The organism is Brevundimonas sp. DS20 (assembly GCF_001310255.1).
Lineage (GTDB): Bacteria > Pseudomonadota > Alphaproteobacteria > Caulobacterales > Caulobacteraceae > Brevundimonas > Brevundimonas aurantiaca.
The window spans coordinates 3,389,367-3,444,769 of sequence record NZ_CP012897.1; the positions used below are offsets into that span (position 1 = coordinate 3,389,367).

Here is a 55,403-nt window from a genome sequence, read left to right on the forward strand (position 1 = left end):
CGTCTGAAAGATGGTGCCCAGAAGAGGACTCGAACCTCCACGGCCGTTAAGCCACTGGCACCTGAAGCCAGCGCGTCTACCAATTCCGCCATCTGGGCCCCGTCGGCAGCGCCTTGCGGCGTTTCCATCGGGAAGGCGCGGACCTCTAAGGGAGGGTCCGGGCGGGGTCAACAGGGATTTTTCATCGGCGGGCGGTTTTATTTTCCAAGCGTCGCCGCAGGGCGGCGTCCAGCCTGTGTTAAGCCTGTTCGCTTACCCCGCCTTGAGGCGAGCCGGCCTAGCATCCGCCCATGGCCCAGCCGACCCTGACCCAGACCACGCCCGATCGGCGCGCGGCCGTGCGGCGTCCCTACCGCCGTCAGCGACGGCCGGAGGAGCGGGTGCGCCTCTTGGGCGAGGCGGTCGATCTGGTCCGGCCCGAAGAGGTGCTGCACCATGTTCAGGCGGCGGTGGCAGAGGGCCGCAAGACCCTGATCGCCAACCACAATCTGCACAGCCTGCATCTGATCCAGACCCAGGCGGAGATGCGGGCCTTCTATGACCGCGCCGACCTGGTCCAGGTCGATTCGACGCCTCTGATCTGGTTCCTGCGCGCCCTCGGCCTGCCCGGTCGCGGCTTTCACCGATCCACCTATCTGGACTGGCGGGACCATTTCTGGAGCGTCGCCGACCGCCGGGGCTGGCGCGTCATGTCGATCGGCGGGGCGCCCGCCGTCGGCCCGGAGGCGGCCCGGCGCCTGGCCGAACGCTATCCTGGCGCGGAGATTCGCACCCGCCACGGCTTCTTCGACGCCCGCCCCGGATCTGCCGACAACGCCGACATCCTGGCGGACATCCGCGCCTTCTCGCCCCACATCCTGTTCGTCGGCATGGGCATGCCTCGCCAGGAGTCGTGGATCGCGACCGTGTTCGACGATCTGCCCGCCTGCGTCGTCTTTTCGGTCGGGGCGGCTTTCGACTATGAGGCCGGCGTCCAGAAGTCGGCGCCGCGCTGGATGGGCCGGGTCGGGCTGGAATGGGCCTATCGCCTGCTGCACGATCCCCGGCGCCTGTTTCACCGCTATTGCGTCGAACCGTGGAGCCTGGCGCCTCTGGCCTTGCGTGAACTTACCGCCGCCTTCGCCCGACGACGCCAAGCGGATTGATCTAAATCCTACTTGGCAGATAGATATTTATCGGCATGATCGACTTCCGCCTCCGCCCGTCGTGTATGGGTGAAGGGTCGCCCCACGGCATTACGGGAGCATCGATGTCGCAAGACCATGGACCCAGGGTGGCGATCATCGGCGCCGGCTTCAGCGGCCTGCTGACCGCGATACAGCTTTTGAGGCGGTCGCCCGTCGTGCGGGTGACGCTGATCGAGCGGCGCGACGCCTTCGGTCCCGGCGTCGCCTATGACACCGGCAATCCCGGCCATCTGCTGAACGTCCGCCTGGACAATATGAGCGCCTTTCCCGACCGACCCGACCATCTGGCGAACTGGCTGGCGGAACAGCCGTCCTGGCGCGCCCAGGACGGCTTCATCACACGCGGCGTGTACGGCGACTATCTGCGGCATCTGCTGGCCGAGACGCTCGAGGGGAATGCGGACGAGGCGGGGCGAATGACTCTCGTCCAGGGCGAGGCCCAGGCGATCGACCGCCACGAAGGCGGTTGGCGGATCATGGTTGGTGCGGAAGTCATCGTGGCCGATGCGGTGATCCTGGCCCTGGGCAATCTGGAGCCCGCCTCCCCGCCCGGCGTGGATGCGGCGGTCCGCGCCTCGGCCGCCTATGTCGAAAACCCGTGGCGTATCGACACGGCTGCGGTCGGGGCTGCGCGTAACATCCTTCTGATCGGCTCCGGCCTGACCATGGTGGATGCAGCCCTGACCCTGCGGCGACCGGGACGGCGGTTCACCGCCCTGTCCAGGCACGGCCTCCTGCCCCGCGGCCACGCCACGGTTCCACCGGCGCCCTTCGACGGCGCCTTTTCGGGCGGTCCGTCCGAAGTCCTGTCCCAAGTGCGGCGCGCCGTCCTGACCCACGATTGGCGGGCTGTGTTCGATCGCCTAAGGCACGGCGCCCGCGACCTGTGGCGCGCCTGGACGCCGCAGCAGAAGCGCCGCTTCCTGCGTCATCTTCGCCCCTTGTGGGATGTTCACCGCCACCGGACGGCGCCGGGCGTGACGCGAGAAATCGCCGCCATGCTGGCTGCGGGGGATCTGACGGTGCTGGCGGGCAAGCTGACCGGAGTGGTGCTGGACGACGGTTCGGTCGAGGCCGCCTGGCGGCCGCGCCACCGTCGCCGGCCGATCCGGGACAGGTTTGACCTGGTGATCAACTGCACCGGCCCGCTGGGCGTCATTCAGCACAGCGCCGAGCCGGTGATCCGCAATCTGCTGGCCCAGGGCTACGGTCGGCCCGATCCGATCGGCCTGGGGCTGGAGGTCGATCAGGGCGGGCAGCTGATCGGGGGCGAGGGCGCCCCAACCCCTGACCTTTACGCCATCGGCCCTTTGACCCGCGGCGCCTTTTGGGAAATGACCGCCGTGCCCGATCTGCGAGGGCAGGCGCGGGACTTGGCGGCGGTGGTGGCAGACCGACTGACGAACGCCGACGGCTCGGTCAGATCGGCATGGCCATGATTTCCTTATAGGCCGAGATGACCTGGTCGCGGACGGACATCACCGTCTCCAGCGACGCCTCGGCCGAACTCAGCGCCGTGACCACGTCGATCAGATTGCCCTGGCCCTGGATCGACTTGGTCATCTGGGTCTCGGCCGCCCGCGTCTGGTCGGCCAGGCCGGTCATGGCGGTCTTGACCAGGTCGGCGAAGCCGTTGTCGCCGGCGGCGGGCGGCTGGGCGGCGACGGGCATGGCCCCGCCCTGGACGGCGGCGTAGGCCTTGGCGGCCATCATCGGGTTCATGGCCTAGTCCCTCAGCGTTTGATGATGTCGAGGGTGCGGCTGTCCATCGACCGCGCCGTCTCGATGACGTTCAGATTGGCCTCATAGGCCCGCTGGGCCTCGCGCATGTCCATGGCCTCGACCAGGGTGTCGACATTGGGTCGCATCACATAGCCCTGGGCGTTGGCCGCCGGATGGGAGGGGTCGTAGTCCATCTTGAAATCGCTGTCGTCGGGGCGGACCTCGGCCAAGGCGACGCCGGTCGCGCCGTCCACCTCTCGTGCCTGAAAGACGGGGATCTGCCGACGATAGGGCTCGCCGCCCGGCGTGCGGGCCGTGGACTGGGCGTTGGCGATGTTCTCGGCGATCACCCGCATGCGCGACTGCTGGGCCTTCAGGGCCGAGGCCGCCACGGCCATGGCGCTGTTCGAGGGTGGGACGGGATCAGGCATGGGTCAGGCCTCCGGTTCAGGCCGCGCCGGGCTTGCGCGCGGCCATGCGGATCATCGACATGGATTTCTGGTAAAAGCCGATGGCGGCGTCATAGGCCATGCGGCTCTCGGCCATCTTCAGCATCTGCTCTTCGACCACCACCGAGTTGCCGTCCAGGGTCGTCTCAGAATCCGGGGACTTTGACGAATCGAAACGGGGCGGCGCCACGGCGGGCGCCATATGGGCCCGGTTGGTCCGCACCATCGGCAGTCCCCCGCCCGAGCGCAGGGCCGCGGCGAAGTCGCTGGGCTGTTTCAGGTCGCGGCCGACGAAGCCGGGGGTGTCGGCGTTGGCCACGTTTTCGGCGATGACCTTCTGGCGGGCGTCCAGCCAGCCCAGCCGGCCCTTGATCTGTCCCAGCAGCGGAATGTCGGCGACGCCCATGGCGGTCTCCCGTACGGCGCAAAAATGCGCGATGGGCAGAAAATGCCGCCTGCATGGTTAATAGGGCGTTATCTCAACGGCTCGTTAACCAGGCTGATTAAGACTTGGGGTCACAGCGCCGACTGCGCCGGGGCCCAAAGCGTATGAACTTCCTCGATCTCGCCCGCGCCGTCTTCGGCCTGGCCTTCACCCTGGGCCTGATCGGCCTGGCGGCCTACGCCGCGCGCCGCTACGCCCCCCAGCTGCTGGCCCGGCTGAACGCCGAACGAGACGAACGGCGGATGCAGGTGGTCGAGACCCTGGTGCTGGACCCCGCCCGCCGTCTGGTCCTGGTTCGGATCGACGACGAGGAACGGCTGATCCTGCTGGGCGAAGGCCGCGAACTGATCGAGCCGCGCCAGCCGGGGATTTTCAAGTGAAGGACGCAAAACCGTTTTCCCCCCGCCGGAGCGGGGAGAAGGTCTTCACGGTTCCCGCCGCCTCCGAACTGAAGCGCGCGGCCCTCTTGTCGCTGATCACCACCCTGGTCTGCCTGGCCTGGCCGGTCGCGGCCCTGGCCCAGGAAGCCGCTCAGTCCGGCTCGGCCATCAACATCGACCTGGGCACCGGGGCAGGCCTGACTCAGCGGGTGGTCCAACTGGTCGGACTGATGACCGTGCTGTCCCTGGCGCCGTCGATCGTCATCATGACCACCAGCTTCGTGCGGATCGTCGTGGTCCTGTCCCTGCTGCGCACCGCCCTCGGGATGCAGCAGTCGCCGCCGAACGCCGTTCTGGTGTCCCTGGCCCTGTTCCTGAGCGCCATCGTCATGGCCCCGACCTGGCAGGACGCCTATGATTCGGGCATCCGCCCGCTGCTGGATCAGCAGATGGAACTGCCCCAGGCCTTCGACGCGGCGTCCGAACCTGTGAAAACTTTCATGCTGGCCCAGGTGGACCGTTCGGACCTGGCGCTCTTCACCCGACTGAGCCGCGTCGAGCCCCCGACCAACCTCCAGGAACTGCCCCTTCGGGTCGTCACACCGGCCTTCATGATCAGCGAGCTGAAGAAGGCTTTCGAAATCGGATTTCTTCTTTTCGTTCCGTTCCTTGTCATCGACCTGGTGGTGGCCAGCGTACTGATGTCCATGGGTATGATGATGCTTCCGCCAGTGGTGGTTTCCTTACCTTTCAAACTGATCTTCTTCGTCCTGGTGGACGGCTGGAGACTGGTCGCCGGGAGCCTGGTGGAGAGCTTCCAGCGGGCGTCCGGAACCGGATAATCCCCGCCCCATAAGGCTTTGCGCCGTTTCCCCGCTTGCAAAGCCAAGCGAAATCCGTGTTGATCCCCCGGTCCTCGCCCTGAATCGGGCGACTAACACTGGAAATGTCTCTTATGACCACTCAAGCCGAACTGATCGCCGCCGTCGCCAAGGACGCCGGTGTCTCGCAGGCCGACGCCGGCAAGGTGCTGACCGCCATCGTCGAAAACATCCACGCCAGCCTGAAGGCCGGCGGCGACGTGCGCATCTCGAACCTGGGCGTCTTCGACACCGCCGACCGCGCCGAGCGTGAAGGCCGCAACCCGGCCACGGGCGCGACCATCAAGATCGCCGCCTCCAAGGCCGTGCGCTTCCGCGTCTCCAAGCCGCTGAAGGACGCCGTCAACGGCTAAGACCTTCGGGTCCAGACTGCGGATTTGATCTGCGGATTAACGGGCGGGGGTCGCTGGGCGGCCCCCGCCCGCTTCTTTTCTGAAGTCCTGTTTGGCCGCATTGACCCAGCCGACGAAGGTGTCGGCATTGGCCGACAGGCCGGCGAAATCGGCCGCGCCCGCCACCCCCGACAGGTCGTCGTCCAAGGCCACGCGAATCGCATTGGCCGAACGCGCCCGGGCGATGAAGGGCGAATACTGACCCCGCAGACGATCCAGGGCCGCGCGGTTTCCACTCAGCGAATAGCCGACCCCGGCCCGAACCAGCCAGCTCTCCTCGGCGGGCGTCAGGGGCAAGTCGGTCTGTTTGTGGCGATCGCCCAGACGCGCCTCATACAGGGGGGCGGCGTCCGCCCACTTCTGCTGTTTCCAGAAGACGTCGCCGCGCACTTCGCGCGCGGGCGCCGACTGATCCCGATCCAGAACCTCAAGCGCGTGGTCGTAACGCCCCAGGTCCATCAGGGCCCGCGCTTCCAGGGCGCGGCGTTGGCTGTTGACGGCGGTCGGCAAGAGGGTGGTGCGCGACCCCCAGATCGCCTGAAGCGCCTTCTCCGGCTGACGGTCCATCAGATAGACGGTGGCCAGATCGGTGGCGACCTGCGCCTTGGCCACCCCTTCCAGCCGCTCGTCCACCTGGTGTTTCAGCAGTTCGGCGGCCTGGTCCAGCAGATCGACGTCGATCAGGCGGCGCGACAGGCGGCGCACCATTTCATCGCCGTCGGCGCCGATCGGCGTCAGTTCGCGGAAGTCATAGAAGAGGGCCAGGGCCTGAACGGGTTGCAGGCCGTCGGCGGCGCCTTCCAGGAACAGGGCGCGGAAAGCCTTGGACTGGTCCGCCTGGATCTCGGCGGCGCCCGGCACGTTCGCCATCCGCTTGCCGGCGCTGCGCAGGGCGTCCAGCGCCTCACGATAGCGGCCCTGCTGCAGATAGAGGTCCGCCAGTTTGCGGATCACCGCCAGTTCGGTCGCATCGCCGCGCCAGCGCCACTTCAGCAGCTCCAGCTGCTGGGCCGCCTGGTCGGGCGTCAGGGCGCCCTTGTTCAGCTCCAGGCTGATGGCGCCCAGTTTGGCGGGGGTGGCGATGCCGTCCAGCGGGGCGCGCGCCACCGCCTTGTAGACCGCCAGCGCCCGCGCCTTGTCGCCCGTCAGATCAAACAGACGCGCTTGAACGACCCGCGCCGCCAGCTGGTCGGCCGCCGAGGCGTTCTGGCTGAACACATAGTCCAGCAGCTGGCGCGCGGCGGGCAGATCGCCTGTTTCGATCGCCGCCAGGGCGTGGGCCGCGCCGAAGCGGGCGCGCCATTCCTTGGGGAAGTCGTCGATGACCGAGGCCCCGGCGGCGAAGGCGCGGCGCGCCCCCTCCCAGTCGCCCTGTTCGGCGGCGATATAGCCCTGCCAGACCTTGGCGGCGGGATCGTTGGACAGGGCGGCGCCGGCGAAGTCGACCTGGGCCTCCTCCAACCGGCCGACGCCGACGCGGGCGGCGCCGCGCAGCCCCCGCACCTCCGGCTCGCCCTGCATATTGGGAGCCTGGGCGATCAGGGCGTTCAGCACGCCGATCGCCTCATAGTTCAGGCCCGAACCGACCAGAAACCGCGACAGGGCCAGGCGAGCGCCGATCGGGGCGCGGGGATTGTCCGTCGCGGCCAGGGTCTCCTGGGCCGCAGCGTCCTGAAGTCGGCGATAGCGTTCGGAAAAGCCCTCGGTCGCCGCCCATTCCTCAAGGATCAGGCTGGGATGGGGCGCCCGTTTCGGCGCGTCGGCCTCACGCTCGCCCGCCTCCAGGGTCGCTGACGGCGGCGAAAGGGTCAGGCCGTTCGGGCGGCTGAGGGTGACCAGATCGCCAGCAGCCTCGATCTTCAGATCGTCGGTCGGCGTCTCCACCGCCAGGCCTTGAGCCGTGGGGATCAGGCTGAGGTCGATCGTGCTGCGCGAGCCCGAAAATCCCTTGCCGGGCGCAAGGGCGGTGACGGCGGCGAACCGGTCGCCGACCAGGGGATCAGTCAGCCAGACCGTCTTGGTGGCTCCCGCCATCCGGGCCACCAGGGCGTCGGAACCGTCGTCCGCGCGGTCCACCTCCACGCCCGAGGCGCCGGTGGGCGGCCCGCCGATGGTCACGGTCCAGGTCCCGCCTTGCCCGTCGGCTGCGACCGCCAGCCCCTCCGGCGCCGCGATGCGGACGGCGGTGTAGTCGCCGCCGGCGGCCCAGCGCGCGTCCTTGGCGGGCCCCAACGCCTTGGCGCCGGCCATATCCATCTTGGCGGCGGCGTCGAAGACGATCCAGACCGCCTCGCCCCGGCGGAAGACGGCGGCGCCGACCGGCGCGCCCCACTGGAAGGTCAGAACCGTCTTCTCGTCGCTGGAGACGGCGCGAACCGGCACGACGGCGTTGATCTTGGCCCCGGTCTCTTGCGCCGGCGTCTCCGGCGCCTTGCCCGGCGCATAGAGGTTCAGCCAGACGGCGCCGTCGGCCACGCCGGACCGGGCGTCGGCGCCCTCGGCCAGGGTGATGACCAGGTCGGTCGCCCCGCCGCGCGCCATTCGGGTCTCGACCGCCTTGACCCCCTGCGGCGGATCGACGCGCAAACGCGAAATGTCAGGGGCGGCCGAGACGCCCAGGCGGACGATGACCTTGTCGGCCTCACGCCGCACCTGGCTGCGCACGCCGATGACGCCGGCGAATTCGACGCGGGTGAACTCGCTGGATTGGCCGATGCTGATCGACAGGGGATCGCTGGAGCGGCCGGCCTCCTGGGCCAGGGGCGCAAGCGGCGCAAAGGCGACCGCCCCGGCCGCGGCGGCGGCCACGGTCGTCTTCAGCAGGCGCTTGCTGTGCGGGGTCCCGGACATATCGGCCCAGCCATGCCGCAAAAGCTCTTTAATCGCGGTTAACCGACGTTCACCCGCGATTCCACGAATGGGACGGTTCGCCCACGCGACAGGCCGGGCGATCTGGCGCATCATGGGGCCATGACCGATTATCCCCGCCTCAGCACCCTGAAGACCGGCCTGGGCTGCAAATGCCCGCGCTGCGGCCAGGGTCCCCTGTTCAAAGGGTATCTGACCCTGCGCGAAGCCTGTCCGAACTGTGGGCTCAGCTACGGCTTTGCGGACCCTGCGGACGGCCCGGCCTTCTTCGTCATGTCGGCGGTCGGCCTGGTCGGCATGATCCTGTTGATGGTCATCGACTTCACGATGAAGCCGCCCATCTGGGTCCACGCAGTCGTCACCCTGCCGATCCTGATCGCGCTTTGCCTGGGCTGTCTGAGGCCGTTCAAAGCCTGGCTGGTGGCGGAGCAGTATGTGCACAAGGCCGCCCCGCCGGAATTCTCCAGCAACGGCAAGCACGGGGATTAGGGGCGGGGTGCTCGCCCCCTGCCCCTCAGTCGATGCAGAGGGTCGCGCCCGCCTTGCCGTCCTGGACCGGCGTGTTGCAGCCGAAGCGGTCGCTTGTCGCCTGACAGACGCCGGTTGCGGCGGTTCCGGGCGCGATCCCGCTGTTGCCCTCGATCCGGCAGTCGCCCTGGCACTGGTCGCCGTCGGTGCAACGCTTGCCGGCGTCGGCGTAGTTGATCACGCACTGCCAGGATTGCAGCCGGCCGACCTGTTTCATCGTCCCGCCGCGCGCGGCGCAGGCCGAGGCGTCGGCGCTCTGCATCGGGGCGTCCGAGCCCGCCGTGGTCTGCGGGGTGCAGGCGGCCGCCAGAAGGGCGGCGGCGGCGAGAAGAGGGATACGGATCATTCGACCTGTCCTTTGGCGAAGCCCGACCAGACGTCGTCGTAGTCGAGCTGCATCTGCGGCGATTCCGACGCCCATTTCGTGACCCGGATCGGCGCCCGGGTCTCGAACATGAAGGCCAGGGTGTCAGTAATCTTGTGCGGCTGAAGGTCCGCATTGATCGCGCCTTCGTAGCTGGCCTGATCCGGGCCGTGGCCGCTCATCCGGTTGTGCAGGCTGGCGCCGCCCGGCGCAAATCCGCCCGCCTTGGCGTCATAGGCGCCGGTCACCAGGCCCATGAACTCGCTCATGACGTTGCGGTGGAACCAGGGCGGGCGGAAGGTGTGCTCGGCGACCATCCAGCGCGGCGGGAAGATGACGAAGTCGATATTGGCCGTGCCCGGCGTCTCGGACGGACTGGTCAGGACGGTGAAGATCGACGGATCGGGGTGGTCGTAGCTGACCGTGTTGATGGTGTTGAACCGCGCCGTGTCATAGCGGCAGGGCGCCAGATTGCCGTGCCAGGCTGCGACGTCCAGCGGGCTGTGGTCGAAGGTCGTGGCCCACAGGCGGCCGCCGTATTTCTGGACGCACTGGGTCGGGCGATCCACGTCCTCATAGGCCGCGACCGGGGTTTCGAAGTCGCGCGGATTGGCCAGGCCGTTTGCGCCGATCGGCCCCAGGTCCGGCAGACGGAAGGGACTGCCGTAGTTTTCGCAGACATAGCCCCGAACGGGCCCGTCGATCTCGACACGGAAGCGGACGCCGCGTGGGATCAGGACCACGTGGCCGGGTTGGGCCTCGATCACCCCCATCTCGGTGACGAACCGGTGCGAGCCCTGCTGGGGCACGATCAGCAGTTCGCCGTCGGCGTCGTAGAAGACGCGGTCGGTCATCGACCGGTTGGCGACATAGAGGTGAACGCCCGCCCCGGCTCCGGCGTCGGGATCGCCCGCGCCGCCGTAGGTGACCAGACCCTCGACCCAGTCGGTCGCGGTCTCGGGGATGGGCAGCGGGTCCCAGCGCATGCGGTTGGGATTGGGCGGGGTCTCGTCGAACGGGCCGGAGCGGACGCGCCCCTGATCGAAGGCCACATAGGGGCCGTGCTGGGCCGAGGGGCGCAGACGGTACAGCCAGCTGCGCCGGTTCTCGGCGCGCGGGGCGGTGAAGGCCGTGCCGGACAGCTGTTCAGCGTACAGGCCCATCGGCGTCTTCTGCGGCGAATTCTGGCCCTGCGGCAGGGCGCCGGGCGCGGCCTCGGTCGCGAAATGATTGCCGAAGCCGGTCAGATAGGCGGGCGCGTTGGATCGCGTCGTCATGTGCATGTCTCCCTTGGCGGGAGGTTTAGAAGGTTCGGCCGCAGACGTCATCCACTCGTCTGCGCCGGGACCGCACCGGCCGGGTCAGAGCGTCCGCGCGATCAAGAGCTTCATGATCTCATTGGTGCCGCCGTAGATCCGCTGGACCCGGGCGTCCTTGTACAGCTGGGCGATCGGATATTCGTTCATATAGCCGTAGCCGCCGTGCAGCTGCAGCATCTCGTCGATCGTCTCGCCCTGGATGTCGGTCACCCAGTATTTGGCCATGGAGGCGGTGGCGGCGTCCAGCTGGCCCTTCAGGTGCAGGCCGATGCAGTGGTCGACGAAGACCTTGGCGACGGTCAGCTTGGTCTTGACCTCGGCCAGTTTGAACTGGGTGTTCTGGAAGTCGATGACGCGTTTGCCGAAGGCCTTGCGCTCCTTGACGTAGGCGAGGCTGGCCTCCAGCCCGCGCTCGGCGGCGGCGACGCCCTGGACGGCGATGTTCAGCCGTTCCTGGGGCAGTTGCTGCATCAGCTGCACGAAGCCCTGGCCCTCGACCCCGCCGATGACGTTGTCGCCGGGGACCTTCACGTCGTTGAAGAACAGTTCGGAGGTGTCGTTCCCCTCCATGCCAATCTTGTGCAGGTTCCGGCCGCGTTCGAAGCCTTCGGCGCCGTCCGTCTCGACCACGATCAGGGACGTGCCCTTGGCGCCCTCGGCCGGGTCGGTCTTGGCCACCACAATGATGAAGTTCGCCAGCTGGCCGTTGGTGATGAAGGTCTTGGAGCCGTTGACGACATAGCCGTTGCCGCTCTTGATCGCCGTGGTCTTGACCCCTTGCAGGTCCGAGCCCGCGCCCGGCTCGGTCATGGCGATGGCGCCGACCAGTTCGCCGGAGGCCAGACGGGGCAGCCAGCGCTTCTTCTGCTCCTCGGTGCCGTAATGCCAGATGTAGGGCATGACGATCGCATTGTGCAGGCTGATGCCGAAATGGTCCGCGCCCTTCCAGCCCAGCTGGCGCATCAAGACGACCTCGTGCCGATAGTCGCCGCCAAAACCGCCGTCCTCTTCGGGCAGCGACAGGCCGAGCAGACCCGCCTCGCCCGCGTCGTTCCATAGCTGGCGCGGCACCGAGGAGTCGGCGATCCACTGCTGCACCTTGTCCAACGGCGCGTGCTCGTCGATCCATTTGCCGACGCTGTCGGAGAAGAGGGTGATCTCCTCTTCCTGCATGAAATCGGGATCAGGGCTGCCCAGCACGTTCATCGGTTTTGTCCCTTGTCTCTATGATTGCAGTTGGGCTTCTGCGTACCAACCGTCAGGTCTTGGTGTGGATTGCGACCACCACTGAAGGCCAGCCGCAATCCATTTCTGACGAAGCTCGGCGTGTGTCGCCTTGGCGTCATCGTAACCAAAGTGTGTCCCGCAGCAGGGGCAGATTTCGAACGACTGTGTCGGTTCGAAATCCAGCTCCCATTTGCAGACAGGACAGGCCGCCACAGTCCTCAGAACGCCTCGACCGGCATGGCCATCAGCACGTCCGCGCCGGTCTTCATCTTCTTCAGATGGGCTTCGGCGTCGGGCAGGATGCGCTCGACGAAGTAGCGGCCGGTCTGAAGCTTGGCGGCGTAATAGGGGTCGGTCGAACCGGCCTCGATCTGGGCCTGGGCGACCTTGGCCATCAGCGCCCACATATAGGCCAGGGCCGTCAGGCCGAAGACGTTCAGATAGTCGGTCGAGGCGGCGCCGGCGTTGTCCGGATTGGCCATGCCGTTCTGCATCAGCCACATGGTGCCTTCCTGCAGCTTGGCCTTGGCGTCGGCCAGGCCGTCGACGAAGGGCTTCAGCGTTTCGTCGCCGCCGTTCTCCGCCACGAAGGCGTCGATCTCGCCGAACCAGGTCATGATGGCGCGGCCGCCGTTAGCGGGCAGTTTGCGGCCGACCAGGTCCAGGGCCTGGATGCCGTTGGCGCCCTCATAGATCATGGTGATCCGCGCATCCCGCAGGTACTGCGAGGCCGGGAAGTGTTCGGTGTAGCCCGAACCGCCGTGGACCTGCATGGCCAGGGAGGCGACGTGGAAGCCCTTGTCGGTCAGATAGGCCTTCAGCACCGGCGTCAGCAGGCCCATGTAGTCCTTGGCCTTGGTCGCCACGGCCTCGTCTTCCGACTTCTCCAGATCGGCGTGAAGCGCGGTCCACAGGATGAAGGCCTGGCCGCCTTCGACGAAGGCGCGGGCCTCCAGCAGCATGCGGCGCACGTCGGGATGGACGATGATCGGGTCGGCGGGGCCTTCCGGGTTCTTCGGCCCGGTCAGGCTGCGGCCCTGCAGGCGGTCCTTGGCGAACTCGACGGCGGCCTGATAGGCGGCGGTGGCGATGGCCAGGCCCTGCAGACCCGTACCCAGGCGAGCCTCGTTCATGACCACGAACATATTGTTCATGCCCCGGCCTTCCTCGCCGATCAGCCAGCCCTTGGCGCCGTCGTACTGCATGACGCAGGTGGCGTTGCCGTGGATGCCCATCTTGTGCTCGAGCCCGGCGCATTCGAGCTTGTTGCGCTCACCCAGCGAACCGTCCTCATTGACCAGATACTTGGGCACGACGAACAGCGACAGGCCCTTGATGCCCGGCTGGGCGCCTTCGATCCGCGCCAGGACGGTGTGGATGATGTTGTCGGAGAAGTCGTGCTCGCCCGCCGAGATCCAGATTTTCTGGCCGGTGATGGAGAAGCTGCCGTCGTCGTTGCGCACGGCCTTGGTGCGGACCATGCCCAGGTCGGTGCCGCACTGGGGCTCGGTCAGGTTCATCGTGCCGGACCATTCGCCGGACACCATCTTGGGCAGGTATTTGGCCTTGATCTCGTCCGAGGCGCTGGCGTGGATGCCGGCATAGGCGGAGGCGGTCAGGCCCGGATACATGGAGAAGGCCGCCGAGGCGCCGGCGGTCATCTGACCGAAGGCCGAGGCGACGATCGAGGGCATGCCTTGGCCGCCGTAGGCCGGATCGGCGGCCAACGCCATCCAGCCGGCTTCCGACATGGCCTTGTAGGCTTCCTTCCAGCCCTTGGGACCGGTGACGACGCCGCCTTCGGACCAGTGGCAGCCTTCCTTGTCGCCGGGGTTGTTGATCGGGGCGATGACCTCGTCGGCGAACTTGGCGCCTTCCTCCAGGATCTGGTTGACCAGGTCCGACGACACGTCCTGGAAACCAGGCTGGTTCGTGTACCGGTCGATCTCCAGCACCTCGTTGAGGATGAAGGTGAAATCGCGGACGGGCGACTTGTAGGCCATGGATCAGGCTCTCGCTTTGAAGGGGTGGTGGTGGTCTTGGTTGAGACGCGCGCGCAGCAGCTTCTCGTAATCTTCGGCGCCGGGCAGCAGGTCGGGACGGTGCTCGCTCAGCTTGGATTCCATCCAGGCGCAGGCGTCCTCCGCCGTCTGGATGGCGCCTTCGATGTCTTCCAACTGCTGTTTCAAGGCCGCGATCTGGGCGCGGTGACGCCGCAGGGCCACGGCCATCTGATGGACGTTGTGATCCTTGCGGTCGTACAGATCCAGCATCTCCTGGATCTCCTGCAGGGTGAAGCCGATGCGGCGCCCCCGCAGGATCAGCTTCAGCCGGGCGCGGTCGCGGGCGTCATAAACGCGGGTCTGACCCTTGCGCGCAGGGGTCAGCAGACCCTTGTCCTCATAGAAACGCAGCGCCCGCGCCGTGGCGTCGAACTCGCGGCACAGCTGGCGAATGGAATAGGTGCGATGGTCGTCGGCGGTGGCCATGAAGGCACCATAACTTGACGTGCGCGTAAAGGAAAGAGTTTACGTGCGCGTAAGGGTAAGCTTTTCGTCGCCACCCCTCCCTCGCGGCGCGCCAGGCAAAGAAAAGCCCGGAGCCTGGGGAAGGCTCCGGGCGCGACACACCGGGGCGGAGGGGGAGAGGCCCCGGCGATCGATCCTGTTTCAGGCGCGCCGCCGTCCCAAGAGGACGGGAACGGTGAGCGCCAGGAGAATGAGGTTCACCACCGCCAGGCCGATGTCGCGGCTCAGGGCGTGGACCATCAGCATGGTCGCCTCCATCACGATCAGTCCGGCCGAGGCGCTCAGCAACAGAGGGCGACCCACGCGCCAGGAGATCAGCGGCGCCAGAACGCTCAGGCCCAGCGCCATCTCCACCAAGCCCAGTCCACGCACCATGTTTTCCGGCGCGACCGCAGGCCAGCCCATCAGGGCGATCAGATTGGTCATCGGCTCGGTCAGCTTGGCGTAACCGGCGGCGATGAAGAACATCGCGATCCAGCCCTGGAAGGTCCACAGTGTTACGTTCTTGTAGACGGAGCGGGTGCGCGACTGGGCGACGGGCAGAGTGGTGGAGGTCATCGGGGAGCGCCTGATTGGTAACAGTTGCGAGATCGGATCGAGCAACTCCGTTCGCAAGGGGTATGTAGCGCAGCCGATGCATTTTGTCATCGCCGGATGACATCAGTTGATGACATCGGCTGATGACTTATTGTTTCTGTGACATCCACGCTACAGGCGACCCGTCGCCCTTCCCTGAGGATCACCCCTCTTCCGACTGAGGTCCCGGTGTCTGGACGATCAGATCGCCCGGCTGGCAGTCCAGCTCTCTACAAAGGGCGTCCAGGGTGGAGAAGCGCACGGCGCGGGCCTTGCCGGTCTTCAGGATCGACAGATTGGCCATCGTCACGCCGACGCGGTCGGACAGTTCGGTCAGGGACATGCGGCGCTCCAGCAGCAGCCGGTCCAGCTGGATCAGGATCATGGCGCGCCTCAGACCGTCGCCAGCTGTTCGTCGCGCATGGCCGAACCCTGACGAAACACCTCAGCCAGAATGAAGACGACCAGAATGCCCAACCATGATCCTAGGCTGAAGTCATAGTCGGAAACCGACTCTCCCAGGACGTGCGGCGCCACAAGAGCCAGCATTAAGGCGGTGAGCTGGATGCCCATCAAGCCCAGCCCCACGCCCTGCAGACGCTTGACGTTGGCGAACTCGAAGGCGTCGCCCTGATTGACCGAAAGCAGGATGCGGCGCAGTCGGTTGATGATCCACCAAGTGAAGCCGCAGGCCAGGAAGGCGCCGAGCAGGGTCAACCGTTCCGGCCAGTGCAGGTCACGCGCGTCGCTGCTGTCGAGGTTCCTCATTCCGTCGACGAACCCCGCCGCAAAGTCGGGCGATATGATGCTGGCGGCCAAGCAGATCGCCATGATGCCGGTGGCCAGCATGACGAAGACGTTGGCGAACCCCAGGCACCAGCGCAGGGCGCTTGAGATAGAGTATTTTCCGATCAGTCTCATGTCGAACAGCCCTTTCTTCGGCGTCGCCCTCCGCAGCGCCTTAGTGACTATCGATATGGATTTATCGAGAAGCAGGCAATATCTTTATCGATAAACGAGATGAAGCTTTCGTAAGGTTCTGCATCAGGCGGTAAAGCCCCAGCCTATCCGCGCGGCCTCCAGCCGGGCCAGCTTGGCCTGGAACGGCGCCCAGTCGTCCTGAGCGTCTATCGCGGCCCAGATCGCCTCGACCTCCTCGATCAGCATTTCCTCGGGTTCGCGGGCGGCGAACATCGGATGCTCCAGCCGTTCGATCCGGTCGGGCTCGTGCGCCATCAGGGCGAAGCGGAAGGCGTCGAAGGCCTCGCCCTGGTACAGTTTGGCGCGCGGACCCGACAAGGCGCGCGCGGCCGAGGCGAAGCCGCCGAACCAGTCGAAGAACAGCGGCTCCCAGCGCAGCCCCTCCCCGCCTTCGCGCAGCAGGGCCAAGGCCGCATCGACCAGCCTCTGGTCCGCCGCCTCCCCCAGGCTCAGCACGCCGAACCGCATCAGGAAGGCCGCGCGCAGTTCGCGGATATAGGCGGGGCCGAAGCCGTTCAGGGCGTCGGTCAGGGGCTCGACCTCGGCGACCAGCTTCAGGCAGCCGGCCAACTGGGTCAGGTTCCAGAACACCGCCTCCGGCTGGCGGGCGAAGGCGTAAAGGCCGGTCTGGTCGAAATAGGCGGCGGTGAAGCCCGGCTGATAGGACGGCAGGAAGCGCCAGGGGCCATAGTCGAAACTCTCGCCCGTGACGTTCAGATTGTCGGTGTTGAGCACCCCGTGGACGAAACCCGCCGCGATCCAGCGCGCGGTCAGTTTGGCCGAGGCCTCGACGACGGCGCGCAGCAGGCCCGGCGCGTCCCCCGCCGCGACCTGTGGGTGATACAGGCTGCGGACGTGCGCGATCAGCGCTTCGATATGATCGACCCGCCCCAGATAGGCGGCGCGCTGAAAGGTTCCGAACCGAACATGGCTGTGCGACAGGCGCGCCAGGACGGCCGAACGGGTCGGCGACGGCTCGTCGCCCCGCTCCAGCGCCTCGCCGGTCTCGATCAAGGAGAAGGCGCGGCTGGTCGGAACCCCCAGGGCCTCCAGCATCGCGGCCGCCAGAACCTCGCGCACCCCGCCTTTCAAGGTCAACCGACCGTCGCCGCCGCGCGACCAGGGCGTCTGGCCCGATCCCTTGGTTCCCAGATCCAGCAGACGGGGCCGCTCGCCGCGCCGCGCAGCCGTCGCCTGCGGCGTCTCCCACATCTGGGCCGCCAGAAAGCCGCGCCCGTCGCCCAGGTCGGGGTTGTAGTGACGGAACTGATGGCCGTGATAGCGCATCGCCAACGGCCCCGGCTGGCCCGGCAGGGGTTCGAACCGGCCGAAGGCGGCGATCCATTCGGCCTCGCTCAGCCTGTCCAGCCCCACCTCGGCGGCGGCGCGCTGATTGCGGAAACGCAAATCGGCCTTGGGAAAGCGCGCGGCCTCCACAGCGTCGGCGAAGTCCGGCCCCAGATTGAAAAAGACGGGAGCGGGGCGGTAGTCGGCGTGGACGGGCATGGCGGTCAGTTGCGCCCGCCTGGACGCTTTCGCAAGGCGCGGACTCGTCGCTGATCGGCTGAAGACTGACCTAGCGTCAAAATTTTCTGTCTCTTCCGTGTCACAGAAGGGCCGAACTAGGGCGAAAAATGGTCGCGGGTATCAGCGCTCGCTTGTCGTTCGGCGGGAAGCAGGCTTAGCCTCACCTTACTGAACGCGCCTCCACGCAGAGGCGCGTCGATTGGGAAATAGGAAACGCTTCGGTCGCCCCGCGACCGAGCTTCAGAGCCGGGAGGACGCTTCGTTGCGCCACACTAACCGCTACCTCAGAACCACCGTGTCCGCCGCCGTGGTCGGCGCCGCCGCCTTCGGCTTCGCCGGCATGGCCGCCGCCCAAGAGGCGCCGGCGACCGTGGACGACATCATCGTCACCGCCCAGAAGCGCGAACAGAGCCTGCAGGACGTGCCGATCGTGGTCACCACCCTGTCGCAGGAGGTGCTGGACGGCGCGGGCGTGCAGGACATCAAGGATCTGCAGATCCTGACCCCCGGCATGACCGTCACCTCGACCCAGTCGGAAGCCTCGACCACCGTCCGTATCCGCGGCGCCGGCACTGTGGGCGACAACCCCGGTCTGGAAAGCTCGGTCGGCGTGGTCATCGACGGCGTCTATCGTTCGCGCAACTCGGTCGGCTTCGGCGACCTGGGCGAACTGAGCCGCATCGAGGTGCTGAAGGGGCCGCAAGGCACCCTGTTCGGCAAGAACACCTCGGCCGGCGTCATCAACATCATCACCGAACGTCCGTCGTTCGACCCGTCGATCTCGGCCGAACTGACCGCCGGCAACTACGGCGCCGTTGGCGGCTCCGTCTCGGTGACCGGCGGCCTGACCGATCAGATCGCCGGCCGCCTGTTCGTCGCCCATCGCGAGCGCGACGGCTTCTATGACGTCAATCTGGGCGACGGCCCCCGCACCCTGACGGAAGACAACACCCAGGACTACTGGACCGGCCGTGGCCAGTTGCTGATCCTGCCCAGCGACGAGGTGTCGATCCGCCTGATCGCCGACTACACCAAGCGCGACGAATACTGCTGCGCCGCCGTTCAGACCCGCGTCGGCCCGACCCAGGCCTTCATCGCCGCCCTGACGGCGCCGAACGGCCCCGGCCAGCGTCCGCCGGTCGCCGGCTTCGGCACGGTGCCCTTCAGCCGCACCGCCTATTCGAACCGCGAGACCCCGCAAGAGATCGAGGACATGGGTCTGTCGGCGGAGGCCACCATCGACCTGCCCAGCCTGAACGCCACCCTGACGTCCCAGACCTCGTGGCGCGACTGGTCGTTCCAGCAGGGGATGGACCTGGACTACACAGGCGCCGACATCCTGTACCGCGCCAATGACGGCTCCAACGGCTATGGGGTCGGCAACCTGACCCAGGAACTGCGCCTGGCCGGGACGACGGACAAGTTCGACTGGCTGGTCGGCCTGTTCGCCACCAAGGAAGAGGTCTATCGCGACGACAGCTATGTCTACGGCGCCGACTACAACGCCTTCGCCTCCCTGCTGCTGACGGCCTCCCTGCCGGCGACGGTGGGCGGCCCGAGCCCCAGCCGCCTGGGCTGTTTCACCAATCCCCAGGGCTTCCTGGTCGGCACGGCCGGTCCGGCCGCCGGACAGCCGCTCTGCGTGATCGGCGCCGTGCCCCCCAGCGCCGCCGCCCCGACCTTCGGCACGGGCAAGGCCTATGAGGACCACTATTCCCAGAAGTCCGAATCGGTCGCCGTCTTCACCAACAACACCTATCGGGTGACGGAGGCGTTCGAGATCAACCTGGGTCTGCGCTACACCTATGACAGCAAGCGTCTGCTGGGCCTGCAGGACAATCTGGGGACCAACGGCGCGGCCTGCGGCGGCGCCCTGGCGAACCAGAACCCGGCCAATCGCGCGGTCTCGCCCATCCCCGGCACGGCCAATGTCGCCACCCCAGCGGCGGCCCTCGGCCTGCTCTGCCTGCCTTGGTCCAACCCGCAGTACGACAACCGCCGCATCCAGGAAAAGTTCAGCGACACCGACCTGAGCGGCACCCTGAAGGCCTCCTACCGCCTGAACCCCTCGGTCATGGGCTATGTCTCCTACGCCCGCGGCTACAAGGGCGCCGGCTACAATATGGACCGGGTGCAGACGGGGGTGACGCCGGACGCCTCGCTCTTCTTCGAGGCCGAGACGGTCGACAGCTATGAGGCCGGTCTGAAGACGACCCTGTTCAACCGCACCATGCTGTTGAACATCACCTACTTCGACCAGAAGTTCGAAAACTTCCAGCTGAACACCTTCCTGGGCACCGCCTTTGTGGTGGAATCCATCCCGGAACTGACCTCGCGCGGCGTCGACGCCGACATGGTCTGGTTCACCCCGATCGAGGGCCTGTCCTTCCAGGGCGGCGTCACCTACACCGACGCCAAGTACGGCGACTTCACCGGCGCCGATCTGTCGAACCCGGCGCGCTTCCCGCAGCTGTCGCTGCTGCCGGGCGCCCGCGCCTCCTTCGCTCCGGAATGGTCGCTGACCGGCGCCCTGGCCTTCGACCGCTCGCTGGGCGGCGGCCTGCGCGGCGGCTTCAACCTGTCGGCCAAATATTCGACCGAGTACAACACCGGCTCGGACCTGCTGCCGTACAAGAACCAGGAGGCCTTCACCGTCGTGAACGGCCGCATCACCATCGGTTCGGAAGACGAGCGCTGGACCGTGGATGTCTGGGGTCAGAACCTGCTGGAGGAGGAGTACACCCAGGTGGCCTTCGCCGCCCCGCTGCAGGGCACGGCCTTCACCAACACCACCACGCCCCAGGCGGACGGCACCTACTACAACATCGCCACCGACACGGCGACCTACAACGCCTATCTGGGCGCCCCGCGCACCTGGGGCGTGACGCTGAAGGTCAAATACTGATCGTCTGAACCGCCGCGGCACCTAGCGGCTGACAGGGCGGAACGACGAAGGCCCGACCGGGAGACCGGTCGGGCCTTTTTCTTTGCGAGGGGGATCGCGGCGGAGGCGGCTGGCGTTTGTGCGAGCCAGAACCAGCTTTCCACCCCGAACAGCCCTTCGTGTTGTTAGCCTTTGGACCGAATGGCGCTCCCTCCCAATCCGTCATCCTTGGGCTTGAGACTGGCACCCTATGCGGAGGCTACCCAACTTCGATTTTCCTTGTCCTGAGCCGCACATTATGCAAACCTCGGTTGTTTTCAATGCTTGAATAGGATACCGCAATGTATTCATTCCTAAAGAAGCGGCTTGTTTACACCACTCTGGGTTTCGCCATTTGTAGCGCCACAATATCCGGACCTGCAATGGCTCAAACTTGGACTACCGAAACGATATATTATAGCGATGCTACGTTGTCTTCCCAAGTTGGATACGTAATTAGGCACTGCGACCAGCGTGTTTACCGATCTGGCATCCAGACCGAGTTTGCGGTCACCACGACTGAACCGTGTGATGACGACCGCGATCCAAATCCCTGACTGAGCCCATCATCGGATCTCTGCTGCACGCCAGAACAAGGTTGGTATTTGATCCCAGCGCAGAAGCCCGATCTCGCGATCGGGCTTTTTGCTGTACGTCACCAAAGGCGTCGGCGGGGACTTGGCGGGTTTTAGGCTTCCTTCCGGCTCCGGCGTTGAACACTCGAATGGGAGCAGGATCCCCCGGTCTCGCCAGAACCGCGCGACCATGGCCTAGTCTCTCGCGCAACGCGGATCAGCCGATCCGATCCTCCGCCGCCGGCTCCTCATGCCCGTGCTGCCCGTGGGTCAGACGGCTCAACCGGCTTTCCATGCGGCGCTTCAGGCCGTCGATCAGGCTGAAGACCACCGGCACGAACATCAGCGACAGGGCGGTGGAGGTGATCAGCCCGCCGATCACGGCGATGGCCATCGGCGAGCGGAAGGCGGTGCCTTCCCCGAACGCGGCGGCGATCGGCAGCATGCCCAGGCCCATGGCCATGGTCGTCATGATGATCGGCCGCGCCCGCTTGTGGGCCGCGTCCATCAGGGCGTCGTGGCGGTTCATCCCCTTCTCCATCGCCATGATGGCGTAGTCGACCAGCAGGATGGAGTTCTTGGCCGCGATCCCGGTCAGCATGATGATTCCGATCAGGGCCGGCATGGACAGGGATTTGCCCGTCACCAGCAGCAGGAAGAAGGCGCCGCCGAACGACACCGGTAGCGCCGCCAGGATGGTGATCGGGTGGAAGAAGCTTTTGAACAGCAGGACCAGCACGACATACATCAGCAGGATGCCGGTGATGATGGCGAAGGCGAAGCCCGCGCCCAGCTCCTGGAAGCTTTCCGCGTCGCCGGACGGCTGTTGGCTGACGCCCTGGGGCAGGGTCTTGATCGAAGGCAGGGCGTTCACCGCCTCGGTCGCCTGGCTGAGCGTCAGGCCGGTGAGTTCGGCGGTGATGTTGGCGACGCGCAGTCGGTCCAGACGGTTGATCTGGTTCGGTCCGGCCCCGAAGGTGATGTCGGCCACCGCCGACAGGGGCACGGTGGCGCCCGAGGCGGTCGGCACCCGCAGATTCTCCAGCACCCCCAGGTCCGAGCGGGCGTCCTCCTTCAGCATGACGCGGATCGGCACCTGACGGTCGCCCAGGTTGAACTTGGCCAGCAGCTGATCGGCGTCGCCCAGGGTCGCGACGCGCGCCACCTGGCTGATGTCCTGGGTGGACACCCCCTGCAGGGCGGCGACGTCCGCCCGCGGCGTGACCAGGATTTCGGGCCGCACCAGAGAGGCGGAGGAGACGACGTTCGACAGGCCGGAGATGTTGCGCATCTCCCGCTCCACCTTGGCCGCCGCCGGCTCGAGGACGTCGGGATCGTCACCGACCAGGGCGATGGTCAGAAGGCTGGAGCCCCCGCCCCCACCCGAGGAGCCGAACTGGACGCGAGCGCCCGGCACCTGACGCAGGGTCGGACCCATGTCGCGCTCGAACGCCTGCTGGCTCAGCTTGCGGTCCCAGCGTCCGACCAGGTTGACGGTCAGATTGGCGCTGCGCACCTCGCCCGATGATCCGCCGCCGCCCGGCCCGAAGCTGGTGGTCGCCGAGCCGATGGAGGAATAGACCGACTTGACCTCCGGCCGCTTCATCAGTTCGCGATTGATCCGCTGCACGGCCGCGTCCGTCTCGGACAGGGTCGTGCCGGGCGGGAACTGAACGGTGATGGTGGAGCGGGAAATGTCCTCCACCGGAATGAATTCCCCCGGCAGGCGCGTCGCCATGAAGATGGACAGGAAGAAGAACAGCACGCCCATTCCCAGCACCCAGACGCGGTGATCGAACACCCGGTCCGCCACCTTGCGGCGGAACCAGCCGGCCTGCGAATGATGCTCGGCCCGGCGTTTGCGCCAGTCGTCGCCGAGCGCCCAGTTCAGGGCCTTCAGATAGGGTCCCATCCAGAAGGGATCGCCGTGTTCCTTGCCCTGGTCGCGCTTCAGCAGATAGGCGCCCATCAGGGGCGTCAGGGTTCGCGCCACCAACAGGGAGAAGAGCACGCTGACGCAGGTGGCGATGGCGAAGCTCTTGAAGAACTGACCCACGATGCCCGGCATGAAGCCGGTCGGGGCGAAGACCGCCACCAGGGTCGCCGTCGTCGCCATGACCGCCAGGCCGATCTCGTCCGCCGCCTCGATCGCCGCCGGATAGGGCGGCTTGCCGTCGCGGATGTGTCGGACGATGTTTTCGATCTCCACGATGGCGTCATCCACCAGGATGCCGATAGTCAGTGACAGGGCCAGCAGGGTCACCACGTTCAGCGACTGATTGGTCAGATCCATGACCCAGAAGGTCGGGATCAGCGACAGCGGCATGGCGACCGCCGCAATCAGGGTCGCCCGCCAGTCCCGCAGGAAGATGAAGACCACGGCGATGGCCAGAAGCGCGCCCAGCACCAGGGTCTCGACCGAGGCGTGGAAGTTGTTGACGACGTCTTCGGTGGTGTTGGCGACCTCTTCGAAGGTCACATCCGCACGTTCGGCGTCCAGCTTGGCCAGTTCGGCCTTGACCCGGTCATAGACGTCCACCTCGGACGATCCGATGGCGCGCGAGACGCCGAAGCCGACGACCTCCTGGCCGTTGAACCGGGCGCGGCCGCGCGGTTCGGACCATTCGTCAGTGACTTCGCCCAGGTCGCCCAGGCGCACGCTGCGGCTGCCGATCGGAATCAAGGTCTCGCGCAGCTGTTCGACAGACTGGGCCGAGCCGACGGTGCGGATAGCCTGTTCTTCGCCGGCGATCTCGCCGCGCCCGCCGGGCAGGTTGATGTTGGAGGCGCGCAGCTGGTTCGACACCTGGGCCGCCGTGACGCCCGAGGCGGCGAGGCGCGCAGGGTCCAGCTTGATGCGGATTTCGCGGCTGACGCCGCCGTCGCGGCTGATCTGGCTGACGCCGCGCACCGACAACAGGCGTTTGGCCACCGTATTGTCGACGAACCAGCTCAGCTCCTCCGGGCTCATGCCCGGCGCCCGCACCACGAAGTTGGCGAAGGGGATGGCGGTGAACTCGATCCGCTGGACGATCGGCTCCTGAACGTCCGCAGGCAGGTTCTGGCGAATGCCGCTGACGGCGTTGCGCACGTCATTGGTCACCTTCTCCAGGTCCACCCCCAGCTGGAACTCGATCGAGGTGGTCGACACCCCCTCATTGACCACCGAGGTGATGTGTTTGACCGAACCCAGCCCCGCCACGGCGTCCTCGACCAGGCGAGTGACCTGGGTCTCCATCTCCGTTGGGGCCGCGCCGGACTGGACGACGGTGACGGCCACGACCGGCAGGTCGACGTCGGGGAAGTTGTTGGTGCGGAGCTTAAAATAGCTCATCGTCCCCGCGATCGTCAGGACGACGAACAACAGGACGATCGGAATGGGATTCCGGATCGACCAGGACGAGATGTTCTGAAAACCCATCGGTCCGGTTCCTTAGCGCGCGGCTTGGCCGGCAGGGGCCGGAGCGGCGGCGGCCGGAGCCGCAGTCGCGGGAGCCACCGTCACGTGGTCGCCCTCGCCCAGGAAGCCGGCGCCCTGAACCACCACGCGCTGGCCGGCCTGAAGGCCCTGAACGGCCACCTGATCGCCTGTGCGCGCGCCCGTGGTCACGGGAGCGAACCGCACAGCCTCGCCCTGGCCGATCACATAGACGCCCGGCTTGCCTTCGCGATAGACGATCGCCGCCCCTGGCACGACCAGGGCCGGCTGGTCGCCGACGGCGATCTCGGCGCGGGCGAACATGCCCGGACGCAGTTGCGCCGCCGGGGCCAGAGAGATGCGGGCCAGACCCAGGCGGGTGGCGGGATCGACTTGCGGCGTGACGATCCGCACCGTGCCGGTCGTGGGCGCGGCCTCGCTGGAGGTCACGGTCGCCGACTGACCGGCGCGAACCAGGGCCAGCTCGGTCTCGGGCACCTGGGCGTCCAGCTCCAGCCGACCGTCGCGCACCATGCGGAACAGCTCGGTCCCGGCAGCGATGATCTGGCCCTTGGTCACGCTGCGGCTGGTGATCAGACCGGCGACGGGCGCGCGGATGGTGGCCTGGCTGAGGCGGGTCTGGGTTTCCGACAGGGCGGCGCGGGCGGCCGCCAGATTGGCGCTGGAGCTGCGCTGATTGGCCAGGGCCGTGTCCAGGGACGCCTGGCTGAGGAAGCCCCGCTCCTTCAGCTGCTGGGCGCGCGTCAGGGCCGCATCGTCGCGGGCGACGTTGGCCTCGGCCTGCTGCACCTGGGCCTGCTGCTGACGCAGCTGGGCGCGCAGCAGGACGTCGTTCATCTGCACCAGGGGCTGGCCCTGACGGACGTAGGAGCCTTCGTCCACATAGACGGCGACGGCCGTCAGGCCGCCGGTCTCGGCCGCCACCGGCACCTCCTCCCAGGCCGAAACCGAGCCCGAGGCGCTGACGGTGCGGCTGAGGTTGATCGAAGCCACCGTGGCGGCCGTGACGGTCTGGCGCGCGCCGGCGGTCGTGTCGGCCTTCTTCTCCTCGCCTCCCCCGCCGCAACTCGCCAAGAGGGCCGACAGGGCGACGGCGCAGAGGGCGGCAGCGGTTCGGGTCGTCATGGACACGGGGGAGTTCCTCGGTTTCAGGCGAAGCGGATCGCCGGCTCGCGCCGGTCGGGAAGGTGCTTGGCTAATACCCCGTCCGCGCCTCCGCCTCAAACCCGGACGAGCAACATTGCAGAGGTGTAATCTACGACGGGGCGTTCCCGCCGGACCTGGGCGGCTGGTCCAAAAGGAATACGCATGTTAGGGGCGCGCGGATGACGACTCCTCCGATCTCGAACATCCGGAATTTCAGCGTGGTCGCGCACATCGACCACGGCAAGTCCACCCTGTCCGACCGCCTGATCCAGCACACCGGCGGCCTGACCCAGCGCGAGATGTCTGAACAGGTGCTCGACTCGATGGAAATTGAGAAGGAGCGGGGGATCACCATCAAGGCCCAGACGGTGCGCCTGACCTATAAGGCGCGCGACGGCCAGGACTATGTGCTGAACCTGATGGATACGCCCGGCCACGTGGACTTCGCCTATGAGGTCAGCCGGTCTCTGGCGGCGTGCGAGGGTTCGCTGCTGGTGGTGGACGCCTCGCAGGGGGTCGAGGCCCAGACCCTGGCGAACGTCTATCAGGCCATCGACAACAATCACGAGATCGTCCCGGTCCTGAACAAGATCGACCTGCCCGCCGCCGAGCCGGAGCGGGTCAAGGCCCAGATCGAGGACGTCATCGGCCTGGACGCCTCCGACGCCGTGGAATGTTCGGCCAAGTCGGGCCTGGGCATCGAGGACGTGCTGGAGGCCATCGTCACCCGCCTGCCGGCGCCCAAGGGCGACCCCGACGCCCCGCTGAAGGCCATGCTGGTCGACGCCTGGTACGACCCCTATCTGGGCGTCGTCGTCCTGGTCCGCGTCTTCGACGGCGTCTTGAAGACCGGCATGCGGGTCAAGATGATGCGCAACGGCTCGACCCACCTGATCGACCGGGTCGGCGTCTTCCTGCCCAAGAACACCCCGGTGGACCAGCTGGGCCCCGGCGAGGTCGGCTTCATCACCGCCCAGATCAAGGAAGTGGCCCACGCCGCCGTCGGCGACACCATCACCGACGAGAAACGCCCCACGGCCGAACCGCTGAAGGGGTTCAAGGAGGTCCAGTCGGTGGTCTTCTGCGGCCTGTTCCCCGTGGACGCCGCCGACTTCGAGGACCTGCGCGCCGCCATCGGCAAGCTGCGGCTGAACGACGCCTCCTTCACCTATGAGATGGAATCCAGCGCCGCCCTGGGCTTCGGCTTCCGCTGCGGCTTCCTGGGTCTGCTGCACCTGGAGATCATCCAGGAGCGGCTGAGCCGCGAGTTCAACCTGGATCTGATCGCCACCGCCCCGTCGGTCGTCTACAAGATCGGCCTGCGCGACGGCTCCGAGATGGACCTGCACAATCCGGCCGACCTGCCCGACGTGATGCAGATCGACACCATAGCCGAACCCTGGATCAAGGCCACCATCCTGACCCCCGACGAATACCTGGGCGGCGTCATCAAACTGTGCCAGGACCGCCGCGGCCAGCAGGTGGAGCTGTCCTATGTCGGCAGCCGCGCCATGGTGGTTTACGAACTGCCGCTGAACGAGGTGGTGTTCGACTTCTACGACCGGCTGAAGTCCATCTCCAAGGGCTACGCCTCGTTCGACTATGAGATCACCGAATACAAGGTCGGCGACCTGGTGAAGATGTCCATCCTGGTCAACGCCGAGCCGGTGGACGCCCTGTCCATGCTGGTCCACCGCCAGCGGGCCGAGACGCGCGGCCGGGGCATGGTCGAGAAGATGAAGGAGCTGATCCCGCCCCATCTGTTCCAGATCCCGATCCAGGCAGCCATCGGCGGCAAGATCATCGCCCGCGAAACCGTCCGCGCCCTGCGCAAGGACGTGACCTCCAAATGCTACGGCGGCGACGCCACCCGCAAGAAGAAGCTGCTGGAGAAGCAGAAGGCCGGCAAGAAGCGCATGCGCCAGTTCGGCAAGGTCGAAATCCCCCAGGAAGCCTTCATCGCCGCCCTGAAGATGGACGAGGATTGATCGCCCCCCTCAAAACCCCTGGCTCCTCGCCAACCGTTCGGTGTGGAACTGAGCGTCGCCCAGGAGTTCGTTGAGGACGCGGACACGCTTCATATAGAGGCCGACGTCGAAGGCGTCGGTCATGCCGACGCCGCCGTGCATCTGGACCGCTTCCTGGACCGCCAGTTCGGCGGCGCGGCCGGCCTTGGCCTTGGCGATGGAGGCCGCAAGGTCGGCGTCTTCGCGGCCGGCGTCGATGGCCTGGAGCGCGGCCAGGGTCGCGGCGCGGGCCAAGGCCAGTTCGGTATAGAGATGGGCGGCGCGGTGTTGCAGGGCCTGGAACTCGCCGATCAGGCGGCCGAACTGTTTGCGGGTGCGCAGATACTCAAGCGTGATCTTGAAGGCCTGGTCCCCGGCGCCGGTCAGGGTCGAGGCGGCGCAGGCGCGCCCCAGCGCCAGGGCGGGGTTCAGCAGGACCTCCCCCCCGCCGACGGCGCCGATCACGGCGTCGGCGTCGATTTCGACGTCGCTCAGCGTCACGCGGGCGGCGTTGTGGGCGTCGACCATGACGGTGCGTTCGACCGCGACCCCGTCCGCCTTGGGATCGACCAGGAAGAGGGTGATCCCCTCCTCCGCCCGCGCCGCCACGATCAGGGCGTCGGCGATATGGCCGTCCAGCACCAGGGCCTTGGCGCCGTTCAGGCGAAAGCCGTTGCCGGACCGTTCGGCGCGCGCGGCGATGCGGCTGGGCGCGTGTTTGGCCCCCTCGTCGATCGCCAGGGACAGGACGGCCTCGCCGGCCGCGATACGGGGCAGCCAGGCCTGCTGGGCCTCTGAGCCGCCGTCGCTCAGCACCTTGGCCGACAGGACGGCCGAGCCCATGAAGGGGGACGGGGTCAGGGCGCGCCCCAGGCTTTCAGCGATCACCCCCGCCTCGACGGCGCCCAGGCCGAGGCCGCCGTGCGCCTCGGGGATCAGGACGCCGGCGAAGCCCATCTCGCCGAAGCCGCGCCACAGGTCGCGCGACAGGCCGTCGGGATCGCGATCGTCGCGCAGTTTGCGCAGATGGTCCAGCGGGGCGTGTTCGGCCAAGAAGCCGTCGGCGGCGTCCTGGAGCATCGTCTGTTCTTCGGTCAGGATCAGGGGCATTGGGGTCCCAGGGCTGTGCGGCGGAAGAACCTCTCCACCACTTCGTGGTCCCCCTCCCCACTGCGTGGGGAGGAGACGGCGGGGCTCAGGCGCCCGGCAGTTGCAGCAGGTGTTTGGCGATGATGTTCAGCTGAATCTCGCTGGTCCCGCCCTCGATGGAATTGGCCTTGGTGCGCAGCCAGTCGCGGGCGGCGGCGCCGCCGTGCGAGCGTTCGCCCTCCCATTCCAGGGCGTCGATCCCGCCGGCCGCCATCCGCAGTTCGTGGCGGCGCTTGTTCAGTTCCGAGCCGTAGTATTTCAGCATGGAGGCGATGGCCGGATGGGCCTGTTTGGCCTTCATCTGATCGCCGGCCCGCTCCATCGCCAGGCGGAAGGCGGCGGCGTCGATCTCCAGCTCGGCGATCCGGGCGCGCAGCATGGGGTCGTCCAGCCGGCCTTCGGCGTCGGCGCCGATCGTCTCCAGAGCAGTCTGGGCCAGGGGCCGGCCGGCGCCGACCTCGCCCATGGCGCCGATCATGGTCCGCTCATGGGCCAGAAGATATTTGGCCACGTCCCAGCCGCGGTTCAGCGTGCCGACCAGGTTTTCCTTCTCCACCCGCACATCGTCGAAGAAGGTTTCGCAGAAGGGGGACTTGCCGCTGATCAGGGTGATGGGCCGGGTGGTGACGCCCGGCGTCTTCATGTCGAACAGGACGAAGGAGATGCCCAGATGTTTGGGCGCCTCCGGATCGGTGCGGACCAGGCAGAAGATCCAGTCGGCCTTGTCGGCGTAGGAGGTCCAGATCTTCTGGCCGTTGACCATCCAGTGGTCGCCGCGATCTTCCGCCTTGGTCTGGATCGAGGCCAGGTCGGAGCCGGCGCCGGGCTCGGAATAGCCCTGGCACCAGCGGATTTCGCCGCGCACGATCTCGGGCAGGAACCGCTTCTTCTGTTCCTCGGTCCCGAAGGCCAGAAGCGCCGGGCCCAGCATCCAGACGCCGAAACTGGCCAGGGCCGGCTGGGCCTTGATGCGCCGCAGCTCCGACGCCAGCACCTTGGCCTCTTCGCGGCTTAAGCCCCCGCCGCCGTATTCGCGGGGCCATTCCGGCGCCGTCCAGCCGCGCGCGCCCATCCGCTCCAGCCACAATTTATGCCCCGGCGTGGCGAAGACGGCGTCGCGCCCGCCCCAGATCGTATCCGCCTCGGAGGCCATGGGACCGCGCACCTCGGGCGGGCAATTCTCTTCCAGCCAGGCGCGCGTTTCGGTGCGGAAGGCGTCCAGATCGGTCATGTCGCGTGTTCCCCGCGTTTCCTCTTTGGAGGGGAGGTTAGCAGATGGGTTTCGATTGGCTACGGTCATTTGCGCCCAGGCAACAGCTTGGCCGCCCGCGCGTTGGTGGTCCTGAAACTAAGGGGGCGGCCCAGGGGGCGACCATGACCTATCTGACCCGCGCGGTGTTCGGCGGCGCCAGCCTGCTGCTGCTTTTGGCCGCCACCGCCCTGATCGGCTTCGGCGTCAAGGACGCGCTGGAGACCATTCGCGCGCCCGGCCAGTCGGGGGCCGAGGCGGTGCTGGACGTGCTGGGCTATGTCATCGTCGCCATCGCCGTCTTCGACGTGGCCAAATACATCTTCGAGGACGAGGTGCGGCGCGGCAATGAGCGGCGCAGCGCCGCCGAGGCCCGGCGCAGCCTGACGAAATTCCTGTCCACCATCGTCATCGCCCTGTTTCTGGAGGCCCTGGTGGTGGTGTTCAAGGCCGCGCGCGAGGACGTCAGCCAGCTGATCTATCCGACCGCCCTGCTGATCGCGGCCGTCCTGGTGCTGGTGGGCCTGGGCGCCTTCCAGCGGTTCTCGGCCTCGGTCGAGGAAAAGGTCGGCGAGGACGACGAGGCGGAGGAGCGCAGGGACGCCGTCAAGCGAAAGGCGGGCGCCGGAAAATCCTAGTCCTTCTTCGGCAGGAAGGGCGAGAAGGTGATGACGGTGAAGGTGTCGCGGACGTGCGGTCGGGTCTGGACCTGTTTGGTCACGAAGGTTCCGATGTCGGCGTCGCGCGGCAGGTTGAACTTGGCCAGCAGATCGTGCTGGCCCGAGGTCGAATAGACCTCCGACACGTTCTCCACATGGTCCACGATGTCGGCGGCCACCTCATTGGCGTAGCCCAGCTCGGTTTTGATGAAGACGAAGATGGCGGTCATCATGGCGGGGGCTCTCCTATTGCTGGTCCGCCTCCTAAACGGTTTTGGACGCGGCGTCGAAGACGGCCAGTGAAACAATATGTTCCGCCACAGCGCCCCGAACCGGACCGCGCGGCTTTCGTTTTCTGCGGCGGCTGGGATAAGCAGGGCGCGAAGGCCGGGCGACCGGTTGAGGAAACACAGGCGTTCCGGCGCGGGTCGGACAGGCGGAGATTTGAGACATGGCCCATGATCGCGTCAGCGTGCTGAAGGCGCTTCAGACCCAGGGCGTCTGCCCGGTCTTCTATCATCCCGATCCCGAGGTCAGCCTGAACGTCATCCGCGCCTGTGCGCGCGGCGGGGCGCCGGTGGTGGAGTTCACCAATCGCGGCGACTTCGCCTGCGACCTGTTCGGCGAGATCAATCGCGAACTGATCAAGACCGATCCTTGGGTGGTTCTGGGCATCGGCTCGGTCGTCGACAGCGGCACGGCGGCCCTCTATCTGAACCGGGGCGCGCGTTTCGTGGTCAGCCCCTGCCTGGTCCCCGACGTGGCCAAGGTCTGCAACCGGCGCATGGTGGCCTATTTCCCCGGCTGCGGCTCGGTGACCGACATCGGCGAGGCGCACGAACTGGGCTGCGACATCGTCAAGCTGTTCCCCGGTTCGTCGGTCGGCGGGCCGGACTTCGTCAAGGCGGTCAAGGGGCCGATGCCCTGGGTCAAGATCATGCCGACCGGCGGGGTCGATCCCGACGAAGCCTCAATCGCCAAATGGTTCGGCGCCGGAATCGTGGCGGCGGGCATGGGATCCAAACTGGTGACGGACGCGGCGGTGAAGGCCGGCGACTGGGCCGCCATCGAGAGCTCGGTGCGCGAGGCGGTTCAGGCTGTCGCCGCCTTCCGCGCCTCCAAGGCCTGAGGTCAGCGAGGGACGTCGCCGGCTTCGGGCGGCGGCGGCCCCTCGCCGGCCGGGCGATCGGCCCGGCCGGCGCCTGGTCCCTTGCGCGCCAATATGTCGGCCATGATGCGGCGGTCCTCGACGTCCAGGGCGCCCAGAATGGCGATGGCGCCGCCTTCCAGACGGGCGCGGCCGCGCATTTCGGCGGCGCGGGAGTCATTCAGCAGGGCCTGGACCCGCTCGGGATTCATCTGCGGTTGGCGCGCGGCCTCGACCGCCTGACGGCGGGCCTCGCGCGCGGCGTCGAAATCGGGACGAGCCGACAGGGCGACGGCGCGCATGCGGGCGCGCACCTCGCGTCGGGTTTCGGGGCTCAGCTCCGCCACCAGGGCGCGAAAGCCGCCGGCGCGACCGGGCTGGCGCTGTTCGGCGACGTGCTGATCCACCTTGGCCCGGCTGACGGCGAAGGCGACCCCGCCGGCCAGGGCGAACAGGTTCAGGGCCACAGAGACCGCCAGGGCGATTTTCAGCCCGCGTCCGCTCATCGAAGAACCTCCGTATCGTCCACCCCGGTCAGGCTGGATTGATAAAGCACCGCATCAGCCCGCTCGTTGGCGGTCAGTTCGCTGGTCAGGCCGACCCCCGCCACAACCCCGGCGCAGGCCGCCGCCGCCCAGCCGGCGCCCAGATAGAAGGCGAGCCGGTCCAGATGGAAACGACGGCTTCTGGCCTTGGGCGCGGCGGCGAGAACCCGCGCGGTCAGGACGGCCGAGGGCGCCGGCGCCGGCGCGGCGTCCAGCAGGGCGTCCAGCGCCGCCGCCTCGTCGAGCACCGCCTTCAGCGACGGATCAGCCGCGATCAGGCTTTCGGCGAAGGCGCGTTCGGACGCCGGCCATCGACGCAGGTCGGCGCCGTAAGCCTCCGCCAGGGCGTGCAACCGTTGCGCCTTCATCTCGCCTCTCCTCTCAGCGCCGCAGCCGGGGCGCGGGGCGCCAGGTCCGACAAGGACTGACGCAATGCGCGGCGACCGCGCGACAACAGACTTTCCAGCGCCTCGACGCTGATCTCCATCAGGGCGGCCGCCTCGATATTGGACAGTTCCTGATAATGACACAGGACCACCGCCTCGCGCTGCCGATCCGGCAGGCGGCTCAACGCCTGTCCGACCCGCAAGCCCGTTTCGGCCGCCATCAGACCCCGATCCGGGGCCGGTCCCTCGTCGGGACGGTCGGGGGGCGTGTGCGTCGGAATCTCGCGACGACGCCGCAGCCGATCGTAACAGAGGTTCAGCGCCACCCGGTGCAGCCAGGTGTCGAACCGCGCCTGGCCCGGCGTCCACCGGGGCGCCTGTTTCCACGCCTTAAACATCGTTTCCTGAGCCACGTCCTCGGCCTCGACCGCATCGCCCAGCATCCGCTGCGCCAAGGCCAGGATGCGCGGCAGTTTGCGCGCGACGAGCGCCTGGGCCGCCGCCGGATCGCCCTGACCCACGCGGCGCACCAGATCCTCGTCGGGGTCGATGATCGCGACCAAGCCTGCCTCTTCCGATCCGGACGAAAGGGACCGATTCGCGCGCGACGGCCGACCCCGACACTGTTCTTACGCCGAACCGGCCGGCGGGGAAGCCGGTTGTTGCGCGGAGCGGGCCTGACGCCGTTCGGCGCGGTGGGCCTGGGCGGCCGCACGGCGTTCCTCGGGGGTGACAACGCCGTCGTGATCGGCGTCCATCGTGTCGAACCGTTCGCCCAGTTTGGCGGCGACGTCCGAAATCGTCACCGGACCGGCCTGGCGATGGGCGCCGTCCTTGCCGCGACGAGGTCCGTCGCCGCGACCCGCCCGTTCGCGACGACCGCCGGCCTCGCCGCGCGCCGCGCGGGCGGCCTCGAACTCGGCGCGGCTGACCGCGCCGTCGCCGTTCGCATCCAGCTTGGCGAAGCGCGAATCCGCGTGCCGGGCGCGCCGGGCCTGAACGGCGGCCTCGCGCTCGGCGACGCTGACCACGCCGTCACGATCGGCGTCCAAGGCGGTCAAGCGCGCGATGTGCTGATCCACGAATTCGGCCCGCGTCACCGGACCGGCGCGACGGGCTTCACCGCGTCGATGATGGGGGCGTTCGGCGTGGGGGCCCGAATGCGCCGCCGTCGGCGCAGCGGCCGGGGGCGGCGTCTGGGCCGTGGCGGCGCCGGCCAGGCCCGCCAAGGCGATGACGCCGAGGCCGGTCAGCAAGGTTGTTCTCATCTCGATCTTCTCCTGGGCCGTGGCAAGCACGGCCTTTTCGTCGCCCCGTCAGGAGGTTGAACGCGGGTCCGGCGATTCTCCGTCGCGACCGGCCGGAACCGCCTGCTCGAAGGCCCGACGCGCTTGGGCGCGCAGGTCCGTCAGCCGGGTCTTCAGGCTCTCGAAGTTGGGCGCCCCCGCCGCCTCGGCCAGCCGCTGCTGAAAGACCGCCGGCTCGGCCTCGGGATCGACCCGGCCTTCGAAGGCGGCCGCCAGGAGCTGGGCCAGTCGCTGCTGGATGCGCCAGGCCTCGGCCAGGATCGGGTCTTGCCCGAGGGCCTGAAGCGTCGACAGGGTCAAGGGCTCGCCCGCCGCCGCAGCCTGAAGCTGGCGGTACTGGGCGGCGAACTCGGCGTCCACCTGGCCGCCCGGCGAGAGTTTCAGGTCCCAGAAGCCGTGCGGACGGCGTTCCCGATCCATCAGGGCGCGCATCCGGCGCACATCCGCCGCCACATCGACGCCCGGCCGGGGCCGCCGCAGCGCCGCCTCGATCCCCGCCGACACCCGCTCGGCGAAGGCCGGGTCGCTGGCCCAGACCACGCGCGCGCGGGTCAGGACCATGAACTCCCAGGTCTCGGCCTCGGCGGCGTAATAGTCGTCGAAGGCGGACAGCCGCACCGAGACCGGGCCCTTGGACCCGGTGGGCCGCAACCGCATGTCCACCTCATACAGGCCGCCCTCGGCCGTATGGGCCGAAAGGGCCGCGATCAGCCTCTGGGTGAAGCGGGCGTAGAAGACGTCGGCGGTCCAGCCCTTGGCCTCGGACACGGCCTCGGGCGGGGCGTCGTAGAGGGTCATCAGGTCCAGGTCCGACCCGGCCGTCATCTCGCGCGACCCGGCCTTGCCCAGGGCCACCACGGCGACCGCGCCGGGAAAGGCGCCGCCCAGCCGTTCCGCCTCGACCAGGGCGGCAGGGGCCAGGATACGCATGGCGGCGTCGGCCAGATCGGCATAGGCCCGGCCGGCGGCCTCGGCCCCCGCGCGGCCGGTCATGGCGTGCAGGCCGATGCGGAACATCTGTTCGCGGTGCAGGCGCCGCACGGCGTTCATCGCCCCTTCGAAATCCTCCGCCTCTCCCGCCTCGCGCAGCATCTGTTCGCCCAGGCCGGTGTCGTCGGACAGGTCGGCCAGGAAGCGGGCGTCCAGAATCCCGTCCAGGGCCGCAGGCTGACGGCCCAGGGTGCGGGCCAGGCGCGGCGCGAAGGCCATGACCCCCAGCACCATTTCGAACAATTTGGGCTGGTTCAGGAACAGGGCCTGAACCTGAACCCCGGCGGCCAGGCCCGAAAAGAAGACGGCGAACCGGCGAAAGGCCTCGTCCGGCGCGCCCGTGCGCGCCAGGGCCTCCAGCAGGCGCGGCGCCAGGCGGGTGAACAGTTCGCGGCCCCGCTCGGTCCGGGTCGCGGGAATGCGGCCGTGGTGCCAGGACCGGATGGTGTCGGCGACCGAGGCCGCCTCGGAAAACCCCATGCGGCCCAGGGTCAGAAGGGTCTCTGGATCGTTCTCCACCCCAGTGAAGACCAGGCTGCCGTAGCTGGAATCCAGGTCTTCCCCGCCTTCGAACAGCTCGCCGTAGCGGGCGTTGACCCGCCCCAGCAGCGCTTCGACATGGGCGTCGAAGGCGGCCAGATCGGCCCAGCCGGCCAGGGCGGCGACGGCGGCGCGCGCCTGGGGGCTCTCGGGCAGGCGGTGGGTCTGTTCGTCGTCCAGCATCTGGACCCGGTGTTCCAGCCCGCGCAGTTCGACATAGGCGGCCGACATCTCCTCGGCGACCGCGGTCGGAATATGGTCGGCCTCGGCCAAGGCGGTCAGGGCGGCCAGGGTGCGCGGCGCCCTCAGGTCCGGGTCGCGTCCCGCCAGGATCAGCTGCTGGGTCTGGGCGTAGAATTCGATCTCGCGGATGCCGCCCCGACCCAGTTTCAGATTGGCGCCGGCGGCCTGAAGCCCCTCGCCCGTCTTGTGGACGTGGATCTGTTTCTTGATCGACTGAATGTCCAGAACGGCGGCGTAGTCCAGGCTGCGGCGCCAGACGAAGGGCCGCAGGGCCTTGACGAAGCGGGCGGCGGCGCGGGGATCGCCCAGCACGGGCCGGGCCTTGATGAAGGCCGCCCTTTCCCAGTTCTGGCCGACGCTCTCGTAATAGGCCAGGGCCATGGGGGCGGCGACCACCGGCGGGGTGGAGGACGGATCGGGCCGCAGCCGCAGGTCGACGCGGAAGACATAGCCGTCGGCGGTGCGTTCGCTCAGCAGGCCGGCGATCCCCTTGCCGACGCGATTGGCGAAGTCCTGCATCTCCTCGCCCTCGCGCAGGGCCAGGCCCATCAGGCGCGGCTCGAAGAAGAGGGAGATGTCGATGTCGGACGAATAGTTCAGCTCGTGCGCGCCGTGCTTGCCCATGGCCAGGCCGAACAGGCCAGGGATGGGCCCGCGCGGATCGTCGGGCGGCGAGACCAGCCGCCCCCTCGCCCGCTGCTCGGCGGCGACGGCGCGCAGGGCGGCGCGGCAGACGGCGTCGGCGAAGCCGGACAGGGCGCCGGTGACTTGATCCAGGTCCCAGACCCCGCCGAGGTCAGCCAGGGCCGTCAGCAGGTGCAGATCGGCCTTCAGCACCCGCAGAGGCGCGCGGACCTCATCGGGTTCGGCGTTCAGGGCGTCGGTGTCGGCGAGGATGCGGATCAGGCCCGAGGTCGGATTGGTCTCCAGCAGGCGGCGCAGATGGGCGGGGCGACGCCGCATCAGGCCGGCGAGATAGGGCGAGGCCCCCGCCACCGGCGCCAGGGCCGGCCAGGCCGCGTCCAGAGTGTCGGCCCAGCCCTCGGATGCGGCGGCCTCGAACAGGGTTTCGTGCAGGCGTTCGGCGGCGGCGGGGTCGGCGACGGGACCGGCGGGGACGAGGCTATGCGCCAACGGAACTGAGGTTTTGGTTTCGGGCATCAAATCATCCGCTCATCCCGGCGAAAGCCGGGACCCAGTGCTTTCGCTCGGCAATGCGTTGGACCACGATCCAAGACACACTCACAAGCCTGAACGCCCAAAGAACTGGGTCCCGGCTTTCGCCGGGATGAGCGGAAATTAGGGGAGATCAGGTCGAGGCCGAGGCCGGCGGCAGAACCAGGGCCACGCGAAGACCCGGCCCGTAACCCTCATAGGCGCCGGGGCCTTCGTCCAGCACCACCCGGCCGCCGTGCGCCTCGGCCACAGCCGTGACCAGAGACAGGCCCAGACCCGAGCCCGGCTCGGTGCGGCTGTTGTCCAGCCGCACGAAACGTTGGACCACCCGTTCGCGGTCCTCCTCCGGCACGCCGGGGCCGGTGTCGGTGACCGAATATTCGATCTCGCCGGACGACCGCCGCCGCGCCCGCAGCTTCACCGCCCCGCCGGAGGGCGTGTATTTGATGGCGTTGTCGATCAGATTGGCCAGGGCCTGGGCCAGGAAGGGCTGGTTGCCCTCGATCATCAGGCCGGTCTCGATCTCGGCCGAGAAGTCGATGTCCTTGTCCTCGGCCGCCGGTTCGTACAGTTCGGCCATGTCGGCGGCCAGGGCGGCGGCGTCCATCCGCTGGGGGTCCGGCGCCCCGCCCGATTGCAGCCGGGCGATGGCGAGCACGGTGTTGAAGGTCTTCAGCAGATGGTCCGCCTCGTCCAGGGCCACGCCCAGGGCGTCTACCCCGTCGATCTGGCCCGCCTCGGCGTCGATCAGCGCCACCTCCAGCTTGGCCCGCATCCGCGTCAGGGGCGAGCGCAAGTCGTGGGCGATGGCGTCGCCGGCGTGGCGGATGGAGGCCATGGACGCCTCCAGCCGATCCAGCATCAGGTTCAGCCCCTGGCTGAGTTCGTCAAGCTCGTCGCCGGAATGGCGGATCGGGGCGCGGACCTTCAGATCCCCCTCCTGCACGGCTGAGACGACCCGGTTCAGCCCGGCCATGGCGCTTTCGACCCGGCGGCTGATGTAGAGGCCGCCCGCCAGGCCCAGCAGGATGACCAGACCCATGGCGCCCCACAGGGCCTGGGTCAGGCGGGCCAGATAGTCCTCGACGTCGCCGATGTCGGCCCCGACGAACAGATGTTCGCCGCCCGCCAGCCGGGTGTCGATGCCGATCGACTGGCGCCGCCGCACCCGGCCCTCGGCGTCGGTGTCGGTCAGGCGGAAGGGCTCCCAGTCGCCCGTATCGACCCCCTCGGGCACGTCGGAGATGTTGGCGGTGATGATCTTTCCGTCCGCCCCCTTCAGCACATACAGATAGGGGCCGGCGCGGATGGCGCGCTCGACCAGGGCCTGGTTCAGGGCGTCGAGGCCGCGGGTGCGATAGACGGCGGTCAGGGCCGCCCGCTCGGCCTCCACCTCCGCCTGGGCGCGACCTTGCGCCTCCGAGGCCGAGGCGAAATAGACATAGGCCAGGATCGCCCCCGCCGCCGCCACGAACAGGGCCAGGAACAGCAGCGTCAGCCGAAAGGGCGTGCGGCGAAGGAGGGAGGGAAGGCGCATGGGGCTTGTTAGTGGCGAGTGACGCGTGGCGAGTGGCGAGCAAGCGCAGGGACAGACAGAGGCTTCCGCGGGGCCTGACCATAAGTCGCCGCTCGGTCGCCAGCCTCAATCATTCTCGCCACTCGCCACTAACCACTCGCCACTCCGAACGTCACGCCTCCAACCGATACCCCGCGCCGCGAACCGTCTGAAGCATGGCCTTGTCGAAACCCTTGTCGATCTTGGAGCGGAGGCGGCTGATGTGGACGTCGATGACGTTGGTCTGGGGGTCGAAATGGTATTCCCACACCTTCTCCAGCAGCATGGTGCGCGTCACCGACTGGCCGGCGTGGCGCATCAGGAACTCCAGCAGTTGGAACTCGCGCGGTTGGAGGTCGATCTCTGTGGTTCCGCGATGAACCGTGCGGGCGATCAGATTCATCTCCAGATCGCCGACCTTCAGCACGGTCTGGACCCCGCCGGTCTCGCGGCGCCGCGCCAGGGCCTCGACCCGCGCGATCAGCTCGGCGAAGGCGTAGGGCTTGACCAGATAGTCGTCGGCGCCGGCCTTCAGGCCGGTGACCCGGTCCTCGACTTCGCCCAGGGCCGACAGGAAGAGGACCGGAGTCTGGTCCCCGCCCTTCCTGACCGTCTCGACCATGCCGACGCCGTCGAGACGCGGCATCATCCGGTCGACCACATAGACGTCATAGCCGCCCTTTTGCGACTCCAGCAGGCCGAAGGCGCCGTCCACGGCATGGGTCACCTCATGGCCGGCCTCGGTCAGGCCGCGCACCATGGCCGTCGCCGCCTCGGCGTCGTCCTCGACCACCAGAATCCGCATCGAAACCCCTCCCGGAATCAAAATCGCCGCCGATGGTAGCGCATCGGCGGCGATTCAGTGAGTTACGGCTTGGTCAGATTACCGATCAGTTCTTGGACAGTTCGATCTTCGGGCGGGAAGCTCGACGCAGCCATCTCCTCGGTCAACAAAAATTGACGAAGCGGAATACAGTTTCAAGTTGACGACTGAACGACTAAAACGCGAACCAACTGAGCGCCACTTGGCATTCGACCTGGGAGATCAAACGTGAAGAGAACACTGATTGCTTTGAGCTTGTTGTCGTCAGCCATAGGTTCGTCCGCCCTCGCATCACCGACAGCGCCGTCTCACCAACCCACCTCCGTGCGGACGGTTATGGTCTGCATAACCAATCACTACCCAGATGGGGCGCCATTTTTAGACTGCCAGATCGTATATTTATACGACGACGAGATCATTCAAGCGTGATTTCTAAAAGTGAACAGCCCGCCATCAGAAATGATGGCGGGCTGTTTCGTGCTCTATTTTTTGAAAGTCAGCACATAGGGTACGTTGCCCTGACCCCGAACCCAGATCAGGAGATAAGCTCCGGATCGGCCAGACGCTTTCACCGAAGCTACGGCGTTTCGGAAGTCGTCCACGGTTCTTACGGGCGTATTCTGAACCTGCTGGACCACGACCCCTTGCCCAAGGCGGGCATCGACACCGGTTTCAACACCCATAATCGCCAAACCTTCGACGGAGGCCGGCGCGCCCAGACGTTGGCGCAGGGCTGGAGTGAGAGGAGTCAAGTTTAGACCTTCGACTGTGGCCGAAGCTCCCGAAGGATCGTTCGGAGCGGCTCCGCCTTGGCCGAGGCCGTTTTCGCTGTTCAGTTCCGTCTCAGAAGGGCGGGTACCGGATCGTGCCGTGATCGTTTGTCGGCGACCGTCACGCAGCACCTCCATCCGAAGCGTGTCTCCCGGCTTAGCCGCGCCAACTAAGCGCGTCAGCTTCGTCGATGAATCAATCACCTCGCCATTCAGCGAGACGACAAGATCGCTGAACCTGAGGCCAGCCTTGTCGGCCGGACCTTCAGGGGTAACCTCAGCAACGAGGGCGCCCTTCTGGTCGGCTTTCAGCCCCAAAGCACCCAACTCCTCGGTGGTTGGCGTACTGATTTTCACGCCGAGATAGCCTCTCTCAATCACCTCCCCACGCATCAAGCGCGACGTGATCTGCTTAGCGATTTCCGCCGGAATCGCGAAGCCTATGCCGACTGACGAGCCAGTTGGAGACAGAATGACGGAGTTGACACCAATAACGCGACCGTAGACATCAAAGGTCGGCCCGCCCGAGTTCCCGCGATTGATGGCGGCGTCGATCTGCAGAAAATCGGTGTATGCTGAAGAGGCATCCGGCAAGCTGCGGGCTTTCGCAGAGACAATCCCCGCCGTCGCCGTGCCGCCCAGCCCGAAGGGGTTGCCCACAGCGATCACCCAGTCGCCCACGCGGGGTTCGGCCGTTTCTTCAAAGCTGACGTATTTGAAGTTGTCGCCATCGACCTTGATCACGGCCAGATCGGTGGCCTCATCGCGCCCCACCAGACGCGCGGGCAGTTCGCGGCCGTCCGACATCTTGACCTTGATCTCGGTGGCGTCGGCGACGACGTGGTTGTTGGTGACGATGAAACCGTCCTGCGAGATGAAGAAGCCCGAACCGGCGCCCTGGGTGGTGCGGGGTTCGGCGTCTTCGCCGTCGCTGCGGCCCTGGGGCGGGACGAACTGGAACGGCAGGCCGGGGATTTGGAAGGCGCCGCCCTGGGGCTGATCCACCTTGACCGTCACGTCGATCTGGACGACGGCCGGGGCGACCTGGTCGAAGATGTCAGCGAAGCTGTTGGGCGCGCCGGGCGGAGGCGAGAAGCGGTCGCCGTTGGCGGGGACGGGGGTGATCCGGTTGACGGCCTGGGGGTCGGCGTGGGCGCCGGGCCAGGTGACGATCCCGCCCGCCGTCGCTCCCGCCGCCAGGGTCAGGCCGGCCAAGGCCCCGAGAATGAACTCTTTGCGCTTCAGCATCTTGTTCTTGCGATCCTCTGTCGGGGCCGCGCCCCGTCTCGCTCTTGATATAGGCCGAACGGGCGTTACGCCAATTTCAGCGTTCGATGGTTGATCCCGACAAGCGCCCGTCGTGAGGCGAGGTTGCGTCCAGATCGCGGCGAAGCGTCTCATTTGCGAGAACTTCGTCCAGCCGACGCTCCTCCTCAGGCGAAAGGGGCGCGACCTCGACCGGGCGGCGGCGCGCGCGCAAGGCCAGAGCCGCCCCCGCCAGCAGAACGAGGATGAAGGGGCCGAACCACAACAGCCAGGTTCCGACCCGCACCGGCGGGGTGAACAGGACATAGTCGCCGAACCGCCGGACCAGATCCTGACGCACGGCCTGATCGGAGGCGCCGGCGGCGATCTGTTCGCGGATCAACCGGCGCATGTCGCCCGCCACCCCCGCCGGACTGTCGGCGATGGCCTCGTGCTGGCAGACGACGCAGCGCACGTCCTTGAACAGGGCCTGGGCGCGGGCTTCCTGAGCCGGGTCGCTCAGGGGGCGGTCGGGGGCGGCGGCGGGCTCGGCCGCCGTCAGCATCAGGGCCAGGAGCGGCGCAGCCAGCAGGATCGAGAGCCGCCTCACGCCGGCCTCCGCCGTCGCGCGCCGACGCCCAGCCGCAGCCGGCGATCCAGCAGGGACAACAGGCCGCCGAAGGCCATGATCATCGGCCCCAGGAAGATCAGCCGCGCCCAGGGATTCCAGTACAGGCGGACGACCCAGGCGGGAGCCTCAGTCGTTCCGGCCCGCTCGCCCATCACCACATAGACGTCGTCCAGACCCCGGAAATCCAGCCCCACCTCGGTCGTGGTCTGGCCGCCCGCGGGAAAGAAGCGGCGTTCGGCCGTGACGGTCTTCGCCCGACCCCGGTCGTTTGACGGTCGCACGGTCAGACGCCCCTGTTCGGCCAGATAGTTGGGGCCTTCGACCACCCGGACCTGATCCAGCGTGACGGTCCAGGGCCCGGCGGAGACGGTTTGGCCCAAGGTCAGGGCGCGGGCCGCCTCGGCCTTGAAGCCGGTCTCGACCACCGCCCCCAGGATGAAGACCCCCAGACCCAGATGGGCCAGGCTCATGCCCCAGGCGCCGAGCGGCAGACCCTTGAGGCGACGCAGGGTCTCGGCGGGCGAGGCGCGGAACAGCCGCGCCCGTTCGGCGACCTCGGCCAGGGCGCCCAGGATCAGCCAGGCGCCCAGGCCGATCCCGGCGGCGGCCAGAGCCTTCTTCGGCGACCACAGAGCGTAGGCGGCGAGGGCGCAGACCAGGGCCAGACCCGCCGCCACCGCCAGCCTCTGCATCGCCCCGGCCAGGTCGCCGCGCTTCCAGGCCAGCAGAGGCCCCGCAGGCAGGATGATGAAGGCGACCGTCATCAGCGGAACGAAGGTGGCGGCGAAATAGGGCGGGCCGACCGAGATGGTCGCGCCGGACGCCGCCTCCAGGATCAGGGGATAGAGGGTGCCCAAAAGCACGGTCGCCGCCGCCGCCGTCAGGAACAGATTGTTCAGCACCAGGGCGCCTTCGCGGCTTATGGGTGCGAACATTCCGCCGCCCTTCAGCTGGGGCGCGCGCCAGGCGAACAGGGCGAAGGCGGCGCCGGCCGTGAGACCCAGGATGGCCAGCAGCATCAGCCCCCGCTGGGGATCAACGGCGAAGGCGTGGACGCTGGTCAGGACGCCGGAGCGCACCAGAAAGGCGCCCAGCATGGAGAAGCTGAAGGCCAAGAGGGCCAGGAAGACGGTCCAGCCCGCCAGGGCTCCGCGCCGCTCGGTAACCACCGCGCTGTGCAACAGGGCCGCGCCCGCCAGCCAGGGCATGAAGCTGGCGTTCTCGACCGGGTCCCAGAACCACCAGCCGCCCCAGCCCAGCTCATAATAGGCCCAGAAGGAGCCCAGGGTGATGCCGACGGTCAGAAAGGCCCAACTGGCCAGGGCCCAGGGGCGCACCCACCGGCCCCAGGCGGGCCAGAAGGCGGTCTGAGCCCGGCCCTCGATCAGGGCCGCAACCGCCAGGGAGAAACAAACCGAAAACCCGACATAGCCCGCATAGAGCAGCGGCGGATGGACGGCCAGGGCCGGGTCCTGAAGCAGGGGGTTCAGCGAGGCGCCCTGGAAGGGGGCGGGGTCCAGGCGGACAAAGGGGCTGGAGGTAAAGACGGCGAAGGCCAGGAACAGCGAGCCCAGAGCGCCTTGGGTCGCCACGGCCGAGGCCTTCAGCCCGAACGGCAGGCCGCGCGCGCGGGCCAGGACGGCGCCGAAGACCGTCAGGACCAGGCACCACAGCAAGAGCGATCCCTCGTGACTGCCCCAGGCGCCGGCGACCTTGTACAGCATCGGCTTGTCGGTGTGGCTGTTGGCCGCGACGTTGGAGACCGAGAAGTCCGAGATGACGAAGGCGTAGATCAGGGCCGCAAAGGCCAGGGCCGTCGCCGCCGCGGCGCCGATCGCCGCCCCTTCAGCCGCCCCGGCCAGCACGGGGCTGCGCCGGGCCCGCCCCGCCGCCGACAGCACGGTCTGAAGCACCGACAGGGCCAGGGCCAGGGCAAGGGCGAAGGCCCCGAACTCGACGATCATAGGCTTTCAGCCTGCGGCCTATTTGAGCGCATGGTCTCGGTCGAGGTTTCCGGCCGCCACTCGCCCTTGGCCTTGATCCGGTCGGCGACCTCGCGCGGCATATAGTTCTCGTCGTGCTTGGCCAGGACTTGGCTGGCGTGGAAGACGCGGTCGGCGCCGAACGCCCCTTGCGCCACGATCCCCTGCCCCTCGCGGAACAGGTCGGGCAGGTCGCCGTGATACTGGACCTGGGTCGCGGCGATATTGTCGGTGACGGTGAAAACGACGACGCCATCGCCAGACTTCCGCACGCTGCCCGTCTCGACCAGGCCGCCCAGCCGGATGTTGCGGCCTTCCGGCGCCTTGTCGACGGTAGCCTCGGACGGGGAATAGAAGAAGGTCACGCTGTCCTGCATGGCCCACAGCGACAGGCCGACCGCCAGGGCTAGGATCGGCGCCACGGCGGCGACGATCCACAGGCGACGGCGCGCCTTCGGCGATTTCGGCAGCCAACTCATGACTTAGCGGACCCGCTCCCCGACGGATTTTTCTTTCCGTCTACAGAGGCCGGCGCCCCGCGCCAACGGCTCATTCCGCCCTCGGCAGGCGGCGTTCCAAATCCTTGCGACGCGGATCGGCCGGATCGAGGGCGGCGATCAGCGGCGTCCACATGGCCCGTGTCGTGGCCGCATCCCCACGACGCAGGGCCGCCTCGCCCAGGAAGAAGCGGGCGCCCAGCTGATCGGGATCGTGTTTCACCGCCTGGCGGAAGGCGGCCTCGGCGTCGGCGCCGATCTGGTCGTCATTGGCCCGCACCAGGCTTTCGCCCAGCCGCGCCCAGGCCTGGGCGTTCTCGGGCTCCCGCTCGATCAGCCGACGAAAGGCCGAGGCGGCGCCCAAGGGGTCGTCGGCGGCGAAACGGGCCGCGCCCAGCATGGCCAGGGCCTGGGGGTCGTTCGGTCGATCCTGGGCCGCGCGCGCCGCCACAGCCGCCAGTTGGGCCGGCTGCAGCGTCTCCAGCCGGGTGGACCAGTCATCCACCCGCCGCTGATAGGCTTGGTCCGGCAGGCCCGGCGATCCGGTCAGGATGTAAAGCCCCAGGGCGGCGGCCGTCGCGGCGGCGATCCCGCTCAGAACCCACAGCCGGTCGCGACGGCCCGTCTGGGGCGTCGGCGTCGTCCCTGACTGCCCGGCCAGCAGACGCCGGGCCGCTTCGGCGCGCGCCGCCGCATGGGCGGCCTCGTCCAGCAGCCCCCGCGCCTTCAGACGGTCCAGTTCGGCCAGTTCGCGCGCCCCGATCTCGGCCTGCGTCGCCGGAGTCGGGTCGGCGCCGGAACGCGCGCCGGTCAGCACCAGAAGGGCGGCGCCGGCCGCCGCGAGACCGGTCATTATCCAGAAGGCGATCATCCCCGCCGTCTATCGCATCAGGCGGCGGCGGGCGAGGCCCCTTGGGTCGCCAGAAGCGCCTCGGCGGCGGCGGCGCGACGTCGCACCGCCCGCGCGGCCTCCAGCGCGTCGATCAAGGTCAGGAACCGCGCCGCGACGCCGACCAGACGCAAGGGTCCCTCCGGCTGGGCGACCTGGCCGTCCGCCAGATGATCCAGGGCCTCATTGGCCCAGATGGACAGATAGTCGGTCAGCTCGGTCTTCAAGGCCATCCGATCCGCCTCGCAGCCGAAGACGACGGCGGCGCCTCTCAGCCCCCCGACGGCGTTCAGCAGGCCGGCGGCCGCCTCGACCGCCTCGCCCGTCGCGGGCGCGTCCAGCCAGGGCGAGAGTCGCGTCATCCGGCCGCTCAGCCTCTGCCGCTTCATCGGCAGGGCCGCATGGACGGCGGCCGAGGCGGACTTCATCAGGCCGGACATCTGACCCGCCACCTGGATCCGCGCCATCCGGGCGGCCCGGCCCCAGGGCGAGTCCGGCCGCATTTGCAGACACAGGTCGATCTCGCCCAGCACCCCGGCGCACCAGGCGACCTCCTGAACCACCTCGGCCATGGCGGCCTCATCCGGGCTGGGCCGGGCGGCGGCGATCCGTGCGACGCGCGTTGTGACCGAGGCCAGCAGACGTTCGACAAAGACGCCCATGTCGGAATGGCTCAGCATCGCCTCCTTATCGGCGAGGCGATTGGTGCGGGTCACGACACGCAGCATCCGTTCGGCGTCGGCGACATGGGCGAAGAGGATGTCGACCATCCGGCGCCCGCCTTCGGGCGAGACGGCAAGACAGTCCTGGATCAACAGACGCAGTCCCGCCGCCTGTTCGTCGTCGGGACGATCGAGCCAGGCAGGCAAACGCGGCGTAGCGGTTCGCGCCAGAGGGGCCAGGTCGAAACAGCCGGCGAGCTCCGCCGGGGTCGGAGCGGGGGCGGCGGCGAGCGACAGGTTCGACACCGGCGCCGGCGGAGACGGATCGGCCCAGACGTCGCCGGGCCGATCCCGCAGCACAGCCGCCGCCCGGGCGCACAGACGATCGGCGACCAGGGTCCAGTCGCCGTGCGACGGACCCGCCCCGTCCAGCAGGCTGAGATAGGGCTCGTCGCCGATCTTGGCCTCGCGCCAGAGACGGGCCAGAACCGGCCGGGGAAAGGTCAGGGCCGCCACTTGGTCGGCGCGCGGCCGGAACAGGGGGATCAGCGGCGCGAACGCCTGATCCCGGCGGGCGCGATCGCGGATTTCCGCCTGAATCAGGATCGCCAGTTCGCCCGCCTTGTCGCCCGGCAGTCCGCCGACAGCCGCCTCCAGCTGCGCCAGACCGTCATCGGGGCAGGCCTGGACGACCGCCTCCAGGGCGGCGCGATGGGCGGCGGACAGGGCAGTCAAGACGGTTCCCTGGGTAAGATTTGAGGCCCGACCCTGCACCAATGTGATTAACAACGGCTTGGCGCCCCTTGAGCCGGTCGCGCGGCGCGCCATATTCCCGCCACCACCACGCCAGGCGCCATTCGCCGCAGGAACGGGAGCGCCCATGCCGGTTATCGAGATCCAAGGTCTGACCAAGACCTATCCGTCGGGTCTTCAGGCCCTGAAGCGGGTCGATCTGACCATAGACAGGGGCGAGATCTTCGCCCTGTTGGGGCCGAACGGGGCCGGCAAGACCACCCTGATCTCGATCATCTGCGGCATCGTCAACGCCACCACGGGGACTGTGGTGGCCGACGGCCACGACATCCGCAAGGATTTCCGCGCCGCTCGGATGAAGATCGGCCTGGTGCCGCAGGAGCTGACCACCGACGCCTTCGAGACGGTGCTGGCCACCGTCACCTTCAGCCGGGGCCTGTTCGGCAAGCCGGGGAACCCCGCCCTGGTCGAACAGATTCTGAAGGACCTGTCGCTGTGGGACAAGCGCGACGCCAAGATCATGACCCTGTCGGGCGGGATGAAGCGGCGGGTGATGATCGCCAAGGCCCTGAGCCACGAGCCGGACATCCTGTTCCTGGACGAGCCGACCGCCGGGGTCGACGTCGAACTGCGCCGCGACATGTGGGCCATGGTCCGCAAGCTGCGCGAGCGCGGCGTCACCATCATCCTGACCACCCACTATATCGAAGAGGCCGAGGAGATGGCCGACCGGGTGGGGGTGATCCTGAAGGGCGAGCTGATCCTAGTCGAGGAGAAGACCGCCCTGATGAAGAAGCTGGGCAAGAAGACCCTGACCCTGAACCTGGTCGAGCCCCTGACCGCCCTGCCCGCCGACCTGTCGGACTGGGACCTGAGGCTGAGCCCGGACGGGGGCGAGCTGGAATACAGTTTCGACGCCAACGCCGAAGACACCGGCGTGCCCGCCCTGATCCGCCGGCTGGACCGGCTGGAGATCGGCTTCAAAGACCTGAACACCCGCCAGAGCTCGCTGGAAGACATCTTTGTCAGCCTGGTCCACCGCGACGGAGAGGCCGCCTGATGTCTTTCAACGGATACGGCGTCTGGGCCATCTATCGGTTCGAAATGGCGCGGGCGCTTCGCACCCTGTGGCAGAGCGTGGTCACCCCGGTGATCACCACCGCCCTCTATTTCGTCGTCTTCGGCGGCGCCATCGGCGGTCGGATGCAGGCGGTGGACGGGGTGGCCTACGGCGCCTTCATCGTGCCGGGCCTGATCATGCTGAGCCTGTTCACCCAGTCGATCTTCAACGCCTCCTTCGGCATCTACTTCCCGAAATTCACCGGCACCATCTATGAGATCCTGTCCGCGCCGGTGTCGTCGCTGGAGGTGGTGATCGCCTATGTCGGGGCGGCGGCGACCAAATCGGCGGTGCTGGGGCTGATCATCCTGGCGACGGCGGCCCTTTTCGTGCCGCTTCAGGTGCTGCACCCGGTGATGATGCTGGCCATGCTGGTGCTGATTTCGGTGACCTTCAGCCTGTTCGGCTTCATCATCGGCATCTGGGCCGGTAGTTTCGAACAGCTGAACTTCATCCCCATGCTGATCGTCACGCCCCTGACCTTCCTGGGCGGCTCCTTCTATTCGATCGACATGCTGCCCGAGGGCTGGCGGACCGTGGCCCTGTTCAATCCGGTGGTCTATCTGATCTCAGGGTTTCGCTGGACCTTCTACGGCGCGGGCGACGTGGCGATCGGGATCAGCGTGGCCGCGACCCTGGGCTTTTTCGCCCTGTGCCTTGGGGTGGTCATGTGGATGTTCAAGACCGGCTATCGGCTGAAGGCCTAGACTTCCAAGTCCAGGCGTCACGAAACCGGCCAGATCGCCAGCGATTAGAGCAACATGTCCGACGATAAGAAGACCGTTTCCGATCCAGCGCCCCAGCCGTCCCCTGGCGAACCCTTCGTCCGCAAGGCGGTCACCTGGGGTCGGATGCCTGTGACGACCTTTCACGTCGGCCCGGTGCCCGTCGCGCCCAATCCGCTGGACCGGATTCCGGATCGGCCGCCGCTGAAGACGCCGTTGACCACTGCGCCCCAGGGGCGGGCGCAAGGTCGGCAAGGTCAGGCGTCCAGCCTGCTTCAGGGCGGCCTGCAGCCGCAGCGCCCCGCGCCCGCGCCGCGTCCGAGAGCCGGCGCGAGCATTCTGGCCGGTTCGTTGATCCCTCAGGCCCGTCCCGCCCCGGCTGCGCCCCCGACGCCCGCCCCGACGCCCGCCCCGGCGGATTCGACGCTTCGCCCGCTGCCCGCCGCGCCCCCGCCTCTTCCGGAGCCTGCGCCGTCCGCTCTGGAAAGGCCGCCTGCCCAGGCGACGCGGCCCGAGACGGACGCCGCCGCCCCCCCTGTCGGCGCTCCTGTCGACGCCGCCCAGATTCCCGAGATCACGCCGACCACTCCCGTTGCACGTCGAGCAGAGAAGGCGCCGTCGCGTCTGCCGCTCTATGTCGGGGCTGGACTGGTCGTCGCCGCCTTGCTGGGCGGCGGACTGTGGTTCGCCCTGCGTCCCGCCCCCGCCCCTGCTCCCGCCGCCCCGCCGACAGTCCCGGCCGCCGCAGCGCCCATCCAGGCTGAAACCGCTCCGGCGCCCTCGGCGGCGGTGGTCGAGGCGGAAGCGCCCGCTGCCGAACCGGCGCCTGAGCCCGCTTCCACATCAGCGCCCGCGCCGGCCGAGACCACGCGGACACCCCCCGCGCCGGCCGCTCGCCCGACGACGCCTCCAGCCGCGACCGCGTCCCGCCCGACCCAGAGCCAGACCCAGACGCCCGCGACGACTCCGGCGCCCAGCCAAACGGCGCCGGCCGTCCAACCCCCGGCGGTAGTCATCGTGCCGCAGACGCCGCCCCCGACCGCCGCGCGCCCCACCCAGACCGATCCCGACGCCCCGATCGTCACCCGGCCCCAGCCGCTCGACTGAGATTTCGATCTCGTCTCCTCTCCAGTTCGCGGGGAGGAGACGACGGCGGCTCACGCCGTGCGGATGATCCCGCCGCTCGCCGCCACCGGCCAGGGCGTCAGCCGCCCGCCGGCGCAGGGGCCGCCGCGGCATTCGCCGGTCAGGGGCTCGAACACCGCCCCGTGCCAGCCGCACAGGATCAGGCCGCCGTCGGGCGTCAGATAGCGATCCAGTTCGACCGCGATGGGAAAGCCTGCGTGGGGGCAGCGATCGACCCAGCCTGCGACGACCCCGTCCTTTCGCACCACGAAGCCGTGGAAGAAGGCCTCGCCGATCTGAAGCACGAAGCCGCGCGCCCCGGGATCGGCGATGTCGCCCTCGGCGCACAGGGCGACGCCGGGCGGCGTCTTCCAGACCCGTTTGCGTTCGGTCTCGCCTTCAGACACGCTCGGCCTTCAGCGGGCGCGCCAACAGGCCGTCGATCAGGCCGTCCACGGTGATCTCGCCGGCCAAGAGGGCCGCGATGCCCTCGGCGATCGGCGTCTCCACCCCCAAGCGGGCGGCCAGGGCGCGCACGGCCGGGGCGCTCTCATAGCCTTCCGCCACCGACCGCTTGCCCGCCAGGGCCTGTTCCACCGTCTGGCCCTGTCCCAGGGCCAGGCCCAGGCTCATGTTGCGCGACTGAGGGCTGGAGCAGGTCAGGACCAGATCGCCCAGGCCGCACAGGCCCGCCACCGTCTCGGCCTGGCCGCCCATGGCGACGGCGAGCCGGGTCATTTCCGCAAAGCCGCGCGTGATCAGGGCGGCGTGGGCGCTGCGTCCCAGCTGACGCCCTTCGGAGACGCCGCAGGCGATGGCGAGGACGTTCTTCAACGCCCCGCCCGCCTCGGCCCCGATCAGGTCGGTGGCCAGATAGGGCCTGAAGCCCGGCGCCGACAGGGTGTTCAGCAGGGCTTGGCCCAGGACGGGATCGGCGCAAGCCAGGGTGACGGCGGTGGGCAGGCCGCGCGCCACCTCGCCCGCGAAACTGGGGCCGGACAGGACGGCGGCCGGGGCGTCCGGCAGGGTCTCGGCCAGAACCTCCGTCATCAGCTTCATCGTGCCCCGCTCGACTCCCTTGGAGCAGAGCACCACCGGCACGCCGGGGCGGTGATGGGGCGCGAAGGCCGTCAGGGTCGCGCGCATATGCTGGGCCGGCGGCACGGCCAGGATCAGGTCGCAGTCGCCCAAGTCGGCCAGATCAGCGGTGAATTTGAGCCCCTCGGCCAAGGGCACGCCCGGCAGATAAAGGTCGTTGGCGCGCGTGGTCCTCAAGGTCTCGACCAGCTGGGGCTCACGCGCCTGAAGCGTCGTCTCCAGTCCGGCGCGAATACAGACCTGGGCCAGGGCGGTGCCCCAGGCGCCGGCGCCGATGACCCCTGCGGTGCGGAATTCCATGCGCCCTCCCAAGGCGGTCTCGTTCGTCATGCCTTTGCGCCCTTGCGGCCGGGCTTGTGCGAAGGATCGGCCAGGGCGCGCGCTTCGTCCAGCGGCCATCGCGGTCGGGCGACCACGTCTATGTCGCTGGTCAGCCCGAGCGCCAGCCGTTCGGCCCCCGCCAGGGCGATCATGGCCGCATTGTCGGTGCAATAGGCCAGAGGGGGCGCCAGGAAGTCGAAGCCGTGCTTGGCCGCCGTCGCCTGCAAGGTCGCGCGAATGGTCTTGTTGGCGGCCACGCCGCCCGCGACGACAAAGAGGCGATGATCGTGGGTCTCGGCATAGGCGGCCAGAGCCCGTTCGGACCGGTCGGCCAGCTGCCGGGCGATGGCGGTCTGGACCGCGTCGGCCAGATCGGCCTTGTCCTGGTCGGTTTCGCAGGTCTGGGCGATGCGGAAGGCGGCCGTCTTCAGACCCGAGAAGGAGAAGTCGCAGTCCTTGCGGCCCAGCAGGGCGCGCGGTAGGTCGATCTTCGATCCGTCGCCTTGGGCCGCCAGCCGCTCCAGCGCCGGCCCGCCCGGATAGCCCAGGCCCAGGGCCTTGGCGATCTTGTCGAAGGCTTCGCCCGCCGCGTCGTCTATGGTGGCGCCGATCCGGCTCATGTCGCCGACGCCGCGCACCTCCAGTATCTGGCAATGACCGCCGGAGACCAACAGCAGCAGGAAAGGATAGGCGACCTCCTGCCCCAGACGGGCCGAAACCGCGTGGCCTTCGAGATGGTTGACCGCCACCAGGGGCAGACCGCGGGCCAGGGCCGCCGCCTTGCCGAAGCTGAGGCCCACCATGACCCCGCCGACCAGGCCCGGTCCGGCGGTCGCGGCGATGCCGTCCAGACCGTCATAGCCCAGGCCGGAGTCGGCCATGGCGCGACGCGTGACCTCGGCGATCATCTCCACATGGCTGCGTGCGGCGATTTCGGGGACGACGCCGCCATAGGCCGCGTGATCGTCGATCTGGCTGTGAACGACCGAGGACAGGACCTCGGCCCGGCCGCCCTGCTCCGATGGGTGCAGGCGCACCACCGAGGCGGCGGTTTCGTCGCAGCTGGTCTCCAGACCCAGCACCGTCAGGGCTTTACCGGAACGAGGGGGGACATCCCGTCCAGTTGCCGCTGCGGCGCCGCTGCTATAGTCGGCGGAACTCTCCATCGGATCGAGGTAGCGATCCGGCGTCCGGTAAGCAACGCTCATGACCCTTCCCCTCCGCATCGGCACCCGGCGCTCCAAACTGGCCCTCGCCCAGTCGGGCATGATGCAGCGCGCCATCGGCCGGGCACTGGGCATAGCCGAGGCCGAGATCGAAACGGCCGTGCCCCTGGTCGAAATCGTCACCACCGGCGACCGGATCCAGGACCGCCGGCTGATGGAGCTGGGCGGCAAGGCCCTGTTCACCAAGGAGATCGAGGAAGCCCTTCTGGACGGCCGCATCGACATCGCCATCCATTCGATGAAGGACGTGCCGGCCGAACAGCCTGAGGGCCTGTGCATCGCCGCCATTCCGAAACGCGAGGACGCCCGCGACGCCTTCGTCAGCCGTGACTTCGAACGTTTCGACGCCCTGCCCATCGGCGCCCGTCTGGGCACCGCCAGCCTGCGCCGACAGGCCCAGGCCCTGGCCCTGCGCCCCGACCTGAAGGTCGAGATGCTGAGGGGCAATATCGACACCCGGCTGCGCCGCGCCGCCGAGGGCGATTTCGACGCCATTCTGCTGGCGGTTTCCGGCATGACCCGGCTGGGGGTGACCGAACACATCCGCGAAAAGCTGTCGCCGGACGCCTTTCTGCCCGCGCCGGGCCAGGGCGCCCTGGCGATCCAGACCCGCGCCGAGGATATCGACGCGCCTTGGGTCGCCGCCCTGAACCACGCCCCGACCGCCGTCGCCGTCGCGGCCGAGCGCGGGGCGATGACGGCGCTGGAAGGCTCCTGCCGGACGGCGGTGGGCGCCTACGCCGTGATTGACGGCGACACCCTGCGGCTGACCACGGAAATGCTCAGCCCCGACGGCTCGGCCCGCTGGCGCCGCGCCGGCGAACTGTTCCAGCCGACCGAGGCCGACGCGCGCGCCCTGGGCGAAAAGCTGGGGGCCGAGGTCCACGCCTTCGCCGGCGATCAGGAGGTCGATCCGGCGAGCCTGGACGGATGACCGTCTCCCCCCGCCCGGCCCCGGCCAAGCCTCGCGTCTGGATCACCCGGGCCGAGCCGGGGGCGTCGCGCACCGCCGCCCGACTGCGCGACTTGGGATGCGAGCCCCTGATCCATCCGTTGCTGGCGGTGGAGCGCCTGGTCCCGCCCCTGCCCGACCTCGACCGCTTCGCCGCCCTGGCCTTCACCAGCGCCAACGGTGTCGCCGCCTTCGCCGCCCTGACGCCGCGCCGTGACCGACCCGTCTTCGCCGTCGGCGAGGCCACGGCCGGGGCTGCGCGTGAGGCCGGATTCGTCGCGGTTCGCTCCGCCGACGGCGATCTGACCGATCTCGCTCGATTGATCGCCGCCGAGCTGAGCCAGGCGGTCCTCCTGGCGCCCCTGGCGGAAACCCCGGCGGGCGATTTAGCCGCCGCGCTCGACGCCGCACAGGCCCGCGACGTGGCGGTCCAGACCCTGACCGTCTATCGAACGACCTGGGTGGTTCAGGTCGATCCGCCCCCTTTCGACGCGGTCCTGATCCATTCCCCGCGCGCCGCCCAGGCGCTGGCGTCCTGGGCGACCGCCTCGCCGACCCGCCTGGCCCAGGCGGTCTGCGCCTGCATCTCCGCCGCCGCAGCCGCGCCCCTGACCCCGCTCGGCTTGACACCGGCGGTGTCAGAACAGCCGAACGAAACGACATTGTTGAAGACCTTGAAAGCGGCGCTTGGCAAGCGCGACGCGCCCGTATAAAGAGCGCGTCTCGCACGGGCCGTTTCCGCCCGCGCGACCGGGCCGCTTTAGCTCAGCCGGTAGAGCACCTCATTCGTAATGAGGGGGTCGCGTGTTCGAGTCACGCAAGCGGCACCACCTTTCCAGAGCCACTCTAGCTAGGAAGAACTCGCCCTCTGGGCGGAGCGGTGTTTCCGCGTGGGTGTTGCGTGGGTATGCGGTGGGAGCGCACTCGCGCGCTTAGGTGGACGAGCTGTAAATCTGGGGCGCTGCCGAACGCATGCAGCGCCCGGCCGTCAGTGAGTCGGCAGGAGGGGCAATCCAAGCGCCTTCAGAAACGCGTTGTGCTTGACCGCCGCGTCCGAAACCGTCTTCTCGATCGAGACCAACTCCACGTGCGTCGCGTCTAGGTCGATCTCTTCCTCCCCCACAGCCGTGCTGATGTACCGTGAGATGTTGAGATTGAAGCCCTCGTCAGCGATCCGGTCCATGCTGACGCGCTTAGAGTAACGATCCTCCTCGGTGCGGAACTGGTACGTGGAGACGATCTTCCCGATGTGATCCGGCGTCCCATTCTCGCCGTCTCCGAGCCTGTTCTGGCGCTTGTCCTTCACGAAGTGCTCGGCAGCATTGATGAAGAGCACGTCATCGGATTTCTTGCACTTCTTCAGGACAAGAATGCAGACCGGAATGCCCGTCGAATAGAACAGGTTGGCAGGCAGGCCGATCACCGTGTCAATGTGACCATCCTTCAGCAGCTTCGTCCGGATACGTTCTTCCGCCCCGCCTCGGAACAGCACGCCGTGCGGCAGGATGATGGCCATGACACCCTCATCCTTCAGGTAATGGAAACCGTGCAGAAGGAAGGCAAAGTCGGCGGCCGATTTTGGGGCCAGCCCGTAGTTCTTGAACCGGACATCGTCACCCATGGCCTCAGTCGGTTCCCACCGGAGGCTGAAGGGCGGGTTGGCCACGATCGCATCGAAGGCGGGCTTTTTCGCGGGATTCAGCTCGCGAAGAGTATCCCAGTCGTTGCTCAGCGTGTCACCGTGGTAGATTTCGAACTCGGTGTCCTTCACCCCATGCAACAACATGTTCATGCGGGCGAGGTTGTAGGTGGTGATGTTCTTTTCCTGCCCGTAGATTTTGCCGACGCCGTGCGGCCCCATGCGCTTGCGCACGTTCAGCAGCAACGACCCAGAGCCGCACGCGAAGTCGAACACGCTGGCGAGGCGCTCTTTCTTTCCGGTGGCGGGCTCCTGGCTGTCGAGTGTCACTATCGCGGAGAGGATGTCGGACACCTGCTGCGGGGTGTAGAACTCGCCCGCCTTTTTTCCGGAGCCGGCTGCGAACTGGCCGATCAGGTATTCGTACGCGTCACCCAGTGCATCCACATCGGACGAGAAATCAGCGAGCCCTTTGGCGATCTCGTTGATGATGGCGCAGAGCTTGGCGTTGCGATCAGCATATGTCCGGCCGAGCT

51 protein-coding genes and 2 tRNA genes (1 of these 53 only partly in view) are annotated in these 55,403 nt (G+C 68.0%); 17 read left to right on the forward strand and 36 right to left on the reverse strand.

Annotated features, from left to right (window positions below):
* Positions 1-11: 11 nt before the first annotated feature.
* Positions 12-98 (reverse strand) — tRNA-Leu (locus tag JL11_RS16655).
* A gap of 192 nt (positions 99-290) precedes the next feature.
* Here JL11_RS16655 and JL11_RS16660 point away from each other — a divergent pair.
* Together JL11_RS16660 and JL11_RS16665 are read left to right on the forward strand one after the other, a co-directional pair.
* Positions 291-1,145, forward strand: a complete 855-nt coding sequence (locus JL11_RS16660; RefSeq protein ID WP_054766648.1) for a WecB/TagA/CpsF family glycosyltransferase — start codon at positions 291-293, stop codon at positions 1,143-1,145.
* Positions 1,146-1,249: 104 nt separating this feature from the next.
* Entirely contained in the window at positions 1,250-2,626 is a 1,377-nt protein-coding gene (locus JL11_RS16665; protein WP_197273325.1) for an FAD/NAD(P)-binding protein, read from the forward strand.
* Here JL11_RS16665 and JL11_RS16670 read toward each other — a convergent pair.
* The 3 genes from JL11_RS16670 to flgB are packed head-to-tail and all read right to left on the reverse strand — an operon-like array spanning position 2,607 to position 3,764.
* Positions 2,607-2,909, reverse strand: a complete 303-nt coding sequence (locus tag JL11_RS16670) for a flagellar hook-basal body complex protein FliE (RefSeq protein WP_054766650.1) — start codon at positions 2,907-2,909, stop codon at positions 2,607-2,609. The two genes, JL11_RS16665 and JL11_RS16670, sit on opposite strands and share 20 nt — an antisense overlap.
* Before the next feature lie 11 nt (positions 2,910-2,920).
* Positions 2,921-3,307 (reverse strand): flagellar basal body rod protein FlgC, encoded by a 387-nt coding sequence (gene flgC / locus JL11_RS16675; RefSeq protein WP_054766651.1) that lies wholly within the window; start codon positions 3,305-3,307, stop codon positions 2,921-2,923.
* Positions 3,308-3,356: 49 nt separating this feature from the next.
* Entirely contained in the window at positions 3,357-3,764 is a 408-nt protein-coding gene (flgB, locus tag JL11_RS16680; protein WP_054766652.1) for a flagellar basal body rod protein FlgB, read from the reverse strand.
* A 143-nt stretch (positions 3,765-3,907) separates the two neighbouring features.
* Here flgB and JL11_RS16685 point away from each other — a divergent pair, with 143 nt between their 5' ends.
* The 3 genes from JL11_RS16685 (at position 3,908) to JL11_RS16695 (ending at position 5,417) form a co-directional block, all read left to right on the forward strand.
* The gene (locus JL11_RS16685; protein WP_054766653.1) at positions 3,908-4,183 is read left to right on the forward strand and encodes a flagellar biosynthetic protein FliO; all 276 of its coding nucleotides are present in this window, start codon (positions 3,908-3,910) and stop codon (positions 4,181-4,183) included.
* Positions 4,184-4,251: 68 nt separating this feature from the next.
* Positions 4,252-5,025 carry a flagellar type III secretion system pore protein FliP gene (gene fliP, locus JL11_RS16690; protein WP_054767047.1) on the forward strand — a complete coding sequence of 258 codons (774 nt, stop codon included), beginning with the start codon at positions 4,252-4,254 and terminating at the stop codon, positions 5,023-5,025.
* A gap of 113 nt (positions 5,026-5,138) precedes the next feature.
* The gene (locus JL11_RS16695) at positions 5,139-5,417 is read left to right on the forward strand and encodes an HU family DNA-binding protein (protein WP_054766654.1); all 279 of its coding nucleotides are present in this window, start codon (positions 5,139-5,141) and stop codon (positions 5,415-5,417) included.
* Between the two features lie 36 nt (positions 5,418-5,453).
* On the opposite strand, the gene JL11_RS16700 is transcribed toward JL11_RS16695, so the two are convergent.
* Entirely contained in the window at positions 5,454-8,306 is a 2,853-nt protein-coding gene (locus JL11_RS16700; protein ID WP_054766655.1) for a tetratricopeptide repeat protein, read from the reverse strand.
* A 120-nt stretch (positions 8,307-8,426) separates the two neighbouring features.
* Between JL11_RS16700 and JL11_RS16705 the strand changes: the two genes are divergently transcribed.
* Positions 8,427-8,813, forward strand: a complete 387-nt coding sequence (locus tag JL11_RS16705; RefSeq protein ID WP_054766656.1) for a DUF983 domain-containing protein — start codon at positions 8,427-8,429, stop codon at positions 8,811-8,813.
* 25 nt (positions 8,814-8,838) lie between these two features.
* Here JL11_RS16705 and JL11_RS16710 read toward each other — a convergent pair whose 3' ends face one another.
* The 9 genes from JL11_RS16710 to JL11_RS16750 all read right to left on the reverse strand — a co-directional run bounded on the left by JL11_RS16710 (position 8,839) and on the right by JL11_RS16750 (position 17,353).
* Positions 8,839-9,198 (reverse strand): hypothetical protein, encoded by a 360-nt coding sequence (locus JL11_RS16710; RefSeq protein ID WP_054766657.1) that lies wholly within the window; start codon positions 9,196-9,198, stop codon positions 8,839-8,841.
* On the reverse strand, positions 9,195-10,493 hold the full coding sequence (gene hmgA / locus JL11_RS16715) for a homogentisate 1,2-dioxygenase (RefSeq protein ID WP_197273326.1): 1,299 nt from the start codon (positions 10,491-10,493) through the stop codon (positions 9,195-9,197). The genes JL11_RS16710 and hmgA overlap by 4 nt, the downstream gene beginning before the upstream one ends.
* Positions 10,494-10,577: 84 nt before the next feature.
* Positions 10,578-11,741 (reverse strand): acyl-CoA dehydrogenase family protein, encoded by a 1,164-nt coding sequence (locus JL11_RS16720; protein ID WP_054766658.1) that lies wholly within the window; start codon positions 11,739-11,741, stop codon positions 10,578-10,580.
* 239 nt (positions 11,742-11,980) lie between these two features.
* Positions 11,981-13,765, reverse strand: coding sequence for an acyl-CoA dehydrogenase C-terminal domain-containing protein (locus tag JL11_RS16725; RefSeq protein WP_054766659.1), 1,785 nt, complete (start codon positions 13,763-13,765; stop codon positions 11,981-11,983).
* Between the two features lie 3 nt (positions 13,766-13,768).
* Entirely contained in the window at positions 13,769-14,251 is a 483-nt protein-coding gene (locus JL11_RS16730) for a MerR family transcriptional regulator (RefSeq protein WP_054766660.1), read from the reverse strand.
* Between the two features lie 180 nt (positions 14,252-14,431).
* On the reverse strand, positions 14,432-14,848 hold the full coding sequence (locus JL11_RS16735; protein ID WP_054766661.1) for a DoxX family protein: 417 nt from the start codon (positions 14,846-14,848) through the stop codon (positions 14,432-14,434).
* 181 nt (positions 14,849-15,029) lie between these two features.
* Positions 15,030-15,251, reverse strand: coding sequence for a helix-turn-helix domain-containing protein (locus tag JL11_RS16740; RefSeq protein ID WP_054766662.1), 222 nt, complete (start codon positions 15,249-15,251; stop codon positions 15,030-15,032).
* An 8-nt stretch (positions 15,252-15,259) separates the two neighbouring features.
* Positions 15,260-15,787, reverse strand: a complete 528-nt coding sequence (locus JL11_RS16745; protein WP_054766663.1) for a DUF2975 domain-containing protein — start codon at positions 15,785-15,787, stop codon at positions 15,260-15,262.
* A 123-nt stretch (positions 15,788-15,910) separates the two neighbouring features.
* Positions 15,911-17,353, reverse strand: a complete 1,443-nt coding sequence (locus tag JL11_RS16750; protein WP_054766664.1) for a protein adenylyltransferase SelO — start codon at positions 17,351-17,353, stop codon at positions 15,911-15,913.
* A 361-nt stretch (positions 17,354-17,714) separates the two neighbouring features.
* Between JL11_RS16750 and JL11_RS16755 the strand changes: the two genes are divergently transcribed.
* Positions 17,715-20,279 (forward strand): TonB-dependent receptor, encoded by a 2,565-nt coding sequence (locus tag JL11_RS16755; RefSeq protein ID WP_442853666.1) that lies wholly within the window; start codon positions 17,715-17,717, stop codon positions 20,277-20,279.
* A 401-nt stretch (positions 20,280-20,680) separates the two neighbouring features.
* On the forward strand, positions 20,681-20,854 hold the full coding sequence (locus JL11_RS18280) for a DUF6289 family protein (protein ID WP_227976119.1): 174 nt from the start codon (positions 20,681-20,683) through the stop codon (positions 20,852-20,854).
* 235 nt (positions 20,855-21,089) lie between these two features.
* Here JL11_RS18280 and JL11_RS16760 read toward each other — a convergent pair whose 3' ends face one another.
* On the reverse strand, positions 21,090-24,293 hold the full coding sequence (locus JL11_RS16760; protein WP_054766666.1) for an efflux RND transporter permease subunit: 3,204 nt from the start codon (positions 24,291-24,293) through the stop codon (positions 21,090-21,092).
* 12 nt (positions 24,294-24,305) lie between these two features.
* Complete coding sequence (locus JL11_RS16765; RefSeq protein ID WP_054766667.1) at positions 24,306-25,436, reverse strand: efflux RND transporter periplasmic adaptor subunit; 1,131 nt, start codon at positions 25,434-25,436, stop codon at positions 24,306-24,308.
* Between the two features lie 200 nt (positions 25,437-25,636).
* Between JL11_RS16765 and lepA the strand changes: the two genes are divergently transcribed.
* Positions 25,637-27,445: a translation elongation factor 4 gene (gene lepA, locus JL11_RS16770; RefSeq protein ID WP_054766668.1), complete on the forward strand. Its 1,809-nt coding sequence runs from the start codon at positions 25,637-25,639 to the stop codon at positions 27,443-27,445.
* Positions 27,446-27,454: 9 nt separating this feature from the next.
* Here lepA and JL11_RS16775 read toward each other — a convergent pair whose 3' ends face one another.
* A complete protein-coding gene (locus tag JL11_RS16775) occupies positions 27,455-28,573 on the reverse strand; it encodes an acyl-CoA dehydrogenase family protein (RefSeq protein WP_054766669.1) in 1,119 nt (372 codons plus the stop codon).
* An 85-nt stretch (positions 28,574-28,658) separates the two neighbouring features.
* Positions 28,659-29,843, reverse strand: coding sequence for an acyl-CoA dehydrogenase family protein (locus JL11_RS16780; RefSeq protein WP_054766670.1), 1,185 nt, complete (start codon positions 29,841-29,843; stop codon positions 28,659-28,661).
* 143 nt (positions 29,844-29,986) lie between these two features.
* Between JL11_RS16780 and JL11_RS16785 the strand changes: the two genes are divergently transcribed.
* On the forward strand, positions 29,987-30,499 hold the full coding sequence (locus tag JL11_RS16785) for a hypothetical protein (protein ID WP_054766671.1): 513 nt from the start codon (positions 29,987-29,989) through the stop codon (positions 30,497-30,499).
* On the opposite strand, the gene JL11_RS16790 is transcribed toward JL11_RS16785, so the two are convergent.
* Complete coding sequence (locus JL11_RS16790) at positions 30,496-30,753, reverse strand: Lrp/AsnC ligand binding domain-containing protein (RefSeq protein WP_054766672.1); 258 nt, start codon at positions 30,751-30,753, stop codon at positions 30,496-30,498. The genes JL11_RS16785 and JL11_RS16790 overlap by 4 nt on opposite strands.
* Positions 30,754-30,971: 218 nt before the next feature.
* Here JL11_RS16790 and JL11_RS16795 point away from each other — a divergent pair, with 218 nt between their 5' ends.
* Positions 30,972-31,649: a bifunctional 4-hydroxy-2-oxoglutarate aldolase/2-dehydro-3-deoxy-phosphogluconate aldolase gene (locus JL11_RS16795; protein WP_054766673.1), complete on the forward strand. Its 678-nt coding sequence runs from the start codon at positions 30,972-30,974 to the stop codon at positions 31,647-31,649.
* A 2-nt stretch (positions 31,650-31,651) separates the two neighbouring features.
* Here JL11_RS16795 and JL11_RS16800 read toward each other — a convergent pair whose 3' ends face one another.
* The 13 genes from JL11_RS16800 to JL11_RS16860 all read right to left on the reverse strand — a co-directional run bounded on the left by JL11_RS16800 (position 31,652) and on the right by JL11_RS16860 (position 46,643).
* Positions 31,652-32,173, reverse strand: a complete 522-nt coding sequence (locus JL11_RS16800; protein WP_054766674.1) for a periplasmic heavy metal sensor — start codon at positions 32,171-32,173, stop codon at positions 31,652-31,654.
* Entirely contained in the window at positions 32,170-32,580 is a 411-nt protein-coding gene (locus tag JL11_RS16805) for a hypothetical protein (protein WP_054766675.1), read from the reverse strand. Before JL11_RS16805 ends, JL11_RS16800 begins: the two co-directional genes overlap by 4 nt.
* Positions 32,577-33,161 carry an RNA polymerase sigma factor gene (locus tag JL11_RS16810; RefSeq protein ID WP_054766676.1) on the reverse strand — a complete coding sequence of 195 codons (585 nt, stop codon included), beginning with the start codon at positions 33,159-33,161 and terminating at the stop codon, positions 32,577-32,579. Before JL11_RS16810 ends, JL11_RS16805 begins: the two co-directional genes overlap by 4 nt.
* Positions 33,162-33,227: 66 nt before the next feature.
* On the reverse strand, positions 33,228-33,866 hold the full coding sequence (locus JL11_RS16815; protein WP_054767049.1) for a hypothetical protein: 639 nt from the start codon (positions 33,864-33,866) through the stop codon (positions 33,228-33,230).
* A 48-nt stretch (positions 33,867-33,914) separates the two neighbouring features.
* Positions 33,915-36,839, reverse strand: a complete 2,925-nt coding sequence (locus JL11_RS16820; RefSeq protein ID WP_054766677.1) for a bifunctional [glutamine synthetase] adenylyltransferase/[glutamine synthetase]-adenylyl-L-tyrosine phosphorylase — start codon at positions 36,837-36,839, stop codon at positions 33,915-33,917.
* A gap of 148 nt (positions 36,840-36,987) precedes the next feature.
* Positions 36,988-38,391, reverse strand: a complete 1,404-nt coding sequence (locus JL11_RS16825) for a sensor histidine kinase (RefSeq protein ID WP_054766678.1) — start codon at positions 38,389-38,391, stop codon at positions 36,988-36,990.
* Positions 38,392-38,542: 151 nt separating this feature from the next.
* Positions 38,543-39,214 (reverse strand): response regulator transcription factor, encoded by a 672-nt coding sequence (locus JL11_RS16830; protein WP_054766679.1) that lies wholly within the window; start codon positions 39,212-39,214, stop codon positions 38,543-38,545.
* 500 nt (positions 39,215-39,714) lie between these two features.
* The gene (locus JL11_RS16835; protein ID WP_054766680.1) at positions 39,715-41,250 is read right to left on the reverse strand and encodes a trypsin-like peptidase domain-containing protein; all 1,536 of its coding nucleotides are present in this window, start codon (positions 41,248-41,250) and stop codon (positions 39,715-39,717) included.
* 76 nt (positions 41,251-41,326) lie between these two features.
* Positions 41,327-41,857 carry a cytochrome c-type biogenesis protein gene (locus tag JL11_RS16840; protein WP_054766681.1) on the reverse strand — a complete coding sequence of 177 codons (531 nt, stop codon included), beginning with the start codon at positions 41,855-41,857 and terminating at the stop codon, positions 41,327-41,329.
* Entirely contained in the window at positions 41,854-43,842 is a 1,989-nt protein-coding gene (locus JL11_RS16845; RefSeq protein ID WP_054766682.1) for a heme lyase CcmF/NrfE family subunit, read from the reverse strand. The genes JL11_RS16840 and JL11_RS16845 overlap by 4 nt, the downstream gene beginning before the upstream one ends.
* Positions 43,839-44,339 carry a cytochrome c maturation protein CcmE gene (gene ccmE, locus JL11_RS16850; protein WP_054766683.1) on the reverse strand — a complete coding sequence of 167 codons (501 nt, stop codon included), beginning with the start codon at positions 44,337-44,339 and terminating at the stop codon, positions 43,839-43,841. The genes JL11_RS16845 and ccmE overlap by 4 nt, the downstream gene beginning before the upstream one ends.
* A 70-nt stretch (positions 44,340-44,409) precedes the next feature.
* Entirely contained in the window at positions 44,410-45,210 is an 801-nt protein-coding gene (ccmI, locus tag JL11_RS16855; RefSeq protein ID WP_231681341.1) for a c-type cytochrome biogenesis protein CcmI, read from the reverse strand.
* 35 nt (positions 45,211-45,245) lie between these two features.
* Positions 45,246-46,643, reverse strand: a complete 1,398-nt coding sequence (locus JL11_RS16860) for a hypothetical protein (RefSeq protein ID WP_054766685.1) — start codon at positions 46,641-46,643, stop codon at positions 45,246-45,248.
* Positions 46,644-46,788: 145 nt separating this feature from the next.
* On the opposite strand from JL11_RS16860, the gene JL11_RS16865 reads away from it, so the two are divergent.
* From JL11_RS16865 to JL11_RS18155, 3 genes are read left to right on the forward strand one after another with little or no spacing between them, the layout of a single operon-like run.
* The gene (locus JL11_RS16865) at positions 46,789-47,721 is read left to right on the forward strand and encodes an ABC transporter ATP-binding protein (RefSeq protein ID WP_054766686.1); all 933 of its coding nucleotides are present in this window, start codon (positions 46,789-46,791) and stop codon (positions 47,719-47,721) included.
* Positions 47,721-48,488 (forward strand): ABC transporter permease, encoded by a 768-nt coding sequence (locus JL11_RS16870; protein WP_054766687.1) that lies wholly within the window; start codon positions 47,721-47,723, stop codon positions 48,486-48,488. Before JL11_RS16865 ends, JL11_RS16870 begins: the two co-directional genes overlap by 1 nt.
* 54 nt (positions 48,489-48,542) lie before the next feature.
* Positions 48,543-49,613: a hypothetical protein gene (locus tag JL11_RS18155; RefSeq protein WP_054766688.1), complete on the forward strand. Its 1,071-nt coding sequence runs from the start codon at positions 48,543-48,545 to the stop codon at positions 49,611-49,613.
* Positions 49,614-49,663: 50 nt separating this feature from the next.
* On the opposite strand, the gene JL11_RS16880 is transcribed toward JL11_RS18155, so the two are convergent.
* The 3 genes from JL11_RS16880 to tsaD are packed head-to-tail and all read right to left on the reverse strand — an operon-like array spanning position 49,664 to position 52,258.
* Entirely contained in the window at positions 49,664-50,038 is a 375-nt protein-coding gene (locus JL11_RS16880; protein WP_054766689.1) for a Rieske (2Fe-2S) protein, read from the reverse strand.
* Positions 50,031-51,029 carry an NAD(P)H-dependent glycerol-3-phosphate dehydrogenase gene (locus JL11_RS16885; RefSeq protein WP_054767050.1) on the reverse strand — a complete coding sequence of 333 codons (999 nt, stop codon included), beginning with the start codon at positions 51,027-51,029 and terminating at the stop codon, positions 50,031-50,033. The genes JL11_RS16880 and JL11_RS16885 overlap by 8 nt, the downstream gene beginning before the upstream one ends.
* Before the next feature lie 26 nt (positions 51,030-51,055).
* Positions 51,056-52,258 (reverse strand): tRNA (adenosine(37)-N6)-threonylcarbamoyltransferase complex transferase subunit TsaD, encoded by a 1,203-nt coding sequence (gene tsaD / locus JL11_RS16890; RefSeq protein WP_224761064.1) that lies wholly within the window; start codon positions 52,256-52,258, stop codon positions 51,056-51,058.
* Between tsaD and hemC the strand changes: the two genes are divergently transcribed.
* The 3 genes from hemC to JL11_RS16905 all read left to right on the forward strand — a co-directional run bounded on the left by hemC (position 52,257) and on the right by JL11_RS16905 (position 54,058).
* Positions 52,257-53,210, forward strand: a complete 954-nt coding sequence (gene hemC, locus JL11_RS16895) for a hydroxymethylbilane synthase (RefSeq protein ID WP_054766691.1) — start codon at positions 52,257-52,259, stop codon at positions 53,208-53,210. The two genes, tsaD and hemC, sit on opposite strands and share 2 nt — an antisense overlap.
* The gene (locus tag JL11_RS16900; RefSeq protein WP_054766692.1) at positions 53,207-53,941 is read left to right on the forward strand and encodes a uroporphyrinogen-III synthase; all 735 of its coding nucleotides are present in this window, start codon (positions 53,207-53,209) and stop codon (positions 53,939-53,941) included. The genes hemC and JL11_RS16900 overlap by 4 nt, the downstream gene beginning before the upstream one ends.
* 41 nt (positions 53,942-53,982) lie before the next feature.
* Positions 53,983-54,058: transfer RNA gene (locus JL11_RS16905), tRNA-Thr, on the forward strand.
* A 158-nt stretch (positions 54,059-54,216) separates the two neighbouring features.
* Here JL11_RS16905 and JL11_RS16910 read toward each other — a convergent pair.
* Positions 54,217-55,403, reverse strand: partial view of a type I restriction-modification system subunit M gene (locus tag JL11_RS16910; RefSeq protein WP_054766693.1) — the 3' portion only. The gene runs 451 nt beyond the window's last position; the window shows 1,187 of its 1,638 coding nt (coding positions 452-1,638); its start codon lies beyond the right edge, outside the window; it ends in the stop codon at positions 54,217-54,219.

What these genes read in the sequence shown, in the direction of transcription:
- JL11_RS16815 (WP_054767049.1), bottom strand. Translation starts at nt 33,866, where the DNA reads ATGAGAACAACCTTGCTGACCGGCCTCGGCGTCATCGCCTTGGCGGGC.
- JL11_RS16660 (WP_054766648.1), top strand. Translation starts at nt 291, where the DNA reads ATGGCCCAGCCGACCCTGACCCAGACCACGCCCGATCGGCGCGCGGCC.
- JL11_RS16885 (WP_054767050.1), bottom strand. Translation starts at nt 51,029, where the DNA reads ATGGAATTCCGCACCGCAGGGGTCATCGGCGCCGGCGCCTGGGGCACC.
- JL11_RS16750 (WP_054766664.1), bottom strand. Translation starts at nt 17,353, where the DNA reads ATGCCCGTCCACGCCGACTACCGCCCCGCTCCCGTCTTTTTCAATCTG.
- JL11_RS16700 (WP_054766655.1), bottom strand. Translation starts at nt 8,306, where the DNA reads ATGTCCGGGACCCCGCACAGCAAGCGCCTGCTGAAGACGACCGTGGCC.
- JL11_RS16835 (WP_054766680.1), bottom strand. Translation starts at nt 41,250, where the DNA reads ATGCTGAAGCGCAAAGAGTTCATTCTCGGGGCCTTGGCCGGCCTGACC.
- JL11_RS16775 (WP_054766669.1), bottom strand. Translation starts at nt 28,573, where the DNA reads ATGCCCCTGATCCTGACCGAAGAACAGACGATGCTCCAGGACGCCGCC.
- JL11_RS16670 (WP_054766650.1), bottom strand. Translation starts at nt 2,909, where the DNA reads ATGAACCCGATGATGGCCGCCAAGGCCTACGCCGCCGTCCAGGGCGGG.
- JL11_RS16745 (WP_054766663.1), bottom strand. Translation starts at nt 15,787, where the DNA reads ATGAGACTGATCGGAAAATACTCTATCTCAAGCGCCCTGCGCTGGTGC.
- JL11_RS16705 (WP_054766656.1), top strand. Translation starts at nt 8,427, where the DNA reads ATGACCGATTATCCCCGCCTCAGCACCCTGAAGACCGGCCTGGGCTGC.
- flgB (WP_054766652.1), bottom strand. Translation starts at nt 3,764, where the DNA reads ATGGGCGTCGCCGACATTCCGCTGCTGGGACAGATCAAGGGCCGGCTG.
- ccmE (WP_054766683.1), bottom strand. Translation starts at nt 44,339, where the DNA reads ATGAGTTGGCTGCCGAAATCGCCGAAGGCGCGCCGTCGCCTGTGGATC.
- tsaD (WP_224761064.1), bottom strand. Translation starts at nt 52,258, where the DNA reads ATGAGCGTTGCTTACCGGACGCCGGATCGCTACCTCGATCCGATGGAG.
- JL11_RS16900 (WP_054766692.1), top strand. Translation starts at nt 53,207, where the DNA reads ATGACCGTCTCCCCCCGCCCGGCCCCGGCCAAGCCTCGCGTCTGGATC.
- JL11_RS16785 (WP_054766671.1), top strand. Translation starts at nt 29,987, where the DNA reads ATGACCTATCTGACCCGCGCGGTGTTCGGCGGCGCCAGCCTGCTGCTG.
- lepA (WP_054766668.1), top strand. Translation starts at nt 25,637, where the DNA reads ATGACGACTCCTCCGATCTCGAACATCCGGAATTTCAGCGTGGTCGCG.
- JL11_RS16800 (WP_054766674.1), bottom strand. Translation starts at nt 32,173, where the DNA reads ATGAGCGGACGCGGGCTGAAAATCGCCCTGGCGGTCTCTGTGGCCCTG.
- ccmI (WP_231681341.1), bottom strand. Translation starts at nt 45,210, where the DNA reads ATGACCGGTCTCGCGGCGGCCGGCGCCGCCCTTCTGGTGCTGACCGGC.
- JL11_RS16760 (WP_054766666.1), bottom strand. Translation starts at nt 24,293, where the DNA reads ATGGGTTTTCAGAACATCTCGTCCTGGTCGATCCGGAATCCCATTCCG.
- JL11_RS16795 (WP_054766673.1), top strand. Translation starts at nt 30,972, where the DNA reads ATGGCCCATGATCGCGTCAGCGTGCTGAAGGCGCTTCAGACCCAGGGC.
- JL11_RS16805 (WP_054766675.1), bottom strand. Translation starts at nt 32,580, where the DNA reads ATGAAGGCGCAACGGTTGCACGCCCTGGCGGAGGCTTACGGCGCCGAC.
- JL11_RS16790 (WP_054766672.1), bottom strand. Translation starts at nt 30,753, where the DNA reads ATGATGACCGCCATCTTCGTCTTCATCAAAACCGAGCTGGGCTACGCC.
- JL11_RS16720 (WP_054766658.1), bottom strand. Translation starts at nt 11,741, where the DNA reads ATGAACGTGCTGGGCAGCCCTGATCCCGATTTCATGCAGGAAGAGGAG.
- JL11_RS16870 (WP_054766687.1), top strand. Translation starts at nt 47,721, where the DNA reads ATGTCTTTCAACGGATACGGCGTCTGGGCCATCTATCGGTTCGAAATG.
- JL11_RS16665 (WP_197273325.1), top strand. Translation starts at nt 1,250, where the DNA reads ATGTCGCAAGACCATGGACCCAGGGTGGCGATCATCGGCGCCGGCTTC.
- hmgA (WP_197273326.1), bottom strand. Translation starts at nt 10,493, where the DNA reads ATGACGACGCGATCCAACGCGCCCGCCTATCTGACCGGCTTCGGCAAT.
- JL11_RS16830 (WP_054766679.1), bottom strand. Translation starts at nt 39,214, where the DNA reads ATGCGGATTCTGGTGGTCGAGGACGACGCCGAGGCGGCGACGGCCATG.
- JL11_RS16730 (WP_054766660.1), bottom strand. Translation starts at nt 14,251, where the DNA reads ATGGCCACCGCCGACGACCATCGCACCTATTCCATTCGCCAGCTGTGC.
- JL11_RS16740 (WP_054766662.1), bottom strand. Translation starts at nt 15,251, where the DNA reads ATGATCCTGATCCAGCTGGACCGGCTGCTGCTGGAGCGCCGCATGTCC.
- JL11_RS16845 (WP_054766682.1), bottom strand. Translation starts at nt 43,842, where the DNA reads ATGATCGTCGAGTTCGGGGCCTTCGCCCTTGCCCTGGCCCTGGCCCTG.
- JL11_RS16755 (WP_442853666.1), top strand. Translation starts at nt 17,715, where the DNA reads ATGGCCGCCGCCCAAGAGGCGCCGGCGACCGTGGACGACATCATCGTC.
- JL11_RS16765 (WP_054766667.1), bottom strand. Translation starts at nt 25,436, where the DNA reads ATGACGACCCGAACCGCTGCCGCCCTCTGCGCCGTCGCCCTGTCGGCC.
- JL11_RS16865 (WP_054766686.1), top strand. Translation starts at nt 46,789, where the DNA reads ATGCCGGTTATCGAGATCCAAGGTCTGACCAAGACCTATCCGTCGGGT.
- hemC (WP_054766691.1), top strand. Translation starts at nt 52,257, where the DNA reads ATGACCCTTCCCCTCCGCATCGGCACCCGGCGCTCCAAACTGGCCCTC.
- JL11_RS16725 (WP_054766659.1), bottom strand. Translation starts at nt 13,765, where the DNA reads ATGGCCTACAAGTCGCCCGTCCGCGATTTCACCTTCATCCTCAACGAG.
- JL11_RS16710 (WP_054766657.1), bottom strand. Translation starts at nt 9,198, where the DNA reads ATGATCCGTATCCCTCTTCTCGCCGCCGCCGCCCTTCTGGCGGCCGCC.
- flgC (WP_054766651.1), bottom strand. Translation starts at nt 3,307, where the DNA reads ATGGCCGTGGCGGCCTCGGCCCTGAAGGCCCAGCAGTCGCGCATGCGG.
- JL11_RS16685 (WP_054766653.1), top strand. Translation starts at nt 3,908, where the DNA reads ATGAACTTCCTCGATCTCGCCCGCGCCGTCTTCGGCCTGGCCTTCACC.
- JL11_RS16695 (WP_054766654.1), top strand. Translation starts at nt 5,139, where the DNA reads ATGACCACTCAAGCCGAACTGATCGCCGCCGTCGCCAAGGACGCCGGT.
- JL11_RS16820 (WP_054766677.1), bottom strand. Translation starts at nt 36,839, where the DNA reads ATGCCCGAAACCAAAACCTCAGTTCCGTTGGCGCATAGCCTCGTCCCC.
- JL11_RS18280 (WP_227976119.1), top strand. Translation starts at nt 20,681, where the DNA reads ATGGCTCAAACTTGGACTACCGAAACGATATATTATAGCGATGCTACG.
- JL11_RS16735 (WP_054766661.1), bottom strand. Translation starts at nt 14,848, where the DNA reads ATGACCTCCACCACTCTGCCCGTCGCCCAGTCGCGCACCCGCTCCGTC.
- JL11_RS16780 (WP_054766670.1), bottom strand. Translation starts at nt 29,843, where the DNA reads ATGACCGATCTGGACGCCTTCCGCACCGAAACGCGCGCCTGGCTGGAA.
- JL11_RS18155 (WP_054766688.1), top strand. Translation starts at nt 48,543, where the DNA reads ATGTCCGACGATAAGAAGACCGTTTCCGATCCAGCGCCCCAGCCGTCC.
- JL11_RS16825 (WP_054766678.1), bottom strand. Translation starts at nt 38,391, where the DNA reads ATGCGCCTTCCCTCCCTCCTTCGCCGCACGCCCTTTCGGCTGACGCTG.